Source organism: Qipengyuania qiaonensis (assembly GCF_019711515.1).
Taxonomy (GTDB): domain Bacteria; phylum Pseudomonadota; class Alphaproteobacteria; order Sphingomonadales; family Sphingomonadaceae; genus Qipengyuania; species Qipengyuania qiaonensis.
This window is the reverse complement of record NZ_JAIGNO010000005.1, coordinates 109,318-165,306: the sequence shown is the minus strand read 5'-3', so window position 1 is coordinate 165,306 and position 55,989 is coordinate 109,318. Positions and strand designations below refer to the sequence as shown.

General features: G+C 62.3%; 54 protein-coding genes, 1 tRNA gene and 1 pseudogene (2 of these 56 cut by a window edge). 24 read left to right on the top strand and 32 right to left on the bottom strand.

The window, feature by feature from the left end; translation table 11 throughout:
- The 6 genes from K3174_RS10135 to K3174_RS10110 all read left to right on the top strand — a co-directional run.
- Positions 1–1,598: the 3' portion of a fatty acyl-AMP ligase gene (locus K3174_RS10135; RefSeq protein WP_221558149.1), read on the top strand. Its footprint begins 136 nt before the window's first position; the window shows 1,598 of its 1,734 coding nt (coding positions 137–1,734); its start codon lies off the left edge, out of view; the stop codon is at positions 1,596–1,598.
- Positions 1,599–1,737: 139 nt separating this feature from the next.
- Positions 1,738–2,952 (top strand): toxic anion resistance protein, encoded by a 1,215-nt coding sequence (locus K3174_RS10130; protein WP_221558148.1) that lies wholly within the window; start codon positions 1,738–1,740, stop codon positions 2,950–2,952.
- A gap of 13 nt (positions 2,953–2,965) precedes the next feature.
- The gene (locus K3174_RS10125; RefSeq protein ID WP_221558147.1) at positions 2,966–3,724 is read left to right on the top strand and encodes a hypothetical protein; all 759 of its coding nucleotides are present in this window, start codon (positions 2,966–2,968) and stop codon (positions 3,722–3,724) included.
- Positions 3,724–4,026 carry a polyhydroxyalkanoic acid system family protein gene (locus K3174_RS10120; RefSeq protein WP_221558146.1) on the top strand — a complete coding sequence of 101 codons (303 nt, stop codon included), beginning with the start codon at positions 3,724–3,726 and terminating at the stop codon, positions 4,024–4,026. The genes K3174_RS10125 and K3174_RS10120 overlap by 1 nt, the downstream gene beginning before the upstream one ends.
- A 152-nt stretch (positions 4,027–4,178) precedes the next feature.
- Positions 4,179–4,739 carry a biliverdin-producing heme oxygenase gene (locus K3174_RS10115; protein ID WP_221558145.1) on the top strand — a complete coding sequence of 187 codons (561 nt, stop codon included), beginning with the start codon at positions 4,179–4,181 and terminating at the stop codon, positions 4,737–4,739.
- A complete protein-coding gene (locus K3174_RS10110; RefSeq protein ID WP_221558144.1) occupies positions 4,739–7,309 on the top strand; it encodes an HWE histidine kinase domain-containing protein in 2,571 nt (856 codons plus the stop codon). The genes K3174_RS10115 and K3174_RS10110 overlap by 1 nt, the downstream gene beginning before the upstream one ends.
- On the opposite strand, the gene K3174_RS10105 is transcribed toward K3174_RS10110, so the two are convergent.
- From K3174_RS10105 to K3174_RS10090, 4 genes are all read right to left on the bottom strand, one after another.
- Positions 7,302–8,063 (bottom strand): TonB family protein, encoded by a 762-nt coding sequence (locus K3174_RS10105; RefSeq protein ID WP_345719621.1) that lies wholly within the window; start codon positions 8,061–8,063, stop codon positions 7,302–7,304. The two genes, K3174_RS10110 and K3174_RS10105, sit on opposite strands and share 8 nt — an antisense overlap.
- A gap of 77 nt (positions 8,064–8,140) precedes the next feature.
- Positions 8,141–10,708, bottom strand: coding sequence for a TonB-dependent receptor (locus tag K3174_RS10100; RefSeq protein ID WP_221558143.1), 2,568 nt, complete (start codon positions 10,706–10,708; stop codon positions 8,141–8,143).
- A 252-nt stretch (positions 10,709–10,960) separates the two neighbouring features.
- Entirely contained in the window at positions 10,961–11,902 is a 942-nt protein-coding gene (locus K3174_RS10095; protein WP_221558142.1) for an isopenicillin N synthase family dioxygenase, read from the bottom strand.
- Positions 11,903–11,914: 12 nt separating this feature from the next.
- The gene (locus tag K3174_RS10090) at positions 11,915–13,261 is read right to left on the bottom strand and encodes a NupC/NupG family nucleoside CNT transporter (protein WP_221558141.1); all 1,347 of its coding nucleotides are present in this window, start codon (positions 13,259–13,261) and stop codon (positions 11,915–11,917) included.
- A gap of 127 nt (positions 13,262–13,388) precedes the next feature.
- Here K3174_RS10090 and K3174_RS10085 point away from each other — a divergent pair, with 127 nt between their 5' ends.
- Positions 13,389–14,072 (top strand): queuosine precursor transporter, encoded by a 684-nt coding sequence (locus tag K3174_RS10085; protein ID WP_221558140.1) that lies wholly within the window; start codon positions 13,389–13,391, stop codon positions 14,070–14,072.
- A 38-nt stretch (positions 14,073–14,110) separates the two neighbouring features.
- On the opposite strand, the gene fghA is transcribed toward K3174_RS10085, so the two are convergent.
- The 9 genes from fghA to K3174_RS10040 form a co-directional block, all read right to left on the bottom strand.
- Positions 14,111–14,956 (bottom strand): S-formylglutathione hydrolase, encoded by an 846-nt coding sequence (fghA, locus tag K3174_RS10080; protein ID WP_221558139.1) that lies wholly within the window; start codon positions 14,954–14,956, stop codon positions 14,111–14,113.
- 3 nt (positions 14,957–14,959) lie between these two features.
- Positions 14,960–15,601: a CoA transferase subunit B gene (locus K3174_RS10075; RefSeq protein ID WP_221558138.1), complete on the bottom strand. Its 642-nt coding sequence runs from the start codon at positions 15,599–15,601 to the stop codon at positions 14,960–14,962.
- A complete protein-coding gene (locus K3174_RS10070) occupies positions 15,601–16,326 on the bottom strand; it encodes a CoA transferase subunit A (RefSeq protein WP_221558137.1) in 726 nt (241 codons plus the stop codon). The genes K3174_RS10075 and K3174_RS10070 overlap by 1 nt, the downstream gene beginning before the upstream one ends.
- The gene (locus tag K3174_RS10065; RefSeq protein WP_221558136.1) at positions 16,326–17,432 is read right to left on the bottom strand and encodes an S-(hydroxymethyl)glutathione dehydrogenase/class III alcohol dehydrogenase; all 1,107 of its coding nucleotides are present in this window, start codon (positions 17,430–17,432) and stop codon (positions 16,326–16,328) included. Before K3174_RS10065 ends, K3174_RS10070 begins: the two co-directional genes overlap by 1 nt.
- Before the next feature lie 58 nt (positions 17,433–17,490).
- Positions 17,491–17,566 (bottom strand) — tRNA-Lys (locus tag K3174_RS10060).
- A gap of 63 nt (positions 17,567–17,629) precedes the next feature.
- Complete coding sequence (gene folK, locus K3174_RS10055; RefSeq protein ID WP_221558135.1) at positions 17,630–18,118, bottom strand: 2-amino-4-hydroxy-6-hydroxymethyldihydropteridine diphosphokinase; 489 nt, start codon at positions 18,116–18,118, stop codon at positions 17,630–17,632.
- 30 nt (positions 18,119–18,148) lie between these two features.
- Complete coding sequence (gene aguB, locus K3174_RS10050) at positions 18,149–19,012, bottom strand: N-carbamoylputrescine amidase (protein ID WP_221558134.1); 864 nt, start codon at positions 19,010–19,012, stop codon at positions 18,149–18,151.
- 10 nt (positions 19,013–19,022) lie between these two features.
- Positions 19,023–19,787, bottom strand: coding sequence for an SIMPL domain-containing protein (locus tag K3174_RS10045; RefSeq protein ID WP_221558133.1), 765 nt, complete (start codon positions 19,785–19,787; stop codon positions 19,023–19,025).
- Positions 19,788–19,867: 80 nt separating this feature from the next.
- Positions 19,868–20,713: a class I SAM-dependent methyltransferase gene (locus K3174_RS10040; RefSeq protein ID WP_221558132.1), complete on the bottom strand. Its 846-nt coding sequence runs from the start codon at positions 20,711–20,713 to the stop codon at positions 19,868–19,870.
- Positions 20,714–20,814: 101 nt separating this feature from the next.
- Between K3174_RS10040 and msrA the strand changes: the two genes are divergently transcribed.
- A complete protein-coding gene (gene msrA, locus K3174_RS10035; protein ID WP_221558131.1) occupies positions 20,815–21,351 on the top strand; it encodes a peptide-methionine (S)-S-oxide reductase MsrA in 537 nt (178 codons plus the stop codon).
- A gap of 389 nt (positions 21,352–21,740) precedes the next feature.
- A complete protein-coding gene (locus K3174_RS10030; RefSeq protein WP_221558130.1) occupies positions 21,741–24,089 on the top strand; it encodes a TonB-dependent receptor in 2,349 nt (782 codons plus the stop codon).
- 75 nt (positions 24,090–24,164) lie between these two features.
- Here K3174_RS10030 and K3174_RS10025 read toward each other — a convergent pair whose 3' ends face one another.
- Positions 24,165–25,397 carry an RsmB/NOP family class I SAM-dependent RNA methyltransferase gene (locus tag K3174_RS10025; RefSeq protein WP_221558129.1) on the bottom strand — a complete coding sequence of 411 codons (1,233 nt, stop codon included), beginning with the start codon at positions 25,395–25,397 and terminating at the stop codon, positions 24,165–24,167.
- 57 nt (positions 25,398–25,454) lie between these two features.
- On the opposite strand from K3174_RS10025, the gene K3174_RS10020 reads away from it, so the two are divergent.
- The gene (locus K3174_RS10020; RefSeq protein WP_221558128.1) at positions 25,455–25,613 is read left to right on the top strand and encodes a DUF1674 domain-containing protein; all 159 of its coding nucleotides are present in this window, start codon (positions 25,455–25,457) and stop codon (positions 25,611–25,613) included.
- Between the two features lie 85 nt (positions 25,614–25,698).
- Here K3174_RS10020 and K3174_RS10015 read toward each other — a convergent pair whose 3' ends face one another.
- The 4 genes from K3174_RS10015 to K3174_RS10000 are packed head-to-tail and all read right to left on the bottom strand — an operon-like array spanning position 25,699 to position 31,405.
- Positions 25,699–27,102, bottom strand: a complete 1,404-nt coding sequence (locus K3174_RS10015; RefSeq protein WP_221558127.1) for a cytochrome P450 — start codon at positions 27,100–27,102, stop codon at positions 25,699–25,701.
- 39 nt (positions 27,103–27,141) lie between these two features.
- Entirely contained in the window at positions 27,142–28,170 is a 1,029-nt protein-coding gene (hemH, locus tag K3174_RS10010) for a ferrochelatase (RefSeq protein ID WP_221558126.1), read from the bottom strand.
- Positions 28,167–30,464, bottom strand: coding sequence for a xanthine dehydrogenase family protein molybdopterin-binding subunit (locus K3174_RS10005; protein ID WP_221558125.1), 2,298 nt, complete (start codon positions 30,462–30,464; stop codon positions 28,167–28,169). The genes hemH and K3174_RS10005 overlap by 4 nt, the downstream gene beginning before the upstream one ends.
- Positions 30,443–31,405 (bottom strand): Mrp/NBP35 family ATP-binding protein, encoded by a 963-nt coding sequence (locus K3174_RS10000; RefSeq protein WP_221558124.1) that lies wholly within the window; start codon positions 31,403–31,405, stop codon positions 30,443–30,445. The genes K3174_RS10005 and K3174_RS10000 overlap by 22 nt, the downstream gene beginning before the upstream one ends.
- Before the next feature lie 118 nt (positions 31,406–31,523).
- On the opposite strand from K3174_RS10000, the gene hflK reads away from it, so the two are divergent.
- The 3 genes from hflK (at position 31,524) to K3174_RS09985 (ending at position 35,167) form a co-directional block, all read left to right on the top strand.
- Positions 31,524–32,639, top strand: coding sequence for a protease modulator HflK (hflK, locus tag K3174_RS09995; protein WP_247712064.1), 1,116 nt, complete (start codon positions 31,524–31,526; stop codon positions 32,637–32,639).
- A gap of 1 nt (position 32,640) precedes the next feature.
- Positions 32,641–33,474: a protease modulator HflC gene (gene hflC / locus K3174_RS09990; protein ID WP_221558122.1), complete on the top strand. Its 834-nt coding sequence runs from the start codon at positions 32,641–32,643 to the stop codon at positions 33,472–33,474.
- Positions 33,475–33,598: 124 nt separating this feature from the next.
- Entirely contained in the window at positions 33,599–35,167 is a 1,569-nt protein-coding gene (locus K3174_RS09985) for a Do family serine endopeptidase (RefSeq protein ID WP_221558121.1), read from the top strand.
- A gap of 68 nt (positions 35,168–35,235) precedes the next feature.
- Here the strand turns inward: K3174_RS09985 and K3174_RS09980 are convergent, their stop codons facing one another.
- Positions 35,236–37,404, bottom strand: coding sequence for a transglycosylase domain-containing protein (locus K3174_RS09980; RefSeq protein WP_221558120.1), 2,169 nt, complete (start codon positions 37,402–37,404; stop codon positions 35,236–35,238).
- Between the two features lie 113 nt (positions 37,405–37,517).
- Positions 37,518–37,919: a peptide-methionine (R)-S-oxide reductase MsrB gene (gene msrB, locus K3174_RS09975; RefSeq protein WP_221558119.1), complete on the bottom strand. Its 402-nt coding sequence runs from the start codon at positions 37,917–37,919 to the stop codon at positions 37,518–37,520.
- Positions 37,920–38,131: 212 nt separating this feature from the next.
- On the opposite strand from msrB, the gene rpsT reads away from it, so the two are divergent.
- From rpsT to K3174_RS09960, 3 genes are all read left to right on the top strand, one after another.
- A complete protein-coding gene (gene rpsT / locus K3174_RS09970) occupies positions 38,132–38,392 on the top strand; it encodes a 30S ribosomal protein S20 (protein ID WP_221558118.1) in 261 nt (86 codons plus the stop codon).
- Positions 38,393–38,833: 441 nt separating this feature from the next.
- Positions 38,834–40,297: a chromosomal replication initiator protein DnaA gene (gene dnaA, locus K3174_RS09965; protein WP_221558117.1), complete on the top strand. Its 1,464-nt coding sequence runs from the start codon at positions 38,834–38,836 to the stop codon at positions 40,295–40,297.
- Positions 40,298–40,409: 112 nt separating this feature from the next.
- Positions 40,410–41,183: a HesA/MoeB/ThiF family protein gene (locus K3174_RS09960; protein ID WP_221558116.1), complete on the top strand. Its 774-nt coding sequence runs from the start codon at positions 40,410–40,412 to the stop codon at positions 41,181–41,183.
- Here the strand turns inward: K3174_RS09960 and K3174_RS09955 are convergent.
- On the bottom strand, positions 41,172–41,873 hold the full coding sequence (locus tag K3174_RS09955) for an NAD-dependent deacylase (protein ID WP_221558115.1): 702 nt from the start codon (positions 41,871–41,873) through the stop codon (positions 41,172–41,174). The genes K3174_RS09960 and K3174_RS09955 overlap by 12 nt on opposite strands.
- A gap of 81 nt (positions 41,874–41,954) precedes the next feature.
- Here K3174_RS09955 and dapB point away from each other — a divergent pair, with 81 nt between their 5' ends.
- Positions 41,955–42,686, top strand: coding sequence for a 4-hydroxy-tetrahydrodipicolinate reductase (gene dapB / locus K3174_RS09950; RefSeq protein ID WP_221558114.1), 732 nt, complete (start codon positions 41,955–41,957; stop codon positions 42,684–42,686).
- A complete protein-coding gene (nth, locus tag K3174_RS09945) occupies positions 42,683–43,333 on the top strand; it encodes an endonuclease III (protein ID WP_221558113.1) in 651 nt (216 codons plus the stop codon). The genes dapB and nth overlap by 4 nt, the downstream gene beginning before the upstream one ends.
- Before the next feature lie 12 nt (positions 43,334–43,345).
- Here nth and K3174_RS09940 read toward each other — a convergent pair whose 3' ends face one another.
- From K3174_RS09940 to dapE, 3 genes are all read right to left on the bottom strand, one after another.
- Positions 43,346–43,498 carry a hypothetical protein gene (locus tag K3174_RS09940; protein WP_221558112.1) on the bottom strand — a complete coding sequence of 51 codons (153 nt, stop codon included), beginning with the start codon at positions 43,496–43,498 and terminating at the stop codon, positions 43,346–43,348.
- A 134-nt stretch (positions 43,499–43,632) separates the two neighbouring features.
- Positions 43,633–44,871 carry a dicarboxylate/amino acid:cation symporter gene (locus K3174_RS09935; protein ID WP_221558111.1) on the bottom strand — a complete coding sequence of 413 codons (1,239 nt, stop codon included), beginning with the start codon at positions 44,869–44,871 and terminating at the stop codon, positions 43,633–43,635.
- Positions 44,872–44,993: 122 nt separating this feature from the next.
- Positions 44,994–46,133: a succinyl-diaminopimelate desuccinylase gene (gene dapE / locus K3174_RS09930; RefSeq protein WP_221558110.1), complete on the bottom strand. Its 1,140-nt coding sequence runs from the start codon at positions 46,131–46,133 to the stop codon at positions 44,994–44,996.
- A 29-nt stretch (positions 46,134–46,162) separates the two neighbouring features.
- Here dapE and K3174_RS09925 point away from each other — a divergent pair, with 29 nt between their 5' ends.
- On the top strand, positions 46,163–46,630 hold the full coding sequence (locus K3174_RS09925) for a cupin domain-containing protein (RefSeq protein ID WP_221558109.1): 468 nt from the start codon (positions 46,163–46,165) through the stop codon (positions 46,628–46,630).
- Here the strand turns inward: K3174_RS09925 and K3174_RS09920 are convergent.
- The gene (locus tag K3174_RS09920) at positions 46,627–47,517 is read right to left on the bottom strand and encodes a S1/P1 nuclease (RefSeq protein WP_221558108.1); all 891 of its coding nucleotides are present in this window, start codon (positions 47,515–47,517) and stop codon (positions 46,627–46,629) included. The two genes, K3174_RS09925 and K3174_RS09920, sit on opposite strands and share 4 nt — an antisense overlap.
- Positions 47,484–48,143: a glutathione S-transferase family protein gene (locus K3174_RS09915; RefSeq protein ID WP_221558107.1), complete on the bottom strand. Its 660-nt coding sequence runs from the start codon at positions 48,141–48,143 to the stop codon at positions 47,484–47,486. Before K3174_RS09915 ends, K3174_RS09920 begins: the two co-directional genes overlap by 34 nt.
- A 209-nt stretch (positions 48,144–48,352) precedes the next feature.
- Between K3174_RS09915 and K3174_RS09910 the strand changes: the two genes are divergently transcribed.
- From K3174_RS09910 to K3174_RS09900, 3 genes are all read left to right on the top strand, one after another.
- Positions 48,353–48,772 carry a VOC family protein gene (locus tag K3174_RS09910; RefSeq protein WP_221558106.1) on the top strand — a complete coding sequence of 140 codons (420 nt, stop codon included), beginning with the start codon at positions 48,353–48,355 and terminating at the stop codon, positions 48,770–48,772.
- Positions 48,773–48,811: 39 nt separating this feature from the next.
- Entirely contained in the window at positions 48,812–49,396 is a 585-nt protein-coding gene (locus tag K3174_RS09905) for a DUF1203 domain-containing protein (protein ID WP_247712063.1), read from the top strand.
- 271 nt (positions 49,397–49,667) lie between these two features.
- Positions 49,668–50,432, top strand: a complete 765-nt coding sequence (locus K3174_RS09900; protein ID WP_221558105.1) for a hypothetical protein — start codon at positions 49,668–49,670, stop codon at positions 50,430–50,432.
- A gap of 82 nt (positions 50,433–50,514) precedes the next feature.
- Here K3174_RS09900 and yihA read toward each other — a convergent pair whose 3' ends face one another.
- The 6 genes from yihA to K3174_RS09870 form a co-directional block, all read right to left on the bottom strand.
- Positions 50,515–51,168: a ribosome biogenesis GTP-binding protein YihA/YsxC gene (gene yihA / locus K3174_RS09895; protein WP_221558104.1), complete on the bottom strand. Its 654-nt coding sequence runs from the start codon at positions 51,166–51,168 to the stop codon at positions 50,515–50,517.
- A gap of 90 nt (positions 51,169–51,258) precedes the next feature.
- Complete coding sequence (gene yidC, locus K3174_RS09890) at positions 51,259–53,046, bottom strand: membrane protein insertase YidC (protein WP_221558103.1); 1,788 nt, start codon at positions 53,044–53,046, stop codon at positions 51,259–51,261.
- A gap of 68 nt (positions 53,047–53,114) precedes the next feature.
- Positions 53,115–53,324 carry a membrane protein insertion efficiency factor YidD gene (gene yidD / locus K3174_RS09885; RefSeq protein WP_221558102.1) on the bottom strand — a complete coding sequence of 70 codons (210 nt, stop codon included), beginning with the start codon at positions 53,322–53,324 and terminating at the stop codon, positions 53,115–53,117.
- The gene (gene rnpA / locus K3174_RS09880) at positions 53,321–53,704 is read right to left on the bottom strand and encodes a ribonuclease P protein component (protein ID WP_221558101.1); all 384 of its coding nucleotides are present in this window, start codon (positions 53,702–53,704) and stop codon (positions 53,321–53,323) included. The genes yidD and rnpA overlap by 4 nt, the downstream gene beginning before the upstream one ends.
- 87 nt (positions 53,705–53,791) lie before the next feature.
- Positions 53,792–53,926: a 50S ribosomal protein L34 gene (gene rpmH / locus K3174_RS09875; protein ID WP_057884309.1), complete on the bottom strand. Its 135-nt coding sequence runs from the start codon at positions 53,924–53,926 to the stop codon at positions 53,792–53,794.
- A gap of 137 nt (positions 53,927–54,063) precedes the next feature.
- Positions 54,064–54,957 carry an alpha/beta hydrolase gene (locus K3174_RS09870; protein ID WP_221558100.1) on the bottom strand — a complete coding sequence of 298 codons (894 nt, stop codon included), beginning with the start codon at positions 54,955–54,957 and terminating at the stop codon, positions 54,064–54,066.
- Positions 54,958–55,115: 158 nt separating this feature from the next.
- Here K3174_RS09870 and K3174_RS09865 point away from each other — a divergent pair.
- A pseudogene (locus K3174_RS09865) lies at positions 55,116–55,766 on the top strand (magnesium chelatase domain-containing protein); the annotation flags it as partial.
- Between the two features lie 29 nt (positions 55,767–55,795).
- On the top strand, positions 55,796–55,989 hold the 5' end (the start) of the coding sequence (locus K3174_RS09860) for a recombinase family protein (RefSeq protein ID WP_221558099.1). The gene runs 1,426 nt beyond the window's last position; the window shows 194 of its 1,620 coding nt (coding positions 1–194); the start codon lies at positions 55,796–55,798; the stop codon falls past the right edge of the window.

Sequence of the window (55,989 nt, the reverse complement as noted above, 5' to 3'; positions counted from 1 at the left end):
GGACGCTGGAACGCGTCTATCCCTACGCGCAAATGCGCGAAGATGCGCTTCAGGCTGCCTATCGCCTCGTCGAGATGGGGATCGAGAAGGAAGATCGCGTAGCGCTGGTGGCCGAAACCAGCCCCGAATTCGCCGCGCTGTTCTGCGCTTGCACGCTCATGGGTGCCTGGCCCGTTCCCCTACCGCTGCCGACGACCTTCGGCGGCAAGGACAGCTATATCGACCAGCTTTCCGTCCAACTGGAAAGTTCCGACCCGAAAATACTGATCTACCCGGGCGAAATTGCCGAGATGGCCAAGGCAGCCGCGGATAGGCAGGGCTGCGCCGGCGAAAGCTGGGAAGATTTCGCACTGCGCCCCGCTCCTGAAAGCACTCTGCCCGAAGCGGTGCCCGGCGACATCTGCTATTTGCAATATTCGTCGGGCTCCACCCGTTTCCCGACTGGCGTTGCGGTGACGCACGAAGCTTTGCTTCACAATCTGCGCGGCCATGCGGAGTCGATGCATATCGGCACTAACGACCGCGTGGTGAGCTGGCTGCCCTGGTATCACGATATGGGGCTGGTCGGCTGCTTCCTGTCGCTCGTCGCCAACCAGGTCTCGGTCGACTACCTGCGGACCGAGCATTTCGCCCGTCGGCCGCTCGCTTGGCTCGACCTGATCAGCCGTAACGAAGGCACCACGCTGAGCTATTCCCCAACCTTTGGCTACGACATCTGCGCCCGGCGCATTTCCAGCCAAAGCCATGTCGAGGACCGCTTCGATCTGTCGCGCTGGCGCGTGGCGGGCAATGGCGCGGACATGATCCGGCCCGACGTCATGCAGAACTTCGTCAACGCCTTCGCCAATGCCGGTTTTCAGGCGAGCAGTTTCAATCCCAGCTACGGCCTCGCGGAAGCGACGCTTGCCGTCACCGTCATGCCGCCGGGAGAAGGCATTCGGGTGGAACTGGTCGAGGAGGAGCGCCTTTCGGGCCGTCCACGCGATCTTTCGAAACCCGCGCGCTATCGCGCGATCGTCAACTGCGGCAAGCCGATCCCGGGGATGGAGGTCGAAATCCGCGGTGAAAACGACGCGATCAAGGGCGACCACCAGATCGGCAAGGTCTGGTGTCGCGGCAAAAGCGTTATGCATTCCTATTTCCGCAACGAAGAGGCAACCCAAGACTGCCTGGTCGATGGTTGGTTGGACACGGGCGACATGGGCTACATGACCGATGGCTATCTGTTTATCGTCGGCCGTGCGAAGGACATGATCATAATCAACGGCAAGAATCTGTGGCCGCAGGATATCGAATGGGCGGTCGAACAATTGCCGGGCTTCAACCATGGCGACATCGCCGCATTTTCTATCGATACCGAGGGCGGGGAAGAGGCGCCTGCCGTACTCGTCCATTGCCGCGTGTCCGATCCCGAGGAACGCGTCAAGCTGCGCGACCAGATTGCCGACAAGGTGCGCGGAGTTACCGGCATGAGCTGTGTCGTCGAACTCGTTCCACCGCGTACCTTGCCGCGCACAAGTTCGGGCAAACTGAGCCGGGCAAAGGCCAAGAAGCAGTACCTCGCAGGCGAAATCATACCGCTCGATCTTGCTGCCTGATCTCGGCGCAAAGCGTAGAATTGCCTTGCGCTCGCCCGCCGGGGCGCGGCACTATCGCTGTGACAGGTGACAGTGCGCTTGAAGATCGTGTATTGCCACCCTAATACAGGATCATAGCCGCTTGGAGAGACCCGCGCCCATGAGCGATACGAAAACGCAAACCGCCACTGCCACCGAGACCGCTTTCGACCTGACCCCGCCCGATCCGGTGCCCGAGGTCAAGCCGGAGAAGGCAGCGGGGCTCGTGCCGGTATCGGACGAGGTAAAGAGCAAGCTGGAAACCAAGGTAGACGGTTTCGTCGAAGACCTTATCTCCGAGGATGCCAATTCGCCCGAATTCGGCAAGAAGGTCGACCAGTTGACCAATATGGGCCGCAAGGAAATCATGGCGGCGGCGGGCATGTCCAACCGCTTCCTCGACCGTCCGGTACGTGCGATGGACAAGGATGAAGGCGTCGGTGCCAATCTGGCCGAACTGCGCCGCGTGGTGGAGGATCTAGACCCCGGCAAGCGCGGCAAGCTGTCGGGCACGCGCAAGTTCCTCGGCATCATTCCCTTCGGCAACAAGCTGACCAACTATTTCCGCAGCTACCAGAGCGCACAGACGCACATCCAGTCGATCCTCAACAACCTCGCCAGCGGCAAGGACGAGCTGATTATGGACAATGCCGCGATCGACGTGGAGCGGCAGAAGCTGTGGGAGGCGATGGGCAATCTGGAACAGATGATCCACATCTCCAACACGCTGGACCAGAAGCTGGAGGACAAGGCCGCCGAACTCGACGCGACCGACCCGGCCAAGGCCAAAGCGGTTCGCGAGACCGCGCTGTTCTACGTCCGCCAGCGCACGCAGGACCTGCTGACCCAGATGGCGGTGAGCGTGCAGGGCTACCTCGCGCTCGACCTGGTCAAGAAAAACAATGTCGAGCTAGTGAAGGGTGTCGATCGCGCCAGCACCACCACGGTCGGCGCGCTGCGCACGGCGGTGACGGTGGCCGAGGCGATGACCAACCAGCGGCTCGTTCTGGGACAGATCACCGCGCTCAACGAGACCACCGCCGGGATCATCGACAGCACCAGCACGCTGCTGCGCGACCAGACCGGCAAGATCCACGAACAGGCTGCCGCCAGCACGATCCCGCTGGAAACGCTGCAACGCGCTTTCCAGAACATCTACGACACGATGGACGAGGTCGACAGCTTCAAGCTGCGCGCGCTCGACAGCATGAAGCAGACCGTCACCCTGCTTACCGACGAGGTCGAGAAATCGAAGGGCTATATCGCGCGCGCCGAAGGGCAGGCCCAGGCGCAGAAGCAGGTTGCCGAAAGTAGCCTGCTGAGTATCGAGGGCTGAGGAGTTTGACCGCGTGAACGACCTCAGCCGCGAAAGCGAGCGTATCCTCTCCGAAGGCAAGGCGCTGGTACGCGACAACCGCGAAGGCGGTCGCCATCGCCGCGCAGCCTCGATCGGCGAAGGGGCTGCGAAGGCCAAACGCAGCCATGTTGCCAAGAAAATCCGCAATCTGCTGATCGCAGTTTTCACAATCTGGGTCGGCGCCGGGATTGCCGGGGCGATCTTCAGCGGTATCGGTTTTTGGGGTGTAATGGCCGTCATCGTCGCCACGGCTGTGGCGACGGCTATTTTTTCAAGCTATCCGAAGATGAAGACACCCAAACGTGCCGACATCAACAAGGGTAATGTCCAGCAGATGGTCAGCCGCACCGAGCTCTGGCTCGAGGCGCAGCGGCCCGCCCTGCCCCCGCCGGCAGCTAAGATTGTCAGCGATATGGGCGTACAGCTGGACGCGCTCGGCTTGCAGCTCGACGGGCTCGACCAGAACCATCCGAAGGCGCGCGAGGTGCGCAGCCTCGTGGGCGAACAGCTGCCCGAGATGATCGACAGCTATCGCCGCATCCCGGCGCATCTGCGCGCGGAAGAGCGTGCCGGATCGACGCCAGACCGCCAATTGACCGACAGCCTTGGCAGGATTAGCGGCGAGATCGATTCGATTACTCGGCAACTCGCCGAAGGCTCGCTCGACGACCTCGCGATCAAGCATCGCTATCTGGACTACAAGTTTGGCGAAGGTACGCAGACCAGTCCGCAGCTGGAGAACAAGAGCTGATGCGCGTTCCGATCCCCCACAGCCTAGGCAAGGAGGAAGTGCGCCGGCGGCTGCAATCGCGTAGCCACGAGATCGGCCAGTTCGTCCCAGGCGGCATGGCCGATGTCACCACGACTTGGCCGCACGAGGATCGTATGGATCTGTCGGTCAAGGCGATGGGCCAAGGCATAGACGGCTGCGTGATCGTCGAGGAAGACCAGGTCATCTTCGAAATCAATCTTCCACCTGCCCTATCCTTCGTCGAACCGATGGTCGCCGGAGCAATTCGCCAGCACGGACAGAAGCTGATCGCGCCGAAATAGCCCGGTGCAGCAGCGCCGGTTTATTTCCCGGCATCAGGAACGATTTGCTATTTCAGCCGCTTAGCGCCGAAGCAGAGTGCATTTTCAGCTGCCGATGTTTCACGGCATCTGCTTTTTGGGGGCGTTGCGGTAGGGAAAGCGAGGCCGAGCGAATGCCGGTACGACATGCGGTGGGTCGCACCACCAGGGATTATCTCAAGGCGGAAACCGCTCAGGGTCACGAGAGGCTCGATAAACGGCTTGGCGCGCTGGTGATGGGCGATGCACCGGATTACGAACGCTTCATCGACATTCAGTTTCGAGCCCGGTTGGGCGTCGAACGTTGGCTTGCCGCGACCGGCGGGCTCGACCTTCCTCCCAGTCAGACAGATCTGCTTGCCGAGGATCTTTTTTCTCTCGGTCGGGAACCCGGGGCCGATGCGCCCGACCTCGATATTCCGGCCGATTGCGATCCGCTTGGCGTGTGCTGGGTTCTGGCGGGATCGTCGATGGGCAACAGGGCCATCCACGCACGGCTCGCAAAGCGCGACGGGCGATTGCCGATGGTGTTCCTTGCCGACGAGCGAATGAAAAACTACTGGGCCAAATTGCGGCCGCTGCTCGAAAGAGGACATGATCCGGAGCAAGACCGTCCGGTACTGATTGCCGCCCAGGCCACATTCGCGCATTTCAACGCGGTCGCCATCGAGCGCATTGCAATCGAGTCGGCCTGATGAAGCCCCACGCCGTAACGCTGTCCAATTGCGATCGTGAACCCATTCATCAGCTGGGGTGCATCCAGCCGTTCGGTGCCCTGGTCGCGGTCAATTCCGACTGGTTCGTCGCGCACCGGTCTACCAATCTAGAGGAGATCTTCGGCGCTGGATGGTCGATCGAGATTGGTGCCCCCCTCGCTGGCCTATTCGCTCGCCACGCCATGGAGCAATTGCGTAGCGCCGCGGCAGCACTCAGCGTTGCCGATCAGGTCGAGCGGTTGTTCGGCATCGCGCTGTTCGGCGATGAAAGCCTGTTCGATTGCGCGCTGCACACCTCCGGCACATCCACTATCCTAGAGATCGAACCACATGCCGCCGGCGATCTTAGTCGTCAGTTAGCCATTCTCCGGCCCATCATGACACGGCTGGAAAAGCACACCGACCTACAGGCGCTCGCCGACGAGGCCGCGCGACAATTGCGCCACTCGCTGAAGATCGACCGCGTCATGGTCTATCGCTTCAGGGACGACCTTTCGGGTGAAGTCATAGCCGAGGCTGCGCGGGACGATCTCGAGAAGTTCCATGGTCTGCGCTATCCGAAATCCGATATCCCGAACCAGGCCCGGACGCTCTACCTGCGCAATCGCTTCCGCATCATTGCCGATGTTAACGCCATCCCGGTGCCCGTAGAACCCAGCGTATCGATCCAAGGCGAACCGCTCGATCTAAGCATGAGCGCGCTACGCGCGGTATCGCCGATCCATATCGAGTATCTCCGCAATATGGGCGTGGGCGCTTCGCTGTCGATCTCGATCATTATCGGCGGCAAGCTCTGGGGTCTGTTCGCCTGTCACCACTACGGTCCCAAGCTGCTGCCCTATTCGCAGCGCACGGCGGCGGAACTGTTTTCCGAACTCTTTTCGCTGGTGCTCGATCGCACACTTTCGCGCCAATCTGCAGAACGCCGCGAATTGGGGCGGAGCGTCCACACCCGCCTCATGCGCGATGTCGCCGCGGGCACCCCGCTATCTGCGAGCCTGCCGATGATCGAACCGGTCATTCAGCAGGTCATTCCGCATGACGGGGTGAGCATTTTCGTGGAGGACATCTACGACTCGCGCGGATCCGCGCCGAACGAGGAAGAGTTCCGGGCGATCGTTCCCAGTCTCAACGGTGCTGCCACAAGTCGCCTGTTGGCCAGTAATCAGATTGCCGAGCGTATGCCCAAGGCCGAACGGTTTGCGGATCGTGCAGCAGGCGCTCTGGTTATCCCGGTGTCACGTACCCCGCGCGACTATCTTATACTGTGGCGCAAACCGCTGACCCAAACCGTGACCTGGGCGGGCAATCCCGAGAAGCCCGTCGAAACCGGTCCGAACGGCGTCCGGCTGACCCCACGCAAGAGCTTCGAAGCCTGGCAGGAAACCGTCGAAGGTCGCGCGGAGAAATGGTCCGAAGCCGAGCTAGATATTGCGGAAGGGCTGCGCGTAACCCTGTTAGAGATCATCCTGCGCCTGACCGACGAAGCCGTGGCGGAGCGCGCGAAGGCGCAGCAGCAGCAGGAACTTCTGATCGCGGAACTCAACCACCGCGTCCGCAACATTCTCAATCTCATCCGCGGGCTGATCAACCAGTCCAAGCACGATGCACCCGATATCGAAACCTTTATCGATATAGTCGGGGGGCGCATAAGTTCGCTGGCGTCTGCCCATGACAACATCACCAAGGGCAACTGGTCGCATGCACCGTTTTCGGAACTTATCGCCACCGAAGCCAACGCATATCTGACCGACAAGAAAGACCGGCTGGACCTGCAGGGTCCGGAGGCGATGATTGCGCCGGAAGCCTACACGGTCATGGCGCTCGTTATGCACGAGATGATGACGAACTCGGCAAAATACGGGTCGCTCAGCGACCAGTCGGGCAAACTCGAGGTTATCGTGAGCCGCGATGCTGAAGGAAATTTCTGCGCCCACTGGCGCGAATGCGGAGGGCCACCGGTCAAGCCGCCCAAGCGCCGCGGTTTCGGGAGCACAATCATCGAACGGTCCATTCCCTATGAACTCGATGGCACAGCCGAAATCGACTATCGGCTGGAAGGGGTCGAAGCCCGCTTCTGTATACCGGCACGATATGTCGAATGGCGTTCCCGCGACGATAGCTGCGCGGCCGGTTCGACCAAGCGAGAAACCAGTATGAGATCCCAGAATTTGCCCAAGAGCGTTCTATTGGTCGAAGACAGCATGATTATCGCGCTCGATGCCGAAGACTGTCTCAAGGACCTAGGAATATCGGACGTCAGGATCGAAAGCTCGGTAGCCGGGGCCCTCGATGGCCTCGCCAAATCCCAGCCTGCCATGGCCATCCTCGACTATAATCTGGGCAAGGAGAATAGCGAACCGGTTGCCGCCAAGCTGAAGGAACTGGGGATCCCCTTCTGGCTCGCCACGGGTTACGGTGAGATGCAGGACCGACTCGATGAGTTGGGGGCTGCGGGCCTCCTTACCAAGCCTTATGGAAGGGACGAACTCGTTGAGGTAATGGGTAGTTTAGGCAGCGAGACGGACGAGGACAGCTCCGCTAGTTGAAGAATCTTTGCTGGTAGAAAAAGGTCGCGGAGACCGGATTTCCTTCCGCATCGCGCGCGGGTTCGAAGCGTAGCTGATCCAGCGCCAGCCGACACACGGCTGCATCGGTTTCCGGGAACGGGCTGGGGCGATAAATGCTGCATTGTGTCGCGCGGCCTTGCGCCGATACGATCAGCCGCACGATTACCGACTTACCGATCCGGACCTGTCGTCCCCCGGGCGGAATGGGAAAGGCGCCGGCATCGGTGATCGCCCTAACCAGCACCGGCTTCGTCGCCGCGCCGCCGCCTTGGCCACTGCCGCCATCGCCGCTTCCCGTGCCCTCGCCCTGGCCGGCGCGGCCAGCACCGTCCCCGTCGTCGGCCGCTCCCGAGTTGTTCGCCGTACCGGTCGAAGAAGCTCGTGGCACAGGCGAAGCTTCGGGTCTGCGCACTTGCGGTTCGGGGGCAGCCACCGGTTTGGGCACCGCCTCACGACCGGGATCGCCCTGCGCTCCGGCGGGGTCGGGCTCTTCGGGCTCCGGCTCGGGTTCGGGCGCTATCACGGTTACGGTAAAGGCGGACACCACCGTTTGCTCGACCCGCGCCACGGCCGACGGCGCCAGACTGCGGACGAGAACGTAGAAGATGGCGACATGGATCAGGACGATCAGCAGGATCACCCACGGATTGGGCCTTCTGCGCGTCTGCGCATATCGGGTGACCTGTTCGTCCATCGCCTGAAACGGGATAGCGGCTCCGCCCAATCCGGTCACTACCGTGCCGGCGACAAGAAAAGGGCGGCCCTCCGTGAGGAGGACCGCCCTGAATTTCGCCCTCGCGAAGTGGAAGCTTAGAAGCCCCAGATCAGCGAAGCGGTGAATGCACGCGGCGGACCAATGTTCACGAACCCGCCCGAAGTCGTCAGGCCAGTTCCAGCCGAACCGATATAGATCTCATCCAGAACATTCAGGACGTTGATCTGGAAGTACGCCTTCTCGAAGTCCTCGTTGAAATGGCCCAGCGACAGACGCATGTCGAGATCGGCCACGGTATAGCCGGGCAGTTCGACCGTGTTGATGTCGTTCAGGAAACGCGAACCGGTGCGCTTGATCTGCGCGCCGATTTCAACCGGACCGAGTTCAGCCTGCGCGCGAGCGCCGAAGCTGAATTTCGGCGCTCCCGATTCGCGCTTGCCAGCCGTTGCCGCAAACGAATCCGCGCCGATCTGCACGTCGTCCTTGATTTCCGACTTCAGGTAAGAGCCGAAAACGTAGAGGAGAAACGGATCAGCCGGCTTCCAGGCAATGCTGCCGTCGACGCCGTATTTTTCTACTTTGCCGAGGTTGCGCGTTATGCTGCGATCCAGGATCGGATCGTAGGCGGTGGCGAGACGGTTGTTGTACTGGTTATACCAACCGGTGACCTGCGCTTGGATATTGCCGGTCTGGTAGCGAACGCCAAGGTCGAACGAGTCCGAGGTTTCCGGAACCGGAGCAACGCCCACGAACAGCGAACCGTAAAGAGCGTCTGTTCCCGGTACGGACAGGTTCTTCGCATAGCTTGCAAAGATGCTTGTCGAAGGGGTAATTTCGTAGGTCAAGCCTACGTTCGGCAGCAGCTTGTCGTACTTGTATGTAGCCGAAACAGGAGCAACAAAACTTGGGTTCTCTACAAGATAGTCGGCAATCGCTGCATCACCGTTGATGCAGTTCACGTTACCTGAGGCATCCGTGGTGACACAAAATTGGTTCAGTTCGCGTTCGAAGAACGGTACGCGCAGGCCGAGCGTCGCGGTGAGCCCACCAAACTGGCCGCGATACTCCGCCGAAACCTGATTAAGGATCGCGAAAGATTTGCGGTTACGCTTCTGTGGCGCGACGCCATCTGCATCAAGCAGAGGATCGTTGATCGGGAAGACATCAACCGGTTCGGCATTGAGCAACAACGATCCAGCGGTACCTGTCTGGCGATGGCGCGCATGATCGAGCGTGTAGGCAAGACGCACGCGATGATCCGGAGTGATATCATAGATCAGGTTGGCGATAACGCCATAGCGCTTGGTCTGCGTATGACTTGGCGACAAGATCGTTACGTAGTCCAGCGTATCGCCGTCGCCATTTAGGTCAACGCCGCCGAAATAATAGTACTGTGTCGCACTTGGAGAAATGGAACTCGTTCCGTCGTCGTTCTCTGTGACACGAATGCGCGTCCGATTGCGGATGTCACCGGTGAAGATACCTCCAGTATATCCGTCAGCGGAAAATCCTTCGTAGCCGATCGACGTACCACCGCCATTTGCCTTGACCCATTGGAAACTGGGATCAACTGTCAACGTCAACTTATCGCTGAGCGTAAACAGCGAACTAGCGCGAACGTTGCCTGTGTTGGACGGGTTGTAACGGCGCTCGAACGGGGTACCACAGCTATTGTAACCATCGGCATCGCTATAAGCGATGAAATCATCGACATTAGACGGGTCAACAATGTCAGCAGACGTTTCAAACACGGGTGTTGCCAACGTACAAGGCGTACCGTCGAACAATTCGTAGAAACGATCCTCCGGTTCCTGGATCGCGTAGGTTTCGATCCCGCTGAAATTCACCGGCGAACCGTTGAAGTTGTTGCGGTTCTGATTGTAGTGAGCCGCAATCGAGACGAAGTCTCCATTGTCGCCCAACGGCTGGAAAATCTTACCGTTATACTGCTGCTTATCGACGCCACCGTAGTTAGAGAACGTAGAGTCGTTCTCCGTGCGCGAGGCGCTGAAGAAAGCCTTGAGGCCGCCGGGGGTGATTTCACCGGTTTCGATCTTGCCGAAGAAGCGATACATCATGCGATCGCCCGGATCGCCCCTCGAGATGATATTGCCGTAAGTCAGCGTGGTCTGGACGCCAAACTCGTCGTCCGGAACCTTGCTACGGATATTGATCGTGCCGCCCGCTGCTGCTGCCGTCGGGCTGTCGACGTCCGTCGAACCGAGGGTGACCGTCGCGGATTCGATGATTTCCGGATCGACCATCTGGTTGGTGTAGAGCGCGTAGTTCCCCGAATCGTTCAGCGGAATACCGTCGAACGTCTGCGAAATACGGTCCGAATTGAAGCCGCGGATCGTGAAGTTACCACCGAGCGAGCCGAACGGATCGTTGTTGGTGAAGCTGACACCGGGGACCAGGTTCAGCGTGTCGTTGATCGTCTGGCCTGGGGCCTGACGCAGGATCAGTTCTGAATCGAGCTGCACCTTCGCTTTCGGCGTATCGGGAATGTCGACACCGCCGACATCGGATGAACGAGCGCCGGAAACAACGATGACATTGTCGTCGAAATCGATCGAACCGGTCGATTGTGCGGCTGCCGGGGCGGCGACCATGGCGCTGGCGGTGCTGACCACCGATGCGGCCAGGAGATACTTGAACTTCATCGAGATGATCCCTTCGTCTCGTTAAAGGTTTGCTGAAACTGGATAGCGCGCTCCCGCTTCCGGGAGGACGCCCCGCCCAAGCTATCTTTTTATGACAGGATCAAGACAAATGTTGCACATGCGAGACGCACCCGCACACGGAATCATCAACACGATGAAAATAGACGATTTTTTTGCGTGGCAATTTCGCCACAAATCCGAAAAACCATTGGCTGATGCTCGATTGCAACGGTTTCGCTCTCGTCCCAGTGTTCAGGCCAGATTGATCTCTCGCAAACGTTGCATCAGAAAATCGTGACTCGAGATCGCTTCCGGATGATCTTGCGGTTGTTCGGGATCGATGCAGGACGGCAGAGTCTCGATCACGTAGTCGGGCCGGAAGTGGAGGAAAAACGGCATCGAATACCGTGCGCGATAAGCCGCCTCACCGCGCGGGTTCACCACCCGATGCGTGGTCGAGCGCAGCTTGCCGTTGGTCAGCCGGTCGAGCATGTCGCCGATATTGACCACCAGCGCGCCTTCGGGTGGGTCGACGGCTTTCCATTCGCCCTGCGCGGTCAGCAGTTCCAGCCCCGCCTCTTCAGCGCCCAACAGCAGCGTGATGGTGTTGATGTCCCCATGCGCCGCTGCACGGATCGCGCCTTGGGCTTCCTCGCCTTCGAGCGGAGGGTAGCGTAGCAGACGCATGACCGAATTCCCGTCTTCGACAGTGGCGGCAAAGAAATCGCGGGGCAGGCCGAGATGGAGCGCGATACCCTCGAGCACCCGTCCGCCAGCTTGCTCGAAGGCTGCATAAAGCTCCGTGAACGTCTCGCGAAAGCCGTCCACTTCGTCCGGCCAAATATTGTCGGCCATGTACTTCGCCAGATCGTGCCCTGCCGACAATTCGCGCCCGACGTGCCAGAATTCCTTTAGATCGTGCACCTTCGCATCCTTGGCCTTTTCGGTGCCGAACGGGGTGTAGCCCCGTGCACCGCCGCCGCCGGGGATATGGTACGCCTTCTTCGCATCGTCGGGCAGCGCGAAGAATTCCTTCGACAGCTTTTCGGCGCGGTCGATCAGTTCCTGCGGGATGCCGTGATCGCGGATGACCGCGAAGCCATATTCCTCGAAGCTGCGCCCCAGCTCATCGGCAATACTCTCAAGCGGCTGTGCCAGGGACACGACCGCGATGTCGGTGTTCGAATCGGTCATAACGAGCGTTCTTTAGTATGGCAGAAACAGTCCCGCCAGCGCCGCGCTCATGAGGTTGGCGAGCGAGCCGGCAGCGAGCGCACGCAGGCCGAGCTTGGCGATCACCGGGCGCTGGTTCGGTGCCAGCCCGCCGGTTACCGCCATCTGGATGGCGATCGAGCTGAAATTGGCAAAGCCGCACAGCGCAAAAGTGATAATGGCCCTGCTGCGTTCGGTCAGAACGCTTGCATCCATAGCACCGAGTTCGATGAAGGCGACGAATTCGTTGAGCACGATCTTGGTGCCGAACAGCCCGCCCGCGACCCCCGCCTGCTCCCAGGGGATTCCGATCAGGTACATGACTGGGGCAAAGACGAAGCCGAGCAGTTGCTGGAAGCTCACGTCGGGATAGCCGAACCAGCCGCCGATCCCGCCAAGAATGCCGTTGGCCAGCGCCACCAGCGCCACGAATACCATGACCATCGCACCGACCGCCACGGCGAGTTTGACCCCTGTCTGCGTTCCCTGCGCGGCGGCCTCGATCACATTAGCCGGCTTGTGACCTTCCTCGAACGTTTCTGCGACCTCCACCTCGTGCGCCTTCCCGCTCTCGGTCAATGCGGCGGGACCCTCGGCACTGATGCGCGACTTCGGCAGGACGATCTCGTCTTCCGGATCGACACCGGCCATTTCGGCGGCATCGCGCGCCAGCATGCTATCATCGTCGGGCATGATGATCTTGGCCATCAATATGCCGCCCGGCGCGGACATGAAAGCCGCGGCGAGCAGGAAAGGCACCGCCTCCGCTCCGATGAAGCTGGCATAGGCAGCCAGGATGGTACCGGCGACCCCCGCCATGCCTACGCTCATCAGAGTGAACAGGCGACTGGGCGTCAACGCGGCGAGATAGGGGCGGACGACCAGCGGACTTTCCGATTGTCCGACAAAGATATTGGCCGCACTGCCGAGCGCCTCGACCTTGCTGATCCCGGTGATCCAGCCGATCGCGCCGCCGACCCAGCGCACCAAGCGCTGCATGATGCCCCAGTGATAGAGGATCGAAACGATGGCGGCAAAAAAGACGATCACCGGTAGCGCGGCGATGAGGAACGTGTTGGTGAACGGGTTGGCATCCATCGAGCCGAACACCGCCTCGATCCCCACTTTCGAATAGTCGAGCAGCGCAATCACGCCGTTCGACATCGCCTGAATCAACTGCACGCCCCACGGCGTGCGCAGAACCAGAAGTGCCATCAGCGCCTGCAATGCGAAGGCGGCACCCACAACGCGCAGCCGGATACGCCGCTTGCCCGTCGACAGCAGGAAGGCGATCAGCAGGATCGCCATTATGCCGGCGAGATTGATCAGGATGGGCGACATCGGGCTCCCTTCGGGAAAGGACAAGTTGCGGATGAAATCGACTGCTGTCTTGCTTGCACTGCTCCATTAGTCAATTTTCGCCACATGCTGACGGCTGTGCCGTCCACGAAACTGACAAGGCCGATTAATGACCGAACCCGCCAACCAAACCCGGCTCGCCGCCGCAGCCATGCCGCTGGGTCTGTTTGTCTACACGCTGCTATATGGCGGGATGACCGTGCTGGCGGGGGTGCTGGCCTTCAAGCAGGTCCAGCTCTGGCCAACGGAACTGGCCGTCGAATCGGGCATATTCGCTTTTCTTCTGTTGGTCGTGATTTCGAGCACGATCGCGCAGCTCTATGGCGAGAAGCTCGCCAACCGGATCGTCTGGTGGGGTTTTATTCCTCTGCTGATAGCCTCGCTGCTGATGCAGCTTGTGCTCAATCTTCCCGCCTCGGTCGAAATGGTCGAGTTCCGCGGCGAGGACCTGGCCGCGTTCGAGCGCGTTCATGCGACCCTGTGGCGCGTATGGATGGCAGGCCCCGCCGCCTATATCGTTTCACTGCTGCTCAATGTGTGGATCTTCTCGCGCCTGCGCGGTTCGTCGGGAGGCACATCGACCGTATCGCTGATGGTCCGCGGCGCGATTGCCTCCGCACTGAGCCAGGCGATCGATTCCGTGATCTTCATCACGCTCGCCTTTTACGGCCAGTTCGAGATCACCAATCTGCTGATTGGCCAGGTCATCGCCAAGGTCGCGCTGAGCCTGGTGCTGGTGCCGTTCCTGATTACCGGCGGAGTCGCGCTCGCTCGCTGGCTCGACCGGCGTTAGGGACGACCGGTTCCGTCCTTAGTTCACCTCTGAAGGATTTAGCTGCGCAAGTGACGGGCATGCCAGCCGACATGTTCGGCGAGGAAACTCGAGATGAAGTAATAGGAATGGTCATACCCTTCCTGCATGCGGATTTCCGCCGAGATTTCCGCAGCATCGCACGCCCTGGCCAGCAGTTCGGTTTTGAGCTGTTCTTCGAGGAAATTGTCCGCCGTGCCCTGATCGACAAGCAGGTTCTCGACCCGCGCACCGTCTTCGATTAGCGCACACGCATCGTATTCGCGCCAAATGCCGCGATCGGAACCGAGATAGCCGCCCAGCGCCTTGTCGCCCCATGGGCAGTTCAGCGGGCTGACGATCGGCGAGAAAGCGCTGATCGAACGGAAACGTCCGGGATTGCGCAGGCCGATTGTGAGCGCCCCGTGCCCGCCCATGGAATGGCCGGTGATTGCCTGTCGCTGCATGTCGGCAGGGAAATGCGCACCGATCAACGCGGGCAGTTCGTGCTCGATATAGCTGCGCATGTGAAAATGCCCGGCCCAAGGTGCCTCGGTCGCATCGACATAGAAGCCTGCGCCCTGGCCGAAATCATAGGCCTCGTGATCGGGCACATCTTCGCCACGTGGCGAAGTATCGGGAGCCACGAAAATCACACCGTGCTCCGCACAGGCAGCGCGGTATTCGCCCTTCTCGGTAACATTGGCATGGGTGCAGGTCAGCCCGGAGAGGAACCACAGTACCGGCAGCGCCACACCCTCTTCGTGCTCAGGCACGAAGACGGAAAAAATCATCTCGGTAGCGGTGCTGCGCGAGGCGTGGCGATAGACACCCTGAACGCCGCCGTGGCTGCGATGCTCCTCGATCGTCTCAAGCGCGCTCGCCATGTTTTAAAGCGCGACTTCGTATTTCGCAGTGGTCTTGTCCGCCACCTCGTCCGCGGTCACTTCGGGCGCCAGCTCGATCAGACGGAAGGCACTGTCATGATCGGGACGATGGAACACGGCCAGATCAGTGACGATCATGTCGACCACGTTCTTGCCGGTCAGTGGCAGGGTGCATTCGGGAATGAATTTGGGGCTGCCATCCTTGGCGGTGTGCTCCATCACGACGATGATCTTTTTGACGCCCGCGACCAGATCCATCGCGCCGCCCATGCCCTTGATCATCTTGCCCGGGATCATCCAGTTGGCGATGTCGCCATTCTGAGCCACTTCCATCGCGCCGAGCACGGTCAGATCGATATGCCCGCCGCGGATCATCGCGAAGCTAGCTGCACTGTCGAAATAGGCGCTGTGCGGCAATTCGCTGATGGTCTGCTTGCCCGCATTGATCAGGTCCGCATCGACCTCGTCGGGATAGGGGAACGGCCCGATGCCGAGCATGCCGTTCTCGCTCTGCAGTGTGACCTGCATGCCCGCGGGAATATGGTTGGCGACCAGCGTCGGGATACCGATGCCGAGATTGACGTAGTAGCCGTCTTCCAGCTCCTTGGCCGCGCGGGCTGCCATCTGGTTGCGATCCCAGCTCATCAGGCGCTCTCCCTTTCGCGGCCATCGCGTTCTCTGGTGGTCTCGAATTCGATCTTCTTGTCGTAGGGAGCGCCCACGATCATCCGCTGGACGTAGACGCCCGGCAAGTGGATGCAATCGGGATCGAGGCTGCCGGTCGGCACCACCTCCTCCACTTCGACCACGCAGACCTTGCCACAGGTCGCAGCGGGCAGGTTGAAGTTGCGTGCAGTCTTGCGGAACACGAGATTGCCCGTCTCGTCCGCCTTCCACGCTTTCACGATGGCGAGATCGGCGAAGATGCCGCGTTCGAGGATATACTCCTCGCCATCGAATTCCTTGACTTCCTTGCCTTCGGCCACCTGGGTACCGACACCAGTCTTGGTGTAAAATCCCGGAATGCCGGCTCCACCTGCGCGCATGCGCTCGGCCAGCGTGCCCTGCGGACAGAACTCGACCTCGAGCTCGCCCGAGAGAAACTGCCGCTCGAATTCCTTGTTCTCGCCGACATAGGACGAAATCATTTTCTTTACCTGCTGGGTGCGCAGCAGCATGCCGATGCCTTCATTGTCGATACCGGCATTGTTGCTGGCGAATGTCAGGCCTTTGACCCCACTGTCACGGATAGCCGTCAACAGCCGTTCGGGAATGCCGCAGAGGCCGAAACCCCCACTCGCGATCAGCATGTCGTCGGCAAGCAGCCCGTCGAGGGCCGAAGCAGGATCGGAAAAGAGCTTGTCTGCCATCAATAAACCACCACGCTGCGGATGCTTTCGCCTTCATGCATCAGATCGAAACCCTTGTTGATTTCTTCCAGCTTCAGGACATGGGTGATCATCGGGTCGATCTGGATCTTCCCGTCCATATACCAGTCTACGATCTTGGGCACGTCGGTACGCCCCTTGGCTCCACCGAACGCGGTGCCACGCCAGTTGCGACCCGTCACCAACTGGAACGGGCGCGTCTCGATCGTCTTGCCCGCTTCGGCCACTCCAATGACAATGCTGGTGCCCCAGCCCTTGTGACAGCATTCGAGCGCCTGACGCATGACTTCGGTGTTGCCGGTGCAGTCGAAACTGTAATCCGCCCCGCCGTCGAGCATCTGAACCAGATGTACGACCACATCGTCGACTTCCTTCGGATTTACGAAGTCGGTCATCCCGAAATGTTCGGCGTAGGGCTTCTTGTCGGGGTTGATGTCGACACCCACGATCCGGTCGGCCCCCGCCATCCGCGCACCCTGGATCACGTTGAGGCCGATCCCGCCGAGCCCGAACACCACCACATTGTCGCCCGGCTTAACCTGTGCCGTATTGACCACCGCGCCGACGCCCGTGGTCACGCCGCATCCGATATAGCAAGTGGTGTGGAACGGTGCGTCCTCGCGGATCTTGGCGACCGCGATTTCCGGCAGGACGGTGAAGTTCGAAAAGGTCGAGCAGCCCATGTAGTGGTAGATTGGCTTGCCCTGATAGGAGAACCGTGTGGTTCCATCGGGCATCAGGCCCTTGCCCTGCGTTTCGCGGATCGCGCTGCACAGATTGGTCTTGCCCGAGAGGCACATTTTGCACTGGCGACATTCGGGGGTGTAAAGCGGGATCACATGATCGCCGGGCTTCACGCTGGTCACGCCCGCGCCGACTTCGCGGACCACGCCCGCACCTTCGTGGCCAAGGACGCTGGGGAAGATGCCTTCACTATCGAGCCCGTCGAGAGTGTAGGCATCGGTGTGGCAGATTCCGGTTGCCATGATCTCGACCAGCACCTCGCCGGCCTTGGGGCCCTCCAGATCGAGCTCGACGATTTCAAGCGGCTGCTTGGGGGCGAAGGCTACGGCGGCGCGGGTCTTCATGGAATAGCTTGCTCCGGTCTGTGTGAGCCGGCGATCCGGCCTCGGGGGCGGACGATGGTGGTGAGCCGTGCTGGGTTCGAACCAGCGACCTACTGATTAAAAGTCAGTTGCTCTACCGACTGAGCTAACGGCCCGACCACGGCGTGCCACCTAGGGGCGCTGCCGCGGGCGGTCAAGCGGGTGATGCGGCAATCTCGTCAGTCCGGTCGGCCAGCCCGTGCTGCGAGCTGGCGAAGCGAGAGACCGGAAACCGGGTCACGCCAGTTCGGCGCAATCTGAGCCGTCGGACGAAGTACGAAATCGCGCTGGCGGAACAGCGGATGCGGGATCGTCAAGCCGGACGAATGCCATGTTCCCCCGCTCCACAGAACGATGTCGAGATCGAGCGTGCGCGAACGCCAGCGCTGCCCCCGTCGATCGCGCCCGAAGGCTTGTTCGATGCCCTGCAGGTTCTCGAGCGCGTCGGGCGGCGCCAGGTCGCCGACAATAAGCGCTGCGCCGTTGGTATAACGGCGCAGAGACGGGCCAACCGGCGCGCTTTCGATGTATCGCGCAACCGCTTCGACCCGCCAACCCTCATGTGCCAGCGCGCCCAACGTTGCATCCAGTACCGCGCGGGGATCGCCAATACCGGCAAGTCGCCGGTTCGATCCCAGCGCGACCAGATATCGATGCTCGCTTGCCATGACAGTATTCATTCTTGCGTCGCACCAGCGTCAGACATCCTCGCAGATGCGACCGTAAAGCTGGGGACGGCGGTCGCGGAAGAAGCCCATGCCCGCGCGGTGTTTCCTTGCGCGATCGAGATCGAGTGTCGCCACCAGCACTCCTTCGGAAGAGCCGCCGAATTCCTCGACCAGATCGCCCCATTCGTCGGAGATGAAGCTGTGGCCGTAGAAGCTCTGCTGGCGGTCGGCCGGTCCTTCATGGCCGATGCGGTTGGCAGCGCAGACGGGCATGCAGTTCGAAACGGCGTGCCCGATCATCGCGCGGCGCCACATGCGGCTGGTGTCGAGATCGGCATCGTAAGGTTCGGAACCGATGGCTGTCGGGTAAAACAGCACTTCGGCTCCCTTTAGCCCCATAACCCGGGCACATTCGGGATACCACTGGTCCCAGCAGATGCCGACGCCGATACGCGCGTCGAAAACGTCCCATACCTTGAACCCGTCATTGCCGGGGCGGAAGTAGTATTTCTCCTCGTAGCCCGGTCCATCGGGGATATGACTCTTGCGATAGGTGCCCATGATCTTGCCATCCGGCCCGATCATCGCAAGCGTGTTGTAGTAGTGCTGCCCGTCGCGTTCGAAGAAGCTGGCCGGGATCGCCACGCCGAGCTTGTGCGCAAGCTCTTGCATCGCCTGCACACTGGGGCTCTCCGACGTCGGATACGCAAGGTCGAATAGCGCCTCCTCCTCCTCGCGGCAGAAGTACTCGCCCGCGAACAGTTCAGGCGGAAGGATCACTTGTGCGCCTTTGCCCGCTGCTTCCTCGACCAGAGCGGAGACGGCGGCGATATTTTCCGCCGCATTGGAACGAGCAAGCGGCAATTGCAGGACGGCGACGGTCAGTTCTCTCATGCGTTTCGCACTATTTCTCCCGCAGGGCGAAGTCCACCTGGATATAGACGTCGCTGCGCGTCGTGCCGATCATCATCGAAGGTGAACCCTGCTCGGGCGCGGGCATGGCGACCGGCGGCGGAGGCGCGACATTCTGCGTGCGGATTGCCGCGCTTTCGGCCGTCGCATCGGCGCCGCGTAACCATGTCTGCCCCTGCGTGCCCCCCGCATCGCGGATGTACAGTACCCGGCTGACTTCCATTCCTGCTGCTGCGGCGTAGGCTTCGGCGCGCTTCCTCGCCGCCTTGTAAGCATCGGCGTAGGCGAGATTGGCCGTCGCCTCGGGATCTGTCATCGACAGGCTGGGGCCCGCAACGATGTTGGCACCGGCCTCGGTCACGGCGGTCACCGCTTCGCCCGCCTTGTCGGGACTGCGCATGGTGACTTCGACCACGTTGCTCGCCTGGAACTGGCCCTTCCGGTCGCCCCAGTCGATCCGCTGCACGCTCACTGCGCGGGTCTGGATATCGTCCTGTTCCACGCCGAGTTCGCGCAAAGCTGCTACGATCTCGGCAATTTTCTCCTGATTGGCCGCGCTCGCATCCCTGGCCGAGCGCGCCCAGGTTTCGATGCCCGCCTGGAACTGCGCGCGATCTGGGCGACTTTCGGCCTGCCCGCTGGCGCTGACCGAGAGGAGCGTTTCGCCGTGATCTACGCCCCGCGCCTCGTCGGTTCGATCGGAACAGGCGGCCAGCGCCAGTGGCGCCGCGAGCAGAACGGAGAGCGATTTCGACATGCAACAACCCTTCGATGTAACAGCATCACATCGAAGGGTTGCCTCTCATCGCCTGAACCGCTGCTGACGGTCTCTATCGATCAATCGCGTTTGCGGAACAGCAGGGTCATGCGGTCGCTTTCGCCCTTGTCCTTCAGATCGTCGCGCTTGGTGCGCAAACTGGGAGGCATTTCCCAGACGCCTTCCGGATAGTCGGCACTGTCGGCGGGGTTCGCATTCACCTCGCTGCTGCCGACGAATTCGAAGCCGAGCGCCTCGATGTACCCAACCACGTCATCCTGCCGCAGATACCCCTTCGAGCCATCGGCATATTCAGCCGTTGCTTCCGCGGGCGCACGATGCTGGACGATGCCGAGCATACCGCCCGGCTTGAGCAGGCCGCGCATGGCCTTGATTTCGCTGTCGGCATTGTTCCAGCGCATCATGTTGTGCAGCATGCGGATGACGACAACCCGGTCGAATGTTCCGGCTTCGCCTTCAGGCACCGCATCCAGTGTGAAAGCCGAGAAGTTGGCTGCCGGAAGGCCGGTGGATTCGGCGGTCTTGGCAGCAAAGCCGGTGGCGCCTGCACGGATGCCTTGCTGGGTTTCGTCGTTGAACGGCCCGCTGGCGGGATCGAAATAGAGACCGACGAGCTTGCCTTCGCCGCCAAGGTAATGACCGAGTACCCGGGTGTACCAGCCGCCGCCCGGCGCATATTCGCCGACCTTCATGTCGGGCGCGACGCGGAAGAAGGCGAGCGTTTCCGCCGGGTGGCGATACTGGTCTCGCGCCCGGTCGTCGGCCCGGCTGGGATGGTTGATCGCACCGGACATGGCTTCGGCGTGGGTTGCCGCAAACGCCTCCGCACTCGGCAATTCGTGATTATCCGCAGCCGCGGGAACGGCAAATGCCAGCGCGGCGGTTGCAAGCAGGTAACGCATCATGTCTCTCCCTCTGAACAGTCCGTATCGTCCTGCACCTGCATGCAGCGGATGACAAGCGCGAGACGGATTCCTATCTGGGCGTCCAACAAGGAGATACGGACATGGCGGAACAACAGGCGATCGTTGCCGGCGGGTGCTTCTGGTGCACCGAAGCAGTGATGAAGGACGTGATCGGCGTGAGCGGGGTCGAGAGCGGCTATATCGGCGGTCACCAGGCCAGCCCCACCTACAAGGAGGTCTGCACCGGCAATACCGGCCATGCCGAAGGTGTACGAGTGACATTCGACGACGAGCAGATCACCCTCGAACAGTTGTACGACGTCTTCATGGGCACCCATGACCCGTCCCAGCTCAATCGGCAGGGCAACGATGTCGGCACCCAGTACCGCAGCGCCATCTTTCCGCTGGAAGGACAGGAGGACGAGGCGCGCGCCGCGATCGACCGCTGGAACGACGAGCATCCCGGACAGGAAGCCGTGACGACCATCGAAGGCGGCGAATGGTATCCGGCCGAGGACTATCATCAGGAATACTGGGAAGGCGAAGGCCAGCGAAACCCCTATTGCCTGGCCGTGATACCGCCGAAGCTGATGAAGCTGCGCAAGAGCTTCCAGAAATACCTGAAGGAAGACGCCTGATTCGGCGGTCCGCGCGTTCAGCTTCGTGACGGCGAAGCTGAAACATGGACCGCCTGTTACACTGTTCAGGGACGAAAAATCCGCCACCCGATGGATGGCCTCCAGGCTGGCGATGGCAAACAGCGGATGGGGCGTGCGCGGCATGGGCTTATAGCTGCCACGTCCACTTGCCAGTAGGAAAGTCTGGGATCGCATAGGGTATTCGGCGCCAAACCGCAGCGCCGTATCATGGGTGCGCGCAGGAGCAGCCAGTGTTGCTGCAATGCAACGAAATTACGCTCCGCCACAGCTTCATAAAACTGCAGGCCAACGGCAATCTTTGCGTCACAAGGCAATTCTACCCGGCTGGCGAACCTTATTTCCCAACAAGTCGAGACGATACCCCGGTCATGAAAACAGCTTTGTTCCGCGCAGCTCTGCTCGCGTCGATCGCGCTTCCCACCGCCCCTGTTTTTGCGCAGGAGCAAGCCGAGAGCGAAACGCCCGAAAGCGGATTTTCGGGCAATACCATCGTCGTGACCGCGCAGAAGGTCGAACAGCGCGCGCAGGATGTGCCGATCACGATCACGGCCGTTACGGGCGAACGGATCAAAGACCTTGGGGTGTCCGACCTCGACGAACTGTCGAACTATGTTCCGGGCCTCAATATTCAGGAGCAGAGCGCCAACAATCCCGGCGTCGTGATCCGCGGGATCACCTCGGACAGCGGTTCCTCGCAACAAGGTCCGCGCGTCACGCTCTATTACAATGGCGTCGATATCTCGCGCTCGCGCGGGTCGTACCAAGCCATTTACGACCTTGACCGGGTCGAGGTCATCAAGGGGCCGCAAGCCACGCTGTTCGGCACCGCGTCTGCCGTGGGTGCAATCAGCCTCATCTCCGCCCGCCCGCGCGAAGGCTTCTCGGGCGAGCTGACCGGCAGCTACGGCAATTTCGACCAGACACTGCTCGGTGGCTATGTCAATGCCGGGTCGGACGTTCTGGCCGGTCGCGTCGCCTTCGAATGGCGCACGCGCGATGGCTATGTTGAAAACCTCGCCGAGAGCCAGGAAGAGGAACTTTACGCGCAGGATCAACTGGGGGTGCGCGCGTCGCTGCGCTACACCCCAACCCCGGAACTGACAGTCGATCTGATCGGCACGTATGACCAGCAACGCAATGGCGGTACGCCATTCGTGTCGGGCACCCTGCCCGCTTTTGCCGGTGCACCGGGCGGCCCGGACAACGCTTTCGAGGATGCCAATCTCGGCGGCTCGCCCTATTCGGCGGACGCGCTCGGCGATGCGCAACTCGGTTTGAATCGCGAAGTCTACGACCTGAACTTCACTGCCGAACTGGCCATCGACGACAACTGGACCTTCACCACGGTCAATGGCTACCGCGAATTCGACAGCGCCGAAGTCTTCGACGCCGACGGTTCGGCGGCCCCGTTCCTCGAATTCGCCGAGATCGCCAAGGGCAACCAGTTCAGCCACGAGGGTCGTTTCAGCTATTCCGGCACGAACCTGCGCGGCTCGTTCGGCTGGAACATCTTCAGCGAGGAAGGTCGTCAGAACGTGCCTTTCTCGACCGAGGAAGGGACATTCCTGCAATGCCTCAGCTCGCTGTTCGGTGACCCGCTGATTGCCGGCATTCCCTGTGTGGCACCCGATGGCAGCGTGCCATCCTCGGCAGTGACCGGGTTGGCCACCGGGGGTGCGGTAAGCGCGATTCCCTATCGCTCGGAATTCGAGAACCGGGGTGAAAATGACAGTTACTCCGTATTCGCCGATGTCACCTACCTTGTCGGCGACTCGCTCGAACTGACTGCCGGCCTGCGCTATCTTACGGAAGATCGCCGGTCGGGCTATCTGACCAACGTTCCCAACTCGGTGCTTAGCGGCGCGCCGCTTGTACCGGGTCAGCTCGATACTGGCGGCCGGGTCTTTTCCGCCGAAGACAGCTTCGATGCGTGGCTGCCGCGTTTCAACGTGCTGTATCGCGTGTCGCCCGAAGTGAACGTTTTTGCGACCGTCTCCAAGGGACGCCGTTCTCCGGTAGTGCAGCTTTCGGCGACGCAGGATACTGCCGGAACGGTAGTGCCCAACCTGCAGCTAGTGCCGGAAGAGACGGTGTGGAATTACGAGGGAGGGATCAAGCTCGCAAGCGGCCGCGTCTCCGGTTCGCTGGGGGCATATTATCAGGTCTACGACGGCTTCCAGGTGACCGTCGTTGACACCGACGGTATGAGCCGCACTGAAAGCGCCGGTAAGGCCTCGAATCTTGGGGTCGAAGCGGAAATCTCGGTCCAGCTTGCCGACTGGTTCAGTGTCTTCGCCAATGCCGGCTATATCGACGGCGGGATCGATGAGAACAATTCCTTCGCTCCGCAGTTCTCGGGCGCACGCTTCCGTCTCCAGCCCGAGTTCCAGGCCGCCGGTGGTTTCACCATCGACTATCCGCTCGGCGGCGGCGCGCGCCTGTTTGCCACGCCCAGCATCACGCATCGCAGCCGGATCTATTTCGAAGTGCCCAATAGCGAGCTGATTTCGCAGGGGCCGGTGACGCTGGTCAATGCGCGCGCGGGCGTGAGTCTGGCCGACGACCGCTACGAGATCGCCGGCTTCATCCGCAACGCTTTCGACGAGGATTACCTGCTTGACGCCGGGAACACGGGGGGCGCATTCGGCATCCCCACCTTCATTCCGGCCGAGCCGCGATTCTACGGCATCCAGTTGACCGCACGCTTCGGCAACTGATTGCAGCGATGTTAGGACGAGGCCGCCGGAGTTCGCGCTCCGGCGGCCCGTTTTATCGACTGCGGCTAAGCATCGCTACCTGATCCAGCGCGCGACGAAAAATCCGTCGAGGCCGCCTGCGTCGGGAAGCATTCCGGGATCGGTACGCAGCCACCCTTCTTCGGTGGATGTCAGCCCGGTTGGCAATTCGGAGGCCAGGATCGGAGCTGCGGTCAGATCGACAGCCGCTGCCCGGGCTTCGCCCTCTTCGCGCTCCAGCGAGCAGGTTGCATAGACCAGCGTTCCGCCCGGCTTTAGCCAGGCCTGCACACGCTCCACCAATGCCTTCTGCAACTCAGCCATCTCCTCGATCTGGCGATGGCCGATGCGGTGAAGGACGTCGGGATGGCGGCGGGCGGTGCCGGTGGCGGTGCAGGGTGCGTCCAGCAGAATTGCGTCGAACTGGTGCTTCGGCTCCCATGTCAGTGCGTCGGCGCGCACGGTGCTGGCCTTGAGACCCGTTCGCTTGAGATTGGCCTTCAGCAGGTCCAGCCGGCGCTTGGAGATATCGAGCGCGGTAACTTTCCAGCCCTGCGCCACCAGCTGCAGCGTCTTGCCGCCGGGTGCAGCGCACAGGTCCAGCACGTGCCGGCCCTCGCCCTGTCCAAGCAGGCGCGCCGGAAGCGATGCGGCGAGGTCCTGCACCCACCACGCACCGTCGGCGAAACCGGGCAGCTTTTCGACATTTTCGCCGCGCGGCAGGCGCAAATGCCCGGGCAGCAGGCTGTCGGCGGACATCTTCGCCTGCCAGTGTTCGGTCTCGGCCGGATTGCGCAGGGTCAGATCGAGCGGCGGGGGCTCGGCGAGGCCGGCGGCGATAGCAGGCGTGCGGTCGCCCCAGCGCGCAGCCACCTCGACGGGCATTGTCGGGACATCGGGAAGCGCGGCCTCGCGCTTGGTGAGCGTGGAGAAGACGCCATGTGCCAATCTGCGCGGACCGCCCGCGAGCAGATCCAGTCCCGTCGCCACCACCGCATGCGGCGGTGTATCGAGCCGGAGCCATTGCGCCAGCATCATGCGCAGAACGGTGCGTACCTTGGCATCGTCTGGCAGCGGCTTTTTCGTGGCGCTGTCGATCAGTGCGTCGAGATCGGTCAGCCACCGCAGCACCTCGCTGGCGATGGCGCGGGCAAGCGCCTTGTCCTCGAACTTGCGCACGTCCTTCGTGGCACCGTTGAACGCGATGTCGAGCGTTTCGCCGCGGCGCAGCACTGCATCGAGCAGACGCAGTGCCGCGCGGCGGGCATGGATACCTTGGGGTTGGGCCATTGGCCGGGCGCCTTACGCGGACTTGCGCAAAGCCGCCAGCACCATCATCTTGGGGCCATGTCGAAACGCGCGAGCAAACGCCCGGAGGGATTCGAAAAGCCCTCGCACTGGACCAACGATCCCCCGCCCGAACCGAAAAAGGGCAAGGACGAGGAAGAGTTGAGCCCCACCCGCTATGGCGACTGGGTGAAGGACGGCATCGCTATAGATTTCTGAGTAGCATCGGTCATTGCGTGGAGCCGCAGGCGACGCGGCAATCCATAGGACTATTCCGTGGATTGTTTCGCTAAGCTCGCAACGACTAGGAGATGGGCTTGAGCGCGATCTTCAGCCCATCTTTCGGTTTGGGGATCGGCCAGGCCTGCCAGTCCGGGTCGCCATCGGTCAGTTCAACACGATAGCGCGGCAGCAACTGCGCCATCAGGATCTTCACCTGCATATAGGCGAAATGCAGGCCGAGACACATATGCGCGCCTCCGCCGAAGGGGACCCAGGCGTATTTGTGCCGCGCCTTCACCTTGTCGGGCGTAAAGCGCAGCGGATCGAACTTTTCCGGTTCGTCCCAGTATTCCTCGCTGTGGTGCGTCCAGTGGATGTTGATACTGACAGGCGTGCCAGCCGGGATCGTGTAGCCGCCATACTCGAATTCGCGCAGCGCGCGGCGGGGCATGGAAGGCACGGGCGGGACAAAGCGCAGAGCCTCCTTGAACGCCATTTCGGTCAGTTCGAGCTTGCCGAGATCGTCGTAGGCCAGATCGCGCGGCTTGCCATTTGCATCCGCGCCGCCGGTGACGGCTTCTATCTCCGTGCGTAGTTTCTCCTGCCACTCGGGATGTTTGGCGAGCAGCCATAACAGCGAGGTCGCACTCGACGTAATGGTGTCGTGCGCGGCCATCATCAGGAAGTTCATGTGGTCGACCACCTCCTCGACCGGCATCAGGCTGCCATCCTCGTACTCGGCGGTGGCGAACTGGCTGAACATGTCCTGCCCGCCGCCTTCTGCCCGGCGGCGGTGGGTTTCCTTGGTGAAATAGTCGACCAGGAAAGCGCGCCCGTCGACACCCTTCTTCATCTGGGTGAAGGGCAGCGGCTTGCGCACCGGAGCGACGCTGGCCTGCACCATATCGACAAAGGCGCGGTTGATCCGGTCCGCTTCGGGTCCCCAGGGTATGCCGATGAAACTGTCCGCCGCGAGATCGAGCGTGAGTTCCTTGATCGCAGGGTAAAAGCACATCGTGCCACCGCCCCATTCCGCTACGCGTCTGGCGATGCCACGATTGAGTGCGCCCGTGTAATGCCGCATCGGTTCGGGCTTGAAAGCGATCGACAACGCCCGGCGGTCGGCGCGATGATGGTCGAAATCGATGAGCATCAGACCTCGCGGGAATAGCTGGTCGAGAATCGGTCCCCAGCCCTGTTCGGAGGAAAACAGCTTGTCGCGGTCGAACAGCACCAGTTCGTTGGCATCGGCCCCGATCAGCGCGACGGTCCACCCGCCGAACGCCCTGTTCTTGTAGACCCGGCCATATCGCGCGACCATCGCCCCGACCACGCCATGCGGATCGGCAAGCATTTTGAACGTGTTGCCGACGAGCGGCCAGCCCTTCTCTCCCGGAATATGGGCGAGCGCATCTTCGGAAGGATTGCCTTCCGTCCAGTGGGACGGGGCGACTGCAGCAGATTGGTGCGCGGCGAGCGAGGCCATAAGGTAGCTCCTGACAACTTACCGCAGTGTAAGTAATGTCTAGCCGTTAATCCACCCTGACAATTCGCGCCGCAACAGGGTTTCCAGCATGGCGAGCCCGGCTCCGGAAGTATTGAGACAAGACAGTGCCGCAAACCGCTCTCCCCCAGCCTCCGTGAATTGCTCGCGCCCCTGAATCGCAAGCTCTTCCAGCGTTTCGAGGCAATCGGCGGAAAAGCCGGGCGCGGCGATTGCGAGGCGCTTCGTGCCCGCCCCCGCCTCTTGCGCGAGCACCGCATCGGTCGCGGGTTCGAGCCACTTTGCACGACCGAAGCGGGACTGGAAGGTGGTGCGGATTTTCAGACCGGGGCGCCGCAACCTATCCTGCAGCAACCGCGAGGTTTTCTGGCACTGGCAGTGATACGGATCGCCCAGGTGCAGGGTGCGCTCGGGCATGCCGTGGAAGCTCAGCAGCAGCACCTCGGGTTCGAAATCCAGTGCATCGAGTTGTCTCCCGATATCCGCGGCCAGTGCGTCGATATAGGCGGGATCGTCGTGATAGGGCGGCATGGTGCGCAACGCAGGTTGCCAACGCATTGTGCGCAGATAATCCGCAGCCTTGTCCACAACCGTGGCGGTCGTGGCGGCGCTGTATTGCGGATAGAGCGGCGCGAGCAGGATCCGCTCGTACCCGGCATCCATGAGGGCCTGCAGTCGGTCGGGGATCGATGGTGTGCCGTAGCGCATCGCCCAGTCGACACGAACGCCCTCACCCAATCGCGTCTGCATGGCTTCGGCCTGCTGGCGGGTGATGACCGCCAGCGGCGATCCTTCCTGCGTCCAGACCTGTCCATAGGCATGCGCGCTCTTCTTCGGGCGCGTGTTGAGAACAATGCTACGCAGGATCGGCTGCCAGACGATGGCGGGAATTTCGACCACGCGGCGATCGGACAGAAACTCGGCAAGATATTGCTTTACCGGCCCCGGTTCGGGTGCGTCGGGCGTGCCGAGATTGACAATCAGCACCCCGATGCCGCCCGATTTCACGGGTGGGTGATCGGCCGGTAGCTGTTGGTCGCGCCAGGTCATAAACCCTCCGAAAGCAATGGCAGTCGGCGAAAGCGCACTCCGGTCGCGGAGTAAAGGGCATTGGCGATGGCCGGCGGCGCTACCGCCACGCCCAGTTCGCCCGGATCGAAGGCCGGGCCGTCGCCGGTAACGAACTCGATCACGATTTCGGGGCAGTCGGCCAGAGTGGGGAGTGCGAGACCCGACAGACGATTGGGAACCGGTTTGCCGTCTTCATAGGCAATGCTCGAACCCGTCGCGAGCGACAGGCCGAAGATCAACCCGCCTTCGATCTGCTGGCGGGCGATGTCGTGATTGACGACGCGGCCGATATCGACGGCTGCATGAAGTTTCGTCACCCGCACGCCGCCCTCGCCCAAGGAAGCCTGCGCCACGCAAGCGATCCGTCCACCGCCGTCCGGCGACCCCATACGCACCATGGCGAGACCCTGGCCCGTCCCGCGTCGACCGCCATCCCAGCTCGCCAGCCGAGTGGCGCGACGCAGCGTGTCGGCCATGCGCGGGGACTGCCCCAGCATCTCCATGCGATAGAGAAAGGGGTCGCGCCCGGCTCGCTCGGCCAGTTCGTCGATAAAGCTTTCGGTGAAGAAGGCGTTGTATGCCGCTGCATTGCCCCGCATGCGCCCGGTAGGAAAAGGCAACGATACCGGAAGGTGATCGATCGCCACGTTCTCGATGGGATAGGGCGGCACCGCACCTTCGCAGGCAAGCACATCGGCTTCGCCCTCCGAACGCTCGGCCGCGGCCTCTGCCGTCATGTTGTCGAACAATCTGTTGCCAAACTCGCGAACCGTAGCCGGCATGGCGAGACGCGTACGCCAGGCCGCGATGCGTCCTCCGCTCGTCGGCACGAAGGCTGCTTCCAGCCGGGCACTGACCGGCGTGCGAACGGGGATCGACTGGAACTCCTGCACGCGCGGCCAGGTCAGCTGGACGGGCCGTCCGATTTGCTCGGCGATCTGGGCGGCCTCAATAGCGTGACGCCGCTCCAGTCGTGCATCGAAGCTGCCGCCCGCTGCCGTGGGGTAGAGAACGACGTCCTGCGGCGAGATTCCTATCGCTTTCGCCGCAGCGCGCCGGGTCAGTTCGGGCGCCTGCGCGGCGATCCACAGCTCAAGCGTCGTACCATCGTAGCGCGCGGTTGCGCTGGCGGTTTCGATGGCGGCATGAACGGCAGGCGCGACCATATAGGTTTCCGCATGGTCTGGCCGCGCAAGCAGGCCATCGGCATCGCCCACCTCCACAATACGCTCGAGATCGGTCGTTTCATGCGCCGCTTCCAGTGCCTCCAAAGCCGCAACGCTCTCGACCGATCCGGGGCCGCCGAAGACGGGACGCATCGACTTGAGGGCCTGCTCGGCGATCCACCAGCTTTCAGCAACGACTGCCAGATAGCGCTTGGATTTCACCACCGCGACAAGGCCCTTCAGCCCGGAAATTGCCTTCGTGTCGAAGCGCACGAGATCGGTATTGCCCAGCGGCCCATGCCTGATCGAAGCATAGACCATTCCCGGCAGACGGATATCGCCGGCAAAAAGGAAGCTGCCATCGACCTTGGCGGGGAGATCGAGGCGAGGAAATGAAGGGGCAAGTTCGGCTTCGATCGGAGAAGGATCTTCTGCAGCCGGCTCGACCTTCAAGGGTGGCGGATCGGGCGGTTCGAGTTCCGCTGCTGCCTCGGCCAGTTTGCCGAAACCCAGCTCCTGTTCGCCATGCCGCACCAATCCGCGCTCGACTTCGCACTCCTCCCAATCGACACCCCAGCGCGCTGCCGCGGCCATGGCCAGCAATGCCCGGGCACTTGCCGCAGCCTCCCGCAAGGGCGTTTCGTATCCGCTCAGCGACATGCCGTCGGCCGTCGCTATGAATGCGCTCTTGCGAGCGAAATTCTCGGCCAATCGGCTGTCGGGATCGCTGGCGAATGCCGGCAGATTAGACCACAGCGGAGCCCATTTCGCAGCCAGCGGAATATTGGCGTAGAGACCCGAAGGAGGCGCAGGTTCCACCGCGATCTGCCGCCAGTCCGCACCGAGCTCGACTGCCACGACCTGCGCCAGAACGGTCGTGATCCCCTGTCCCATTTCCAGCTGGGGAACGGCCACCGTAACGACGCCATCGCGCCCGATAGTGATCCATCCACCGAAGTCACGCTCGTCCGGGCCGGGTGCGAGCGGGCTTGAATAATGTCGCGGCCACAGCCACCAGGCGACGGCCAGGCCGCCGCCGACCAATGCACCCGCGACCAATTGCCGACGGGTGACCGGAAAATCGCCTAGCTTGTCGCGCCAATCCATGCGTCGACCTTGGCGGCAATGTCGTGAAACGGCCGGGCAAGCGCATCGTCGCCCGCGGCAGGTGGCGTGCCCCTGTCGCTCCCCTCGCGGATGGCCAGATCCAGAGGGATGCGCCCGAGAAAGGGCAATTCGAGGCGTTCGGCCGCGGTCTCGACCCCGCCCTTGCCGAACGGATCGGAAACCTCGCCGCAATGCGGACAGGCATAACCAGCCATGTTCTCGACCAGCCCGATGACGGGCACTTCCGCCTGATCGAACAACTGCCCGGCGCGCGCCGCGTCGATCAGCGCAAGGTCCTGCGGAGTGGAAACCAGTACCGCCCCCGCCGGCTTGAACCGCTGGAGCATGGTAAGCTGCACATCGCCCGTCCCCGGCGGCAGGTCCACCAGCAGCGTATCGATATCGCCCCAGTGCGCGTCGACCAGCTGTGACAGGGCATTGCCAGCCATCGGCCCCCGCCAAGCCAATGCGCGACCCGGTTCGACGAGGTGCCCCATGGAGAGCACGGGGATGCCAAAGGCGCTTTCGACCGGGACCAGCTTTTCATCGCGCGCGACCGGCTTCTGGCCCTGATTGCCGAATATGACCGGCTGCGAAGGGCCGTAGATATCGGCGTCGACCAGTCCGACCCTGCGCCCTGCGCGACCGAGGGCGATCGCCAGATTGGCAGTCAGCGTCGACTTGCCCACTCCGCCCTTGCCACTGCCGATCGCGATAAGTCGGCGCTGCTTGCGCTCTGCCGTCAACACGACCCGGACTTCCGCAACATCGTCCCGAGCGGACAAGGCGGTGTCGATCGAGCGCTTGATCTCGTCACGTTGCTGTTCGTTCAGCCCGGCTGCATCGACCACGACGATCGCCCTCCCACCCTTCAGGGAAAGCGTTGCAACATGTTCGGCGATGCTGGCAGGCAACAGCGATTTCGGGTCGATTGAACTCATGTGCGGCGCTGCTGTAGCATCGAAAAGCGCGCGGCAACCCCTGTTTTTCCGCCGAACCACGCCTATAAGGTATCGCATGAGAATTTTTGACGGGTTCGGACAGAGGATTTCCCTGGCGATGGCGGGCAAGAAAAGCCCCTGGGGCGGCGGCTCCGGGCAAGGCGGCGATGGCGACAAGCCGACGGGCACGGAAAGCGGCGACAAGCCGAAGGGTCCGCGCAACCCCTGGCTCCCGCCCGGCGGCAGCGACGAAGGCCGACGTGCCCCGAATATCGAGGATATCTTCAAGAACCGCGGCCCCGAAGGCCCGCGCCGCAGCGGCGGCGGTGGCCCCGGCGGTCCCAATTTCCGTTTCCCCCAGCGCCCAGGCGGCAAGAGCTGGTTTCCGCTGGCCGTCATCGCGATCGTCGGTATCGGCCTCGTCGCGACGAGCGTCCATCTGATCGGTCCTCAGCAGCAGGCCGTGGTAAAGACGCTGGGCGATTATACGCGCACGCTGCAACCGGGCTTGCGCATAACGGCACCCTTCCCGATCGAAACCGTGGATGTCGAAGACGTCGAAGGCGTGCGTTCGGTTCGTATCCCGGGCGGCGACAGTCAGGCCAAGCTGATCCTGACCGGCGACCAGAACCTCGTCGATCTGAGCTATATCGTACGCTGGAACATCAAGGACCTGGCCGATTTCAAATTCCGCATCGTCGATCCCATCGATACGGTGAACGAGGCAGCCGAGGCGGCCATGCGCGCCTCGGTGGCGGAAACTCAACTCGACGAAACCTTTTCGGGTCAGGGCCGCGCTGCAATCGAACAGGACGTGCGCGAGCGCATGCAGCGCACGCTCGACGGATACCGTGCCGGCGTCCGCGTACTTGGCGTGGAAATCGAAAAGGCCGATCCGCCTGCACAGGTCGTCGATGCGTTCCGCGATGTGCAGGTCGCCGAACAGAACGCCGATGCGGCACGCAACCAGGCACGCGGCTACGCGCAGCAGGTACTGGCGCAGGCCGAAGGTGAAGCGGAGGCCTTCGACAAGGTCTACGAACAGTACCGCCTCGCCCCGCAAGTAACGCGCCAGCGTCTGTATTACGAAACGATGGAACGCGTGCTGAGCCAGACCGACAAGACCATCGTCGAGACCGACAACGTCACGCCTTACCTGCCGCTGCCGGAAATCCAGCGGCGCGCGCAGAGGACTGCGCCCGATACCGTTGTGACCGCACCGGAGGGCCAGTGACATGAGCAATTTTCTTCAGGATCACCGCAACACCGTGATTGCGCTCGCCGCACTGCTGATCGGCCTCATGATGAGCGCCTATGTCGTGCCCGAGGAAGAGCAGGTCGTGATCATCCGCACCGGCCAGCCGGTCGGTACGGTCAATACGCCGGGCGGTGAGACCGGTGCCGGCATCTATTTCCGCGTGCCGATCATCGAAAGCGTCAACCGTATCGAGAAACGCCTGCTCGATCTGGAAATGACCGACGAGGAAGTGCTGTCGGCAGATCAGCAACGCCTGCTGGTAAACGCCTATGCCCGCTTCCGCATTACCGATCCGGTTCGGATGGTCGAACGCGCCGGCTCCACTCAGGGCGTAAGCGACGCGCTCGAGCCGATCCTCAATTCGGTACTCCGTCAGGAGCTGGGCCGCCGGACCTTCCAGGCGATGCTCACTGCCGAGCGGGGCAGCGCGCTGGCCAATGTTCGTGCCAATCTCGATCGCCAGGCGCGCCAATACGGGGCCGAGGTGGTCGACGTGAAGATCGTGCGGACCGACCTGCCCGAAGCGCCGCTGCAATCGGCTTTCCGGCGGATGGAATCGGATCGTGAACGCGAAGCGCGTACGATCCGTGCCCAAGGCAGCCGCGATGCGCGCATCATTCGCGCCGATGCCGATGCGGAAGCCGCACGCATCTATGCAGAAAGCTTCGGCAAGGATGCCGAATTTTACGATTTCTACCGCGCGATGCAGAGCTACGATGCGACCTTCTCGAATGGCGAGAACCCGTCGGAGAGCAGTATCATACTGTCGCCGGACAACGAGTATTTGCGGCAGTTCCGCGGGCGACGTTGATCGTTCGTCGAGCGGTTCCAACGCCGTTCAAACGGTATTCAGCGGCGAGCACGACAGTCGTCCGCCGGAACGTTTAGACATGCCTGGCGGTAAAGATCACCGTCGGCGCAGTCGATACAAGGTAATGAAGAAGGACGAAAAGGACGTGAAGCCAGTGCGATATGCATATTCCGTGACGAGTGCGCTGCTGCTGGGTGGCGCCGCGATCTCGCTCGCGACCGGCTATCCGGCGGGCGCGCAGGTTGCCCAGAACGATGACAGCCATATGGCCCGGGTCGTCCCGCGCGCCGGTGCCCCCGAAAGTTTTGCCGATCTGACGGCCCAGTTGCAGCCTGCGGTGGTGAACATCTCGACCCGCCAGCGGATCGAAGTGGCCTCCAACAATGCCAATCCGTTCGCCGGCACACCGTTCGAAGGTTTGTTCGGGCGTCGCGGCGGCGGGCAGCAACAGCAGGAACCGCAATATCGTGAAGGCCAGTCGCTGGGCTCGGGCTTCATCATCTCTGCCGATGGCTATGTCGTGACCAACAATCACGTGGTCAGCCCGACCGGGCGGGGAACGGTAGAAGAAATCACCGTCATCATGCCGGACGGCACCGAGTACAATGCCGAACTCGTCGGCACCGATGCGCAGTCGGACCTCGCCGTACTCAAGATCAGTGGCAACGGGTCTTTCCCATTCGTCGAATTCGGCGATTCACGGCAGGCACGTCCGGGCGACTGGGTGGTCGCGATCGGGAATCCCTTCGGCCTCGGCGGAACGGTAACCTCGGGCATCATTTCGGCGATTCAGCGCGTCACCGGACAGGGCGGCGCCTATGACCGTTATATCCAGACCGATGCCAGCATCAATCGCGGCAATTCGGGTGGCCCGCTGTTCGACATGCAGGGCAATGTCATCGGCATCAACAATGCGATCTTCTCGCCGTCGGGTGGCAGCGTAGGCATCGGTTTTGCGATCCCCGCCGAAATTGCCGCGCCGATCGTGCAGCAGCTGCGCGACGGGGTCGAGATCGAGCGCGGCTATCTGGGCGTTCAGCTGCAGCCGGTGACCGACGATCTCGCCGATTCGCTCGGCATCTCGCAGAACCGCGGCGAGTTCATCCAGTCCGTCCAGCCCGGCGAGCCCGCCGATCAGGCCGGTATTCGCGCGGGCGACATCGTCACGAAGATAGATGGCAAGGACATCACGCCCGACCAGACGCTGTCTTTCCTGGTTGCCAATATCCGCCCCGGCAGCTCGATTCCGGTCGAACTGATCCGCGACGGTCAGACCCGCCGTGTCAACGTGACCGTTGGGAAGCGCCCTTCGGAAGAGGAACTGCGCCAGCAGCAGCAGTTCGATTCCGATGCGGAGGAAGAAGGCTCGATGGAGCCCGGCGACAACGAGGTGATCGAGCAGAAACTCGGGTTGCAGATGCTGCCACTCACGGCGCAGATCGCCCGCCAGCTCGGCGTCGATGCCGACACCCAGGGGCTCGTCATTGCCGGGGTCGACCAGAACTCGGATGCGGCTCGCAAGAACCTGCAGCGCGGCGACATCATCCTGACGGCCAACTACCGGCCGGTCACCACGCTGGAGGAACTCGAAAACACTATCCGCAGCGCGCAGAACGAGAATCGCGAGGCGGTCCTGCTGCGTATCCAGCGCCGTGGCCGGCCACCGGCCTACGTAGCCGTGCGCTTGCGCTGAGGCTTCGAAACTACGGAAAGAAGGGCGGCTCCCCATCGGGGAACCGCCCTTTTTCTATGCCCCCTAGATCAGTTTGCCGGGCGCGGCGGAGGGGATTGGCCCGGGTCGCGGCTCGAACCGGTAGCCTCGTCGAGGAAATCGTCGCCGATTGCCTGCGGCGCTCCATCGCTGCCCCGCGGCGGTTGCTGCGGTGGCCGTGGGCCCGGCGGCGGCGTGCGCGGCCGGTCGCGATCGAGTGTCCGGTCGAATTCGTCGCCGAAAGGATCGTCGCGCGAGCCGTCCACGGTGCCCGGTTCGATCAGATTGCCCTGCTCGTCGATGAAATAATAGTCTTCGGGATCGCCGAGCATATATTCGTCGTCCGGTTCAAGCTGCCATTCCGGAAGCTGCAGATCGGTGTCGAATTCCTGGACCGGACGATCCTTGACCGCATAGCGCATGTAGGCCGCGAAAGCGCGCGCAGGCGCCGTGCCCCCCTGCAACCCGCCGACCCGCGCATTGTCGTCGCGCCCCATCCATACGCCGGTCGTGATGCCAGACGAGAAGCCGACGAAATAGCCGTCCTTGTTCGAGCTGGTCGTCCCTGTCTTGCCCGCGACGGGCCTGCCGATATCCGCTGCACGACCGGTACCGGTGGCAATGGCGGTCTGCAGAAGATCGGTTATCCCGGCAGCGACATAGTCCGGCACAAGCTGGGCTGTGCGCGCCCGGTTCTCGTGCTGGTAGAGCAGTTCGCCCTCGGCGGTTTCGACCTTGAGAATGCCATAGGGTTCGACCGAGGTGCCACCCGCAGAAACGGCAGCGAAGGCACGGGTCATGTCGATCAGGCGGACTTCGTTCGATCCGAGTACCATCGCCGGATAGGTATTGATCTCCGTCGTGATCCCGAACCGGCGCGCCATTGAGGCCACCGTGCCGAAGCCGACTTCGTTGCCGAGCTGCGCCGCCACGGTGTTGATCGAATAGGCGAAGGCTGTGCGCAGGTCGATTTCGCCGACATTGCGCCCGGACGAATTGCGCGGGCTCCATCCCTCGATCGTTACCGGCGTATCGACCACTCGGTCGTCGGGCGTGTAACCGGCCTCGAGAGCCGCGAGATATACGAACAGCTTCCACGACGAGCCGGGCTGTCGCAGTGCATCGGTGGCACGATTGTAGTTGGTCTCAATGTAATCGGTCCCCCCGACAAGCGCGAGCACCGCCCCGTCACGGTCCATGCTGACCAGCGCGCCTTGTGCCGCCTCCGGCGTGTTCGACTTGATCGAGGCGGTCGCCGCGCGCTGCATGCCGACATCCAGCGTGGTCCAGACCTCGATCGGCTCGAAGGTTTCGGGAAGGAGCAGATCGAGCTGGGGCAGCGCCCAATCGGTAAAGTAGCGGACCGAGTTCTGGCCGGCCTCTTCCTTCAGCTTCACAGCGCTCGGATCGACGGTCGCATTGGCGGGAATGCGGCCCTGTTCCTTCATCAGTCGCAGAACCACGCTGGCGCGACTCACGGCCGCATCGACATCGGCCGTCGGAGAATAGCGACTGGGAGCTTTTACAAGGCCCGCAATGATCGCCGCTTCCGCGGTCGAAAGTTCGGTCGCCGGATGGCTGAAGAACTTGCGACTGGCGGAATCGATGCCATAGGCGCCGCCGCCGAAATAGACCTTGTTGAGATAGAGTTCGAGGATCTGTTCCTTGGAGAACTTCGCCTCCAGCGCCATTGCCAGAACGGCTTCGCGCAGCTTGCGATCGAGCGAGCGATTGTTGTTGAGAAACACGTTACGGGCGAGCTGCTGGGTTATGGTCGACGTGGCCGAGACCCGCCCATCGCCCGTTGCCGCCGTGTAAACGGCGCGAACCAGACCATAGGGATCGACACCGAAATGCGAATAATATCTGCGGTCCTCGACCGAGATCATCGCGTCTTTCATGACCTGCGGAATTTCGTCCGAGGTCAGCCATTTGCCAAAGCTGGGGCCCAGTTCGACGATCTCCGTTCCGTCTCGCGCACGCACGACGATGGTCTGTGCGGTCTGGGTCGCTTTGAGCTGGTAGTAACCCGGCATGGAGCGAGCCGCGAATGCGACGGCGAGGCCGACGAACAGCGCAACCAGCAGAGCGATTGCGCCGCCCCAGATGAACATGCGCCGCATCCATAGCCCGATCCGGCTTGGCGGCTTGTCCGCTGCTGCGCGCGCTGCACGTTCCTTGCGCGCCGCGCCTTTGCGGCGGCTCCCTCTCTTATCCATCGGTTATGCAGGTACCCTTTGTCTTCGCCGCCCTCGGTTGAAGGCTCTATAAGTCCCACGCTATCGCATGGCGAGGTCTAATCCCGGGTGAACGGGCGCGCGGCCAACCCCGCTCAGTCGTCGGGCTCGAATTCGAGCGCGGCGGAATTGATGCAATAACGCATGCCTCCTCGATCGGGCGGGCCGTCGGGAAAGACATGTCCCAGATGCCCGCCGCAATTGGAGCAGGTCACTTCGGTGCGGATCATTCCGTGCGACGTATCACGGTGCTCTTCCACGGCCTCGCCTTCGGACGGCGCGGTAAAGGCGGGCCAGCCGCAGCCGCTATTGTACTTGTCGTCGCTTTCGAAAAGCTTCTGCCCGCAGCCGGCGCAGTAGTATTCGCCGGCATCGTATTGCTTGTCGTATTTGCCGGTAAAGGCGCGCTCGGTCCCCGCTTCACGCAGAACGTGATATTGTTCGGGGGTCAGCTTCTCGCGCCATTCCGCATCGGTCGTTTCGGGCTTGTCGCTCACATGTTGTCCTTTCGCCGGATACTCCCAATATAGGGCGAACCGGAACCGATGCACGCAGTTCCGCAACTTCGCCGGCAAGCTGCGCGACGATTTGCTTGACGATTCGGAGGGGCGACGCTAAGTGCGCCGCTTTCCGGCGGCCCGTGCCGCCTCTTCGCACGCACTTACGAGATTTTCCGCCGCGCATATCGTGCGGCCTGACGAGGACAGACATGGCCAATACGCCGCAAGCCAAGAAGCGCATCCGCCGCAATGAGAAGCGCGCCGACATCAATGGTGCTCGCCTGAGCCGCATCCGCAACTTCCTCAAGAAGGTGGAAGTCGCGATCGAAGGTGGCGACAAGGACGGCGCCCAGGCCGCGCTCAAGGCAGCGCAGCCCGAACTGGCGCGCGGTGTTGCCCGCGGCGTGTTTCACAAGAACACGGCCGCCCGCAAAATGAGCCGCCTGACGAAGCGCGTTTCCACGCTCTGATTCGGTCTCGCCGGTTGCGCCGGCGAAGTGAAATCGAAAGAGGGTCGCCGGTCGAACCGGCGGCCCTCTTTGTCGTATTACGGTTGCGTTTCGATACGCACCCGTAACCCCCCTGTAATGCAAACCGAGAGAATCCCGCGATTCGCAGGGTCTGAATTTGCGAATTCGAACAAATTCATCGACTTGAACGAAGGCCTGCGGCTTACACCCGAGTCAACAACTATATTTCATATTTTTTGCAGTTATCCCCCTTGCGACTCATCCTGCGAGCGACTTACACAATGGTTCTTGGCTCGGGACGGGACAGCCCGGGCTCTTAGAAAATCGATGAGTGAGAGGATCTCCGGGGACACCATTCTCGGAGCATGGCCGGGTTGTGCCAATCTTGCTGACAGCTAAATCACGGGCGCCGCGAGACGCCCTTCGGGGGAATTTGCGGGAATGCGCGAAGCATCTAAAACCGGGGCAACGAAAAAGGCACAGGACGATTTCATGGAAGATCTGGAAGCGGTGAACCTGGCGGCGGATTGGGCAGACATCAGCCAGGGCCTGCGAAAAGATCTGGGGCACCAATTGCACAGTCAGTGGATCAAACCGATCCAGGTCGGCGAAATCGACAAGGATTCGGGTACGCTCGACCTGTTCCTGCCTACCGAATTCAGCGCCAACTGGGTGAAGGACCGTTTCGCCGACCGGCTGAGCCTGGCGTGGAAGATCGCGCGCAGCGAAGTACGCGACGTCCGCATTCAGGTGCATCCGGGCCGCCGTCAGGTCGCCGATCTGCGCCTGCATTCCGACGGCCGCCGCCCGGCGAACGACGGCGCCGATACCTCGATGATGGCGATCGGAGCCGACACGCTCGGCGATACCGGCTTCACCAGCTCGGTTGGCCTCGACCCCAGCCTTACCTTCGCCGCCTTCATCACCGGCGAGGCCAATGTGCTGGCCTTTAACGCCGCGCAGCGGATGGGCGCGACCGAGAAGCCGCAATTCTCGCCGCTCTACCTCAAGGCCGCGACCGGTCAGGGCAAGACACACCTGCTGCACGCCATCGGCCACAGCTTCCTGCAGGCGCACCCGCGCAGCCGGATCTTCTACTGCAGCGCCGAGCGCTTCATGGTGGAATTCGTCCAGGCGCTGAAGGCCAACCAGATGCTCGAGTTCAAGGCGCGCCTGCGCAGCTTCGACCTGCTGCTGGTGGACGATATCCAGTTCATCATCGGCAAGGCTTCGGCGCAGGAAGAGCTGCTCTACACGATCGATGCACTGCTGGCCGAAGGCAAGCGTCTGGTTTTCGCCGCAGATCGCGCGCCGCAGGCATTGGACGGGGTCGAACCGCGCCTGCTCAGCCGCCTTTCAATGGGTCTCGTCGCGGATATCCAGGCGGCCGATATCGAACTGCGCAAGAAGATCCTCACCTCCAAGCTGACACGGTTTGCTCCGCTGGAAGTGCCTGCCGACGTGCTCGATTTCCTCGCCCGCACGATCACGCGCAATGTGCGCGAACTGGTCGGCGGCCTCAACAAGCTGATCGCCTATGCGCAGCTGACCGGACAGGAAGTCTCGCTCCAGCTGGCCGAAGAACAGCTCACCGATATCCTCTCGGCCAATCGCCGCCGGATCACCATCGACGAAATCCAGCGCACCGTATGCCAGTTCTATCGCATCGATCGCAGCGAAATGAGCAGCAAGCGCCGCGCCCGGGCCGTGGTTCGTCCGCGGCAAGTGGCGATGTATCTGTCTAAGGTCCTCACGCCGCGCAGCTATCCAGAAATCGGACGCAAATTCGGCGGACGCGATCACTCTACCGTGATCCATGCCGTGCGTCTCATCGAAGACCTGCGCCAGCGCGACGCCGATATGGACGGCGATGTGCGCAGCCTGCTCCGCCAGCTCGAAAGCTAGACACTATCTTCCGTAGTCCTTCGGTTCGCTAGAATACGGAAGTCGCTGCTGTTAGACAGGTTGGAGCAGAGACCTGTCGACAGCTTCTCCACACAGTGCCAACAGGCTTTCGATGAGCCTATCCCCCGACCGCCTCGATCGTTTTGCACGCCATATCGTGCTACCCGAAATCGGCGGTGCGGGTCAGGTCGCGCTGGCGCAGAAACATCTCGTGCTGATCGGGCTCGGCGGAATCGGGTCTCCGGCGCTGCAATATCTCGCGGGCGCGGGGATCGGGAAACTGACGCTGGTCGATGACGACCGGGTCGATGCGAGCAACTTGCAGCGCCAGACGCTCTACAACACGCGCGATATCGGTCATGGCAAGGCGGTGATCGCCAAGCGCTGGGTGACTGGTTTCGACCCGGCGCTCGACGTTGCGATCAGCGATCGCCGGATCACGCGCGAGAATGCCCCGGCCCTGCTCGACGATGCCGATCTCGTGCTGGACGGGACGGACAATTTCGCCACCAGGCTGGCCGTTTCGGATGCCTGTGTCGATGCAGGCGTGTCGCTGCTATCCGCCGCGGTTGGCCGCTTCCAGGGCCAGGTCGGCGCCTTTGCCGGCCATCTCTCCCACCAGCCCTGCTATCGCTGCTTCGTCGGCGATGCCTTCGACGCGGACGATTGCGACACCTGCGCCGAGGATGGCATGCTCGGCGCCATGGCCGGATGGGTCGCCACATTCGCCGCGATGCAGGCGGTGCGCATATTGCTCGCCGGCGTCAGCGCATTCGGCGAGGCCGACTGGGGTCGCGTCCATCTGCTCGATGGCCTCAAGCCGGGCATGCGGAGCTTCACCATCGCCAAGGATCCCGCTTGCAGCGCCTGCGGGTCAGCCGTTTAGAACCTCTTCGACCCATTGCGGCACCAATTGCGTCGCAGGGCCGTGGCGCGATTCGTGGAACCAGCGCGATCCCATGCTGGCCTCCAGATTGAGTTCGAGCGTGCGGACACGCATATCGCGCGCTTCCTGGACGAAACCGGCAGCGGGATAGACCGCGCCCGAAGTCCCGATGCTTACGAACAGGTCGGCCTGGCGCAGAGCCGTATAGATGCGATCCATCTCGTATGGCATTTCGCCGAACCAGACGACATCGGGGCGCAGCGCCTGCGCATCGCATGACGGGCAGTGCGGCCGGTCGATGAGCGTCCCCGTCCACGGCGTACGCGTGTCGCAGGCGGTGCACCAGGCATTGAGGTGGGTGCCATGCATGTGCAGCACGCGATGGGCGCCTGCCCGCTCGTGCAGATCGTCGACATTCTGGGTGACGATCAGCAGATCGCCGTGCCATCCGGCATCCAGCCTTGCCAGCGCGTCATGCGCGGCATTGGGCTGCTTGGTCTGGATCGCTTCGCGGCGCATATCGTAGAAATTGAGCACAAGGTCGGGATCGCGCGCAAAGGCTTCGGGCGTGGCGACATCCTCGACCCGGTGCTGTTCCCACAGCCCGCCCGCATCGCGGAAGGTATCGATACCGCTCTCTGCCGAGACACCTGCGCCGGTAAGGATGACGATGTTGCGAATGTCGGCCATTGCCCTCAAGTAGCGAAGCGCTAGGGCATGTCAAAGCACCCTCACCTAGCGAAGCGGAACCAAGCCGCACACGGAGAAGCAATGACCCGGATCGGGATAATCGGAAACGATGGCGCGATGGGACGGGCCCTTGCCGCTATCGTCGCGGCGAGCGGACACGATCTTGCCGGCGGCATCGATCGGGGGGGCGATCCTGCCGGCCTGGCCGATGCGAGCGATGCGCTGGTCGATTTTTCAACACCACAGGCGCTGGAGGCCAACCTTCACGCCGCCATCGGCGCAGGGATACCCATCGTGATCGGCACGACCGGGCTGGAAGCGCCGCACCATGAGGCGATCGACAATGCCGCGCGAGCCGTTCCCGTTTTGCAGACGGGCAATACCTCGCTTGGCGTGACGCTGCTGGCGCATCTGGTGCGCGAAGCGGCGGCGCGGCTGGGCCCCGATTGGGATATCGAGATCGTCGAGATGCACCACCGCCGCAAGGTGGATGCGCCTAGCGGCACGGCCCTGCTGCTCGGCGGAGCGGCTGCCGACGGGCGCGGGATCGACCTTGCCGGCCATTCGGAGCGCGGGCGCGATGGACAGACCGGCGCCCGGCGGGAAGGCGCCATCGGCTTTGCCAGCCTGCGCGGCGGCACGGTGGCCGGCGAGCACAGCGTCATTCTCGCTGGCGACGAAGAACGCCTGACCCTGTCGCATAGTGCCGAGAATCGAAGCATCTTCGCCCGCGGTGCGGTGCGGGCGGCAGAATGGCTGATCGGCAGGACGCCGGGCCGGTATGCGATGGACGACGTGCTCGACCTCGCATGACGAAGGACCAGATTTTCGAGTTCTTCCGGCGGCTGGCGGAGGACAATCCCTCGCCCGAGACGGAACTGGAATATGGTAATGCCTACCAGTTGGTGGTGGCCGTCGCGCTATCTGCGCAGGCGACCGATGTCGGGGTGAACAAGGCCACGCGTGCGCTGTTTCGTGTTGTCGAGATGCCCGAGCAGATGCTGGAGCTGGGCGAAGAGGGGCTGAAAGAGCACATCAAGACCATCGGGCTGTTCAACTCCAAGGCGAAGAATGTGATCGCCCTCTCGCAATTGCTGGTCGACGAATATGGCAGCGTGGTGCCCGATACGCGCGAAGACCTCGTCCGCCTGCCCGGCGTCGGGCGCAAGACGGCCAATGTCGTACTCAATTGCTGGTTCGGGCAGGAGACCTTTGCGGTCGACACACATATTTTCCGCGTCGGCAACCGCACCGGCCTCGCCAAAGGCAAGACGCCCGAGCAGGTCGAGGCGAAGCTCGAAAAGCGCGTACCGCAGCCCTTCCGGCTAGGCGCGCATCACTGGCTGATCCTGCATGGCCGCTATCTCTGCAAGGCGCGGACACCGGAGTGCTGGCGGTGCAAGGTGGTGGATCTGTGCAGCTATCGGAAGAAGGTGCTGGAAACGCCGAAGGGGCGGTAAACCACGATCCGCTCAGGAAGCGATCTGTTCCAGCACGCCCCCGCGCCCGCGATATGTCTCCGCAGACAGGCGGAAGAGCTGTTCGCATGTCGTGCAGGCCAGATGGCACCATACATCGTCGGGCCAAGGTCGCTCCGCCGGAAGCTCACCGATGGGGATTGTCATTGCATCGTACCGAGGAAAGTCTCGCAAGATCCCGCTCGCCACTCCCTCTTTGACCTTTAGAATGGCTGCTGCCAGATCTTGGGGAGTTCGGATTGCCGTGCGCTCACCGAACGTACGACACGAGCGGCATGCCATCACACATCATCCGCCGAGACCATCTCGCCACGGTCGATCTCTCCTGTCATCACCGCCACCGTCGTCGCCACCGCCGCGTCACCCGAAACATTCGTCGTGGTGCGCATCATGTCCATGATCCGGTCCACGCCCGCAACGAAGGCTATCGTTTCGAGCGGCACGCCGACCGCGCCGAAAACCAGCGCCATCATGATCAGGCCCGCGCCCGGAATGCCCGCCGCGCCGACCGCGCCCAGTGTGGCAAGGATCGAGATGAGGAAATACTGACCCAGCGACAGGTCGACCCCGAAGATCTGCGCGCCGAACAAGGTCGCGAGGCCGAGATACATTGCCGTGCCGTTCATGTTGATCGTCGCGCCGAGGCTGACCACGAAGCTCGACACGCTCGGGCTGACGCCGAGATTGCGCTGCGTGCAGCGCAGCGTCACCGGCAGCGTCGCGTTGGAACTGGCGGTCGAATAGCTCACCGCCATCGCATCGATGATTCCGCGGAAGAAATCGCGCACCGGCAGTTTCGCGAGGAACTTGATCATCGCGGAATACATCACGAAGATGATCAGCAGGCACCCCACATAATTGAGCACCACCAGCTTCGACAGCGCCAGCAGCGCGTCGAGCCCCAGCGTGCCCGCCACCCATGCCATCAGCGCGAAGACGCCGAAGGGGGTCAGTTCCATGACGATCATGGTGACCTTCTGCATGATCACCGCACCGCTATCGAAAATCTTCTGGACCGGTTCTCCTTCTTCCCTGGCCATCAATATGCCGATGCCGATCAGCAGGCTGAAGACGATCAGCGGCAGCACCGCGACATCCGCCATCACCTGCACCGGGCTTTCGGGCACGATCGACAGGATCATGTCGACCGCCGTGGTCGGATTGGGTTCGGGCGTCTCGCCCATTTCGATGGCCGTGGTGTCGACCCCGCTGCCCGGCGCGACGAAGGTGCCGAGACCGAGGCCCAGCCATACCGCGATCTGGCCGGTCAAGACGAACAGCAGCATCGCCCGTCCGCCGACTGCGCCCAGCTTGCGCAGATCGCCGATGGCCGCGACGCCGCTGACCAGGCTGAAGAAGATCAGCGGGACGACCAGCATCTTGATCGCCTTGATGAAGAAATCGCCGATCCACTTGATCGATTCCGCTTCCGGCCCCCAGGCCCAGCCGGTGAGCACACCGAGGATGAGAGCGGTAATCACGCGCTGCCACAGCGGAATTTCGAACCAGGTTCTCAGCAAATTCCCAACCCCTATTTTGTCATTGCGAACGGCGACGCCGCGCGGCAATCCATGGAGCAGTTCTTGCTGCCTGCAAAGCGCCGTGGATTGCCACGGAGCCTGCGGCTCCCCGCAATGACTGCCTATTTTCTCTCCAGCGCAGCTCTGACTATTCGCGCGTAAATGCGGCTTAGCGTCGAAAGGTCGTGGATGGCCACAGCTTCGTCGCGCTTATGCATGGTTGCGTTGCACAGGCCGAATTCGATCACCGGGCACAGGGCACGCAGGAAGCGCGCATCAGACGTGCCTCCCGTCGTCGAGGGTTCGGGATCGAGCCCGGTTTCCGCCTTGACCGCCGCGGCGATGATGTCGCTGAACTCGCCTGGCGGGGTGAGGAAGGGTTCGCCGCTGATGATCGGCAGGGCGCTGCCGCCATGCTTTTGGGCGATGGCCGCGACCTGTTCGGACAGGGACGCGCCCGAATGGCAATCGTTGAAGCGGATCGAGATGCGCGCCTTTGCGGCTTCCGGAATGACGTTGTGTGCCGGGTTGCCGACTTCGAGATCGGTGATTTCGAGATTGGACGGCTGGAACCAGTCGGTCCCTTCATCGAGCACCAGCGCATCGAGTTCAGCCAGCATGGCGACGAGTTTGGGGATCGGATTGTCGGCCAGGTGCGGATAGGCGACATGGCCCTGCGTGCCCTGCACCTCCAGCCAGATATTGACCGAGCCGCGCCGCCCGATCTTCATCATGTCGCCGAGACGATTGACGCTGGTGGGTTCGCCGACGAGGCACAGGTCCGGCTGATGCCCCGCCTCGCGCATGAAGTCGATCAGCGCGCGCGTGCCAAGGAGAGCGGGGCCTTCCTCGTCGCCGGTGACGATGAAGCTGATCGTCCCTGCATCGGCGGGCACACTGGCGACCGCATCGACCATGCAGGCAATCGAACCCTTCATGTCGACCGCGCCGCGCCCGTAGAGCAGTTCGCCGCGCTGTTCGGGCGCGAAAGGCTCGCTGGTCCAGCCGCCGCCCGGCGGGACCACGTCGAGATGCCCGGCGAAAGCGAAATGCTTCGAACCCTCTGGCCCGCGGCGGATCGCGAAGAGGTTCTCGACCGGTGCCTCTGGCGATCCCTCTTCACCCTCGCCGCGGGTGAAGCGGGTGATTTCGAAGCCGAGCGGCACGAGCATCGCTTCCAGCACATCGAACACCGGGCCCGTTGCCGGGGTAATGCTGGGTGCGGCCATCAGCCGCTTGGCGAGATCGATAACTTCGGTCATGACGCGAGCGCTAGCAGGAGTACGCGCCGATGCCCAAGCTCGATCTGGATGCCATCCCCCAGACCAATGCCACCGGATATCCCGCACCCTTCGATGCCGATGTCAAGGGCCGCTGGTATCGCCGCCTCGCACCGACGGCCGGGCTTACACAGATGGGGGCGAGTCATGTCACGCTCAAGCCAGGCGCCTATTCCTCGCAACGTCACTGGCACCGGCTCGAAGACGAACTGCTGGTGATGATCGCAGGCGAGGCGGTGCTTATCGAGGAGGAAGGAGAAACAGTGGTTCGGCCAGGCGACGTTCTCACTTGGGCGGCGGGGGTCGAGAATGGCCATCGGCTGCATAATCGCTCGGATGCGGACTGCGTTTTCGTGGCGGTAAGTGCCGGGGACAAGGCACGCGATTCGGGCGAGTATCCCGATATCGACATGGTCTTTGGCCCCGATGGCTACTCGCGCAAGGACGGATCGCGTTACCCGACCAACCGTATTCCCTAATCGGCCTCCGGCTCCGGCAGCGCGCCGGGTTCGAACGCCCGGTCGAGATATTCCGCCATGCGCAGTCCGGCCTGTAGCACGCGGCGGCGCGCGATCGGCAGGGACCGCTCGATCAGCTCTTGCGACAGTACGACCTCGTTCGGCACATCGCCCTCGCAAGGCGCGCAGCCGAAGGTTTCGGGATAGACGAAATCGCGCGCGATCTGCCAGCTTTCGCGGCCCCAATCGGCAGCATTGCCGCCCGCAAGTTCGCCGCGCTCGACAGCGGAATAGCGGCGCACCACCGGCGGATCGCCGCTGATCGCACGCTCGGCCAGCGGGCCGTCCCACACCCAATGGAGATTGAGGCCGGGGACGATGCCGTAATCCGCCTTGCGGTCGTTCCCGCCGCGATCGTCGAGATCGCCCGAATGGAGCGGCATGTGGATATCGCCGATGAAGTGGACGAGAAAGGCGAGCGCTTCCGCCCGCACATTGTCCGGCAGGCTCTCATCGGCGAGGATGCGCTGGTTGCGCTCGATCTGCGCGCTGACACAGTTGAGGCCAGAGCAGTTCTTGCGCGCATCGTATTCCTCAGTGATCGGCTCGGTCTGGTAATGCCAGGCGAAGGTATGGCCCCAGCGCCAGTATTGCCCGCGCAGGCAATCGGGCCACACGCTCGCATCCTGCAAAGTGGCAAGCTCGCATTCGGGCGTGCCGAGCAGCGGCGAGGCCCTGAGCAGGCGCGCGATCTTCACCCGCGTGTCCGGGCGCACATTCTCCAGTGCGATATCGGCGGTGACCGTGTGGGCATAGAAGCCCCAGGCCTGCGCCTGCGCCGGAAGCAGCAGCGCCCCAAGCGCCGCCAGCGCGCTCAGCCAACCGTTTCGTATTGTTCGATGACCCATTCTTCGTTTTCCGATGCCCCGATCCACGCCTGCATCCATTCGTGTTCCCAGACGGCCTGCATATAGGCCGCGGCAAAGCCGGGCACGGGGATCTGGTAGCTGATGAAGCGTGACACTACCGGGGCAAAGAACACATCGGCCGCGCCGAACGTGCCGAACAGGAACGGCCCGCCACTGCCGAACCGGCTGCGCGCCTCCGCCCACAGGCCCAGGATGCGCAGGATGTCGGCCTTGCACGCCTCGCTCGGCTGGAAACCATCGAAACGCTTGCGCACATTCATCGGGCATTCGCCGCGCAGCGCCGCGAAGGACGAATGCATTTCCGCCACCATCGACCGGGCCATGCCGCGCGCGGTTTCGTCCTTGGGCCAGAACCGGTCGCGCCCGACCTTGTCGCCGAGATATTCGAGAATGGCGAGGCTGTCCCACACCACGGCATCCCCATCCCACAGCAGCGGCACCTTGCCCGACGAGGGGCGGATCTGGCCATCGGCCTTGTCGGCTTCCCAGTTCTCGCCGAACAGCGGCACCACGATTTCCTCGAACGACAGGCCTGACTGCTTGGCGGCAAGCCAGCCGCGCAGCGACCAGCTGGAATAGTTCTTGTTGCCGATGACCAGTTTCATGCGGGACCCTTTGCGATTCGTGTTCGGGGGTAGGCGTTCATCCCGCCGCTGTCGATGCTGAACGGTGGACCGCATGTTACACAGTCCAGCGATATAATCGTCCAGAATGGCGCGAGCGTTTTCGGGGGTGATGGGATCATGCATGGGGACGGTGCTGCCACGCGCATGTCGCTGTAGGAAAATGGAAAGCGCTGGCCTAAATTGATCGCATGACATTGCGCCCCTTCCACCTCGCCTTCCCCGTCGACGACCTGGCCGCCGCGCGCGCCTTCTATGGCGGGGCTATGGGCTGTCGCGAGGGACGCAGCAGCGAGGAATGGATCGATTTCGATTTCTACGGCCACCAGATCGTCGCGCACCTTGCGCCGGGGCAGGCCGGCGACCGGGCGAGCAACCATGTCGACGGCCACGGCGTGCCGGTGCCGCATTTCGGCATCGTGTTGACAATGGGGGACTGGCAGGAACTGGCCGACCGGCTGCGCGCGGCGGGTGTCGATTTCGCCATCGAACCCACGATCCGCTTCAAGGGCCAGCCCGGCGAACAGGCCACGATGTTCTTCCGCGACCCCAGCGGCAATGCGCTGGAAATGAAGGCTTTCGCCGACGATACGATGCTGTTTGCGACTTAGGCTGCCCAGACAGGCCGCCCGTCCTGACGCGGCCAAGGAATGAGTATCGACGGAAGTCGAAGCTCGGCGAAAAAGCATACGTCGTCGATTTGGCCGCAATCTGCGGGATGCTGGCATTCGCAACAGCCATTACGAGTCTCTGACAAGGAGATCGCCATGACTTTTCGAATTAGCGGCCTTGATCCCGCTCCATTCCGTCATTTCTACGGCCTGCCCGACGAGAGCCTCAGCCAATATGGGGCCAAAAGATACGAGGTGGATTCACACCCCGGCTTTCCGGATCGGATCGAAATGAGAGACCTCGACATTGGTGAGAAAGCGATCCTCGTCAATTATATGCATCAGCCTGCCGCAACGGCCTATCGATCAAGCCACGCAATCTTCGTGCGGGAGGGCGCGGAACAGCCGGCCGAGTTCATCGGCGAAGTGCCTGAGGTAATGCGCATACGCCAAATCTCGCTCCGGGCTTTCGATGCTGGCGGCTACATGATCGACGCCGTTCTGGTAGATGGAACAGGGCTGAAAGTGTCGATCGAACGCTTTTTGGAAAATCCCGATACCTCGTATCTACATGCGCACAATGCCCAACGGGGATGTTTTGCAGGGAAGATCGTGCGGGCCTGAATGAGAAAAAATGTTTCCACCAGACAGCATATGACAGTCGTAGAGACATCTAGTACCTGTCATGAATTTATTTTCTGAACGACTTTATTACATTTCAATGAAAACGATAGATATGTCGCACCCGAATGACTTACTGAATTTTGGTCTTGATATATTTTCTCGGCGCTCATTTCACACGGCCTGACGCTTCTCTGGCTCACCTCATCCGATGACGCCTTTATTTGCGGTCACGCCATCATATGGGCGTCCCGGGATAAGAGTGGAGACCACGATGCACCGGATCATGATTTCTTACGCCGCGTTCTTTCTGGCGGTGGGCTGCGGCGAAACCGACAGCATTTCAGCCCAGCCATCGACGGAGAATCCGGCAGAAAGCGGGGGTGTCGCGCAGCGATCCTACTCCCCGCCGCCAACGATCGATGCGATGGTGGAATGGACGCGTCAGGGCGAGCTTTCCCGCAGAATGAACCCCGATGATCCAGCTTCGCCGCATTTCATTTCTGCGGTCACCGGCCCCCGCTATGACGTTTACGATCACGATACGGCGATCGGCAATGTGATCGAACTATCGGAAATGGACGTCGTCGGCTCGTTGGACCTCGAACCGCTCGATGCCTGGCGCGAATGGGACGGGCGCGACATGCGCATCGGTTTCGTGGAGACCCGTTTCGGCGGCGGCGAGGGTGTGGCCTTCGTCCTCGTCAACAGCCTCGCCGATAGCGATCAATTCGATGTCTACGTTATCGAGACGACCCGCCATACCTTCGAGGAATGGGGCGGCGCCGCGCGAACGATGCAATTACGCGGGTTGATCCCGACCATGGAGTCCATACCCGAGGAACACCGTCGCGCCATCGCCACGGCATCGCTCGACCGCCAGACCGCGCTTTACGAAGCAGCGCTGAACGAATTCTACAAACAGGGTCTTGCTTCGCTGATGGCAATGACTCAAGCACAGGCGCTGAACCGGATGCGCGAGTTGAATTACGATTTGCTGCTTGGAGGCGATATTACATCGCCGCTGATCGGGGATTGACCGAAGCGCTGGGGCTGCGTCCAATTAAGGCGACGGTCGGGCCATGGATTGCTTCGCTGCGCTCGCAATGACTTGGTGACGGTTAAACCCCCGCATCCCCCAGCACTGCCGCCCGCAATTCCCCGATGCCCATGCCCTTCTCTGCGCTGGTGACGTGGATTTCGGGATAGGAGGCGACGTGCTTGCGGGCTTCGGCTTCGGTTGCAGCGACCACTTTGGCCAGTTCGCTCGCCTTCATCTTGTCGGCCTTGGTCAGCACGACGCGGTAGCCGACGGCTGCCTCGTCGAGCATCTTCATCATCTCGCGATCGACATCCTTGGGGCCGTGGCGCCCGTCGACCAGTACCAGCGTGCGGGCCAGCACCGGGCGGCCGCGAAGATAGGTCTTCACGAGGTTCTTCCACTTCTCGACCACCTTCACCGGGGCCTTGGCGAAGCCGTAACCCGGCATGTCGACGAGGCGGAACAGCGTGGGATCGCCGACTTCGAAGAAGTTGAGTTCCTGCGTCCGGCCCGGCGTGACCGAGGCGCGCGCGATCGCCTTGCGCCCGGTGAGCGCGTTTATCAGCGAACTCTTGCCGACATTCGAGCGTCCGCAAAAGGCGATTTCCGGCACGGTCGGTTCGGGCAGGAATTTGAGCTGCGGGGCCGAGAGGAGGAAATCCACCCGGCCCGAAAACAGCTTGTTCGCCCGCCGTTCGAGTTCCCGGCGTTCTGCGATCTCTTCGTCAGTCATTGCGAGCGACCTTAGGGAGCGCGGCACCCCGTGGCGCCATGGATCGCGGCGTCGCTGCGCTCCTTGCAATGACTGTGGGAGGACAAATCATCACCCCGCCTTGGCCGCTTCGGCGGCTTTCTTCGCCTTCTCTTCCTCGATCGAAGCACGCAATTGCGGGTGCTTGGAATAGAGGTACTTCTGCTGCGCCAGCGTCAGAACGTTCGAGGTTACCCAGTAGAGCAGCAGGCCCGCGGCAAAGGGCGCCATGACGAACATCAGGATCCACGGCATGATATTGAAGATCTGCTGCTGCATCGGATCCAGCTGGCTGGGATTGAGCTTGAAGGTCAGCCACATGGTGAAGCCGAGAAGCACGGCGAGCACGCCGATGCCGAAAACGATCATCAGGAACTGCGGGACCTGGATGCCGACGAGCGAAAGCGCATTGGCAAGGTTCGCCGGATCGGGTGCGGCAAGATCCTTGATCCACAGGAACTCGCGGTGCCGCATCTCGATGCCGAGCACCAGGACCTTGTAGAGCGCGAAGAAGACCGGGATCTGCAGAAGCATGGGGAGGCACCCGGAAACCGGGTTCACCTTCTCACGCTTGTACAGCTCCATGATCTCCTGCTGCTGCTTCTGCTTATCGTCCTTGTGCTTTTCCTGGATGGCCTTCATTTTCGGCTGGATGGCCTTCATTTCGGCCATGCTGGCAAAGCCCTTCTGCGCGATGGGGAACATCGCCCCGCGGATGATCAGCGTCAGGATCATGATGGCGATACCGAAATTGCCGACCAGTTCGTAGATATTGCGCAGCAGCCACAGGAACGGCTTTTCGAACCAGCGGAACCAGCCCCAATCGATCGCCAGTCCGAATTTCTGCAGGCCCGCATCCTCGTAGCGGTCGAGGACTACGCTTTCCTTGGCCCCCGCATAAAGGCGCGAGGTCGTCGTCAGCGCCTGCCCGGCAGGCAGGGTGACGGCATCGTAGATCATGTCCGCACGGTAGATTTCGTTACCGAGCGCGCGGAAGGTCGTATCCGGCGCGCTGCCATCCTGCGGGACGAGCACTGCGAGCCAGTAGATGTCGGTAAAACCCGACCAGCTGGCGCGGCCGGAGGGAGTGATGCTGCCGGATTCGTCGATATCGTCGTAATCGATATCGTAATCGGCCGCATCGGCGAACACGCCCATCGGGCCCGAATGCGCGATCCACAAGTCTTCGCTGGCCGTGCGGCTGGTGCGATTGACGTAGCCATAGGGCTGGACGACGGCCGGATTGGCCCCGGTATTGGCGACGCTCTGTTCGACCGTGAACATATAGTCCTGGTCGATCGAATAGCGGATAGTAGCTTTGGTGCCGTTGCCGAGGTCGTGCGTCAGAGTGACCGGCGTGTCCTGGGTAAGAACACGGCCATCGGCCTGCCAGACAACATCGTCGGCAATGCGCGCGCCATTGATGAGATAGCCGAACTGGGCGAATTGCTGCGCCGGCGTGCCGTTGGGCGAGAACAGGCGAACGGGCTCGCTGTCGTCACCGGTCCCTTCCATATGGTCCTTGAGCACGATGTCGTCGATCATCCCGCCCCGAAGATTGATCGAACCGGCTACGCGAGGTGCGTCGATACGAATGCGATCCGGGCTGGCGAGCGCGGTCTTGAGGTCCGCCTTTTCCTGTGCCTGTAGGACGGGATCGACGAGCCCGCCGGTGCGCGTGTGGCGCGTGGTGGCCGATGTACCATCGGTTATGGCTGCCTGCTCGGCCGGGGTGTCGGCCCGATCTTCCACCAGCGCCTGCTCCGGCTGCGGGTAGAAATAATCCATCGCCGAAGTCCAGCCCACGAGCAGCAGGAAGGAAAGCGCAATGGCAATGATCACGTTACGCTGGTTGTCCAAGGTCGGTCCCGTCTTTGTCCGGTCGAAGTTCTGAATGTGGGGTGGTGTCTTAGCCTGTCAAGACAGTGCTAGGGCACCGGGTCATGGCCGTGGCCACCCCAGGGATGGCAGCGCAATATACGCTTCGTCGCCAACCATCCACCCTTGATCGCGCCATATTTCCCCAGCGCCTCGATAGCGTACTGGCTGCATGACGGTTGATAGCGGCAGGTGGCAGGCAATATGCGGCTCGGGCCGAGCTGCCACAGGCGGGCGATCCAGATGAGCGGGAGTTTCATGCACGCCTGCTCCGGCGGCGATGCGGGGTGCGGGGGCGGTCGCCCTTGCCTTCGGCGGCGCATGCCAGCGCGGCGGCCAGTTCCTCGCACATGGCGGCGAAATCGCGTTCCACCCCGCCTTCGCGGCCGATGAGGATGTGATCGTGATCGGGCAGACCCTGTGCGGGAAGTGCGGCCCACAGCAATTCGCGGAAGCGGCGCTTCATCCGGTTGCGCACCACGGCATTGCCGATCTTCTTGGTCACGGTGATGCCGTAACGCTTGCCCTTCCCGCCATTGGGATTGGCAAGCAGGACGAAGCCGGGGCGCGCCACGCGCAGACCGCGATTCGCGGCGAGAAAGTCGCTGCGCTTGCTGATCACGGAAAGCGAGGGATGCATGGAAGCCAGATACGCGAACGGGCCCCCGAATGGGAGCCCGCCAGCATTTCGGTGATAGTCGCCACGCCCGAGGCGCAGCGCGTCACATCACGCGCAGAGCTTCTTGCGGCCACGAGCGCGGCGTGCGCGCAGGACCTTGCGGCCACCGGGGGTAGCCTTGCGTGCGAAGAAACCGTGGCGGCGCGCGCGCACGAGGTTCGAGGGCTGGAATGTCCGCTTCATCGGATCGTCCTTACAAAAGAATTTTCATCGGCTGTCGGCACGCACGAATCGCACCAACAAAAATGGCCGCCCCATTGATTCGATCTCGGGAGCGACCGCCTACAGGGCCGCGCGCCTAGGCGATACGGCCTCACCCGTCAAGAGAAAGTGACGTCGGCATAGGCCAATGCAGGGGCTGACTGCTCCGGCTTGCGTCGCGCCGGCGTTTTGACCTGTTGCGGGCGGCCTGTCCAGCGCTGCATATCGCTGGCATCGAGCCACAGTGCCCGGTGATGTGGTACCGAATTGGTGAAGTCGTAGAAGGCGCGCGCCTGGTCCCCGCTCATGCCCATCTCACGGTAATAGTCGAGATACTGGCGGTTTTCCGGCGAATCGATGGAGAAATCGCCCGCCTCGCGGCCATAAGCATCCATCCAGCTATGCACGGCGAATTCGGCGCCCTGCGCGATGTCGCGCTGCACGCCCGCGAAGAACAGCTCGACCGCGCCCGATCGCACCGAACCGATCGCCGGAACATGCGTGACGAGCCCTGCCTCGCGGATCATGCGCCCCAGCTTCAGATTCGCCCGATCGTCCTGCGTGCCGGGACATTCGACCATGTCGAGCTGAGCAAGAGCCGGGAAGTCCCGCAGCATCGCGCGGAAAAAGCCCGGCGTCGATGCATCGGTTTCACCCACCAGCGCCACCCGCCGTTCGTCGAGCACCCGGAAAGGGCCGTACTGCGCCAGACCGCGATTGTAGTTGCGGAACCGCCGGTCGACGAATGCAGGCGCTTTCCACGCAGGCAGCGTGGCCGCTTCATAGGCCTGCGGACGGATTGCCGCGAGGTGCAAGGTTTCGACCTGCGGCTGGATTGCCGGCGGCGCTACGATCGCTGCCGGCATCACGGCCCGCCCCTCATGCGTCGACTGGACCATGGGACTGGCCACATAGACCACCGGCAGGTTGACCAGCGTCAGCGATTGCGCCGCAGCCGGCACTGCGATCGAAGTCGCGAGGCTGGATAGCAGGATTGCGGCGAGTCGGAACATGTCGCAACTCTGCCGCCTGCCGGGTTTCCAGCTTGCCAAAGTATATGCCTAAAGCGTTGTTAGGCATGAATCTTCCCCACGGAAATGAACCGGCTTTCCACTCGACAAGCGGGCCGCTTGCCGCCATCACCGGGCTGAATTCGGGGGTGGGGGTAACTCTGGTCGCACTTGTAAGAACGGTCGCCTATCTCGGGCTGGAAGCGCGCGGCGTGGAAGTGCAGTGCTCGGTCGCGCCGGGCCTGCCCAAGTTCAACATCGTCGGCCTTGCGGACAAGGCCGTGGGCGAAAGCAAGGAGCGCGTGCGCGCGGCGCTTTCCAGCATGGGGCTGGCCCTGCCGCCGAAGCGGATCACCATCAATCTTTCGCCGGCGGACTTGCCCAAGGAGGGCAGCCATTACGACCTGCCGATCGCATTGGCACTGCTGGCAGCGATGGGCGTGACCGACGCCGAACAGCTGGGCGACTGGATCGCGGTGGGTGAACTGGCACTCGATGCGCGGATCGTGCCCTCGCCCGGCGTGCTGCTCGCGGCCATCCATGCAGGCGCGGAAGAGGTTGGGCTGATCTGCCCGAAGGGACAGGGGGCGGAGGCCCGCTGGGCGAGCGAGGTTCCCGTCTGCGCCGCGCCCGATCTCGCCAGCCTGCTCAACCACCTCAAGGGTACGCAGCGCCTGCCCGATCCCGAACCGGGCGTCGTAGAGAACCAGGCGGTGGCAGCCGATCTCAAGCAGGTGAAGGGGCAGGAGACTGCCAAGCGCGCACTCGAGATCGCGGCGGCAGGCGGGCACAACCTGCTCCCGTTATTCCCATAAGACCCCGCAGCCGATAAGGGCGCTCGATGGACCAGAATGACAAAACCCAAGAGCGCCAGCCGACACGCAAGGCGTACTCATACCTCCGCTTCTCCACGCCGGAACAGCGCAAGGGTGACAGCTATCGCCGCCAGCAGTCAATGGCCGAGGCCTACGCCGTCCAGCACGGCTTGGAGCTTGACCGTGAGTTGACCTTCGAAGACGTGGGGGTCTCGGCCTA

What these genes read in the sequence shown, in the direction of transcription:
- K3174_RS10130 (WP_221558148.1), top strand. Translation starts at nt 1,738, where the DNA reads ATGAGCGATACGAAAACGCAAACCGCCACTGCCACCGAGACCGCTTTC.
- K3174_RS10120 (WP_221558146.1), top strand. Translation starts at nt 3,724, where the DNA reads ATGCGCGTTCCGATCCCCCACAGCCTAGGCAAGGAGGAAGTGCGCCGG.
- K3174_RS10115 (WP_221558145.1), top strand. Translation starts at nt 4,179, where the DNA reads ATGCCGGTACGACATGCGGTGGGTCGCACCACCAGGGATTATCTCAAG.
- K3174_RS10110 (WP_221558144.1), top strand. Translation starts at nt 4,739, where the DNA reads ATGAAGCCCCACGCCGTAACGCTGTCCAATTGCGATCGTGAACCCATT.
- K3174_RS10100 (WP_221558143.1), bottom strand. Translation starts at nt 10,708, where the DNA reads ATGAAGTTCAAGTATCTCCTGGCCGCATCGGTGGTCAGCACCGCCAGC.
- K3174_RS10095 (WP_221558142.1), bottom strand. Translation starts at nt 11,902, where the DNA reads ATGACCGATTCGAACACCGACATCGCGGTCGTGTCCCTGGCACAGCCG.
- K3174_RS10090 (WP_221558141.1), bottom strand. Translation starts at nt 13,261, where the DNA reads ATGTCGCCCATCCTGATCAATCTCGCCGGCATAATGGCGATCCTGCTG.
- K3174_RS10085 (WP_221558140.1), top strand. Translation starts at nt 13,389, where the DNA reads ATGACCGAACCCGCCAACCAAACCCGGCTCGCCGCCGCAGCCATGCCG.
- fghA (WP_221558139.1), bottom strand. Translation starts at nt 14,956, where the DNA reads ATGGCGAGCGCGCTTGAGACGATCGAGGAGCATCGCAGCCACGGCGGC.
- K3174_RS10075 (WP_221558138.1), bottom strand. Translation starts at nt 15,601, where the DNA reads ATGAGCTGGGATCGCAACCAGATGGCAGCCCGCGCGGCCAAGGAGCTG.
- K3174_RS10070 (WP_221558137.1), bottom strand. Translation starts at nt 16,326, where the DNA reads ATGGCAGACAAGCTCTTTTCCGATCCTGCTTCGGCCCTCGACGGGCTG.
- K3174_RS10065 (WP_221558136.1), bottom strand. Translation starts at nt 17,432, where the DNA reads ATGAAGACCCGCGCCGCCGTAGCCTTCGCCCCCAAGCAGCCGCTTGAA.
- folK (WP_221558135.1), bottom strand. Translation starts at nt 18,118, where the DNA reads ATGGCAAGCGAGCATCGATATCTGGTCGCGCTGGGATCGAACCGGCGA.
- aguB (WP_221558134.1), bottom strand. Translation starts at nt 19,012, where the DNA reads ATGAGAGAACTGACCGTCGCCGTCCTGCAATTGCCGCTTGCTCGTTCC.
- K3174_RS10045 (WP_221558133.1), bottom strand. Translation starts at nt 19,787, where the DNA reads ATGTCGAAATCGCTCTCCGTTCTGCTCGCGGCGCCACTGGCGCTGGCC.
- K3174_RS10040 (WP_221558132.1), bottom strand. Translation starts at nt 20,713, where the DNA reads ATGATGCGTTACCTGCTTGCAACCGCCGCGCTGGCATTTGCCGTTCCC.
- msrA (WP_221558131.1), top strand. Translation starts at nt 20,815, where the DNA reads ATGGCGGAACAACAGGCGATCGTTGCCGGCGGGTGCTTCTGGTGCACC.
- K3174_RS10030 (WP_221558130.1), top strand. Translation starts at nt 21,741, where the DNA reads ATGAAAACAGCTTTGTTCCGCGCAGCTCTGCTCGCGTCGATCGCGCTT.
- K3174_RS10025 (WP_221558129.1), bottom strand. Translation starts at nt 25,397, where the DNA reads ATGGCCCAACCCCAAGGTATCCATGCCCGCCGCGCGGCACTGCGTCTG.
- K3174_RS10020 (WP_221558128.1), top strand. Translation starts at nt 25,455, where the DNA reads ATGTCGAAACGCGCGAGCAAACGCCCGGAGGGATTCGAAAAGCCCTCG.
- K3174_RS10015 (WP_221558127.1), bottom strand. Translation starts at nt 27,102, where the DNA reads ATGGCCTCGCTCGCCGCGCACCAATCTGCTGCAGTCGCCCCGTCCCAC.
- hemH (WP_221558126.1), bottom strand. Translation starts at nt 28,170, where the DNA reads ATGACCTGGCGCGACCAACAGCTACCGGCCGATCACCCACCCGTGAAA.
- K3174_RS10005 (WP_221558125.1), bottom strand. Translation starts at nt 30,464, where the DNA reads ATGGATTGGCGCGACAAGCTAGGCGATTTTCCGGTCACCCGTCGGCAA.
- K3174_RS10000 (WP_221558124.1), bottom strand. Translation starts at nt 31,405, where the DNA reads ATGAGTTCAATCGACCCGAAATCGCTGTTGCCTGCCAGCATCGCCGAA.
- hflK (WP_247712064.1), top strand. Translation starts at nt 31,524, where the DNA reads ATGGCGGGCAAGAAAAGCCCCTGGGGCGGCGGCTCCGGGCAAGGCGGC.
- hflC (WP_221558122.1), top strand. Translation starts at nt 32,641, where the DNA reads ATGAGCAATTTTCTTCAGGATCACCGCAACACCGTGATTGCGCTCGCC.
- K3174_RS09985 (WP_221558121.1), top strand. Translation starts at nt 33,599, where the DNA reads ATGAAGAAGGACGAAAAGGACGTGAAGCCAGTGCGATATGCATATTCC.
- K3174_RS09980 (WP_221558120.1), bottom strand. Translation starts at nt 37,404, where the DNA reads ATGGATAAGAGAGGGAGCCGCCGCAAAGGCGCGGCGCGCAAGGAACGT.
- rpsT (WP_221558118.1), top strand. Translation starts at nt 38,132, where the DNA reads ATGGCCAATACGCCGCAAGCCAAGAAGCGCATCCGCCGCAATGAGAAG.
- dnaA (WP_221558117.1), top strand. Translation starts at nt 38,834, where the DNA reads ATGCGCGAAGCATCTAAAACCGGGGCAACGAAAAAGGCACAGGACGAT.
- K3174_RS09960 (WP_221558116.1), top strand. Translation starts at nt 40,410, where the DNA reads ATGAGCCTATCCCCCGACCGCCTCGATCGTTTTGCACGCCATATCGTG.
- K3174_RS09955 (WP_221558115.1), bottom strand. Translation starts at nt 41,873, where the DNA reads ATGGCCGACATTCGCAACATCGTCATCCTTACCGGCGCAGGTGTCTCG.
- dapB (WP_221558114.1), top strand. Translation starts at nt 41,955, where the DNA reads ATGACCCGGATCGGGATAATCGGAAACGATGGCGCGATGGGACGGGCC.
- nth (WP_221558113.1), top strand. Translation starts at nt 42,683, where the DNA reads ATGACGAAGGACCAGATTTTCGAGTTCTTCCGGCGGCTGGCGGAGGAC.
- K3174_RS09940 (WP_221558112.1), bottom strand. Translation starts at nt 43,498, where the DNA reads ATGACAATCCCCATCGGTGAGCTTCCGGCGGAGCGACCTTGGCCCGAC.
- dapE (WP_221558110.1), bottom strand. Translation starts at nt 46,133, where the DNA reads ATGACCGAAGTTATCGATCTCGCCAAGCGGCTGATGGCCGCACCCAGC.
- K3174_RS09925 (WP_221558109.1), top strand. Translation starts at nt 46,163, where the DNA reads ATGCCCAAGCTCGATCTGGATGCCATCCCCCAGACCAATGCCACCGGA.
- K3174_RS09920 (WP_221558108.1), bottom strand. Translation starts at nt 47,517, where the DNA reads ATGGGTCATCGAACAATACGAAACGGTTGGCTGAGCGCGCTGGCGGCG.
- K3174_RS09915 (WP_221558107.1), bottom strand. Translation starts at nt 48,143, where the DNA reads ATGAAACTGGTCATCGGCAACAAGAACTATTCCAGCTGGTCGCTGCGC.
- K3174_RS09910 (WP_221558106.1), top strand. Translation starts at nt 48,353, where the DNA reads ATGACATTGCGCCCCTTCCACCTCGCCTTCCCCGTCGACGACCTGGCC.
- K3174_RS09905 (WP_247712063.1), top strand. Translation starts at nt 48,812, where the DNA reads ATGAGTATCGACGGAAGTCGAAGCTCGGCGAAAAAGCATACGTCGTCG.
- K3174_RS09900 (WP_221558105.1), top strand. Translation starts at nt 49,668, where the DNA reads ATGCACCGGATCATGATTTCTTACGCCGCGTTCTTTCTGGCGGTGGGC.
- yihA (WP_221558104.1), bottom strand. Translation starts at nt 51,168, where the DNA reads ATGACTGACGAAGAGATCGCAGAACGCCGGGAACTCGAACGGCGGGCG.
- yidD (WP_221558102.1), bottom strand. Translation starts at nt 53,324, where the DNA reads ATGAAACTCCCGCTCATCTGGATCGCCCGCCTGTGGCAGCTCGGCCCG.
- rnpA (WP_221558101.1), bottom strand. Translation starts at nt 53,704, where the DNA reads ATGCATCCCTCGCTTTCCGTGATCAGCAAGCGCAGCGACTTTCTCGCC.
- rpmH (WP_057884309.1), bottom strand. Translation starts at nt 53,926, where the DNA reads ATGAAGCGGACATTCCAGCCCTCGAACCTCGTGCGCGCGCGCCGCCAC.
- K3174_RS09870 (WP_221558100.1), bottom strand. Translation starts at nt 54,957, where the DNA reads ATGTTCCGACTCGCCGCAATCCTGCTATCCAGCCTCGCGACTTCGATC.